At 65.1% G+C, this 54,593-nt stretch carries 58 protein-coding genes (1 of these 58 only partly in view); 27 read left to right on the top strand and 31 right to left on the bottom strand.

The window, feature by feature from the left end; genetic code table 11:
* Window positions 1–428: 428 nt before the first annotated feature.
* Both ACOZJV_RS07695 and ACOZJV_RS07700 read right to left on the bottom strand, forming a co-directional pair.
* Window positions 429–971, bottom strand: coding sequence for an ATP phosphoribosyltransferase regulatory subunit (locus ACOZJV_RS07695; RefSeq protein WP_201132151.1), 543 nt, complete (start codon window positions 969–971; stop codon window positions 429–431).
* A 315-nt stretch (window positions 972–1,286) separates the two neighbouring features.
* Window positions 1,287–2,378 (bottom strand): DUF1615 domain-containing protein, encoded by a 1,092-nt coding sequence (locus ACOZJV_RS07700; RefSeq protein ID WP_078473634.1) that lies wholly within the window; start codon window positions 2,376–2,378, stop codon window positions 1,287–1,289.
* 193 nt (window positions 2,379–2,571) lie between these two features.
* Between ACOZJV_RS07700 and ACOZJV_RS07705 the strand changes: the two genes are divergently transcribed.
* The 3 genes from ACOZJV_RS07705 to ACOZJV_RS07715 all read left to right on the top strand — a co-directional run bounded on the left by ACOZJV_RS07705 (window position 2,572) and on the right by ACOZJV_RS07715 (window position 5,346).
* Window positions 2,572–3,039 (top strand): hypothetical protein, encoded by a 468-nt coding sequence (locus ACOZJV_RS07705; protein WP_421547258.1) that lies wholly within the window; start codon window positions 2,572–2,574, stop codon window positions 3,037–3,039.
* Window positions 3,040–3,127: 88 nt separating this feature from the next.
* Window positions 3,128–3,742, top strand: a complete 615-nt coding sequence (locus ACOZJV_RS07710; protein ID WP_421547259.1) for a LysE family translocator — start codon at window positions 3,128–3,130, stop codon at window positions 3,740–3,742.
* A gap of 59 nt (window positions 3,743–3,801) precedes the next feature.
* A complete protein-coding gene (locus tag ACOZJV_RS07715) occupies window positions 3,802–5,346 on the top strand; it encodes an FAD-dependent oxidoreductase (protein WP_421547260.1) in 1,545 nt (514 codons plus the stop codon).
* Here the strand turns inward: ACOZJV_RS07715 and ACOZJV_RS07720 are convergent.
* From ACOZJV_RS07720 to ACOZJV_RS07745, 6 genes are all read right to left on the bottom strand, one after another.
* Window positions 5,343–7,829 (bottom strand): TonB-dependent siderophore receptor, encoded by a 2,487-nt coding sequence (locus ACOZJV_RS07720; protein ID WP_421547261.1) that lies wholly within the window; start codon window positions 7,827–7,829, stop codon window positions 5,343–5,345. The genes ACOZJV_RS07715 and ACOZJV_RS07720 overlap by 4 nt on opposite strands.
* A 101-nt stretch (window positions 7,830–7,930) precedes the next feature.
* Window positions 7,931–8,893 carry a FecR domain-containing protein gene (locus ACOZJV_RS07725; protein ID WP_421547262.1) on the bottom strand — a complete coding sequence of 321 codons (963 nt, stop codon included), beginning with the start codon at window positions 8,891–8,893 and terminating at the stop codon, window positions 7,931–7,933.
* Window positions 8,890–9,411 carry a sigma-70 family RNA polymerase sigma factor gene (locus tag ACOZJV_RS07730; protein ID WP_078473639.1) on the bottom strand — a complete coding sequence of 174 codons (522 nt, stop codon included), beginning with the start codon at window positions 9,409–9,411 and terminating at the stop codon, window positions 8,890–8,892. Before ACOZJV_RS07730 ends, ACOZJV_RS07725 begins: the two co-directional genes overlap by 4 nt.
* 150 nt (window positions 9,412–9,561) lie before the next feature.
* Window positions 9,562–9,945, bottom strand: a complete 384-nt coding sequence (locus ACOZJV_RS07735; RefSeq protein WP_078473640.1) for a c-type cytochrome — start codon at window positions 9,943–9,945, stop codon at window positions 9,562–9,564.
* A gap of 280 nt (window positions 9,946–10,225) precedes the next feature.
* Window positions 10,226–11,110, bottom strand: coding sequence for an SMP-30/gluconolactonase/LRE family protein (locus ACOZJV_RS07740; protein ID WP_421547263.1), 885 nt, complete (start codon window positions 11,108–11,110; stop codon window positions 10,226–10,228).
* Window positions 11,103–11,957, bottom strand: a complete 855-nt coding sequence (locus ACOZJV_RS07745; protein WP_421547264.1) for an SDR family NAD(P)-dependent oxidoreductase — start codon at window positions 11,955–11,957, stop codon at window positions 11,103–11,105. The genes ACOZJV_RS07740 and ACOZJV_RS07745 overlap by 8 nt, the downstream gene beginning before the upstream one ends.
* 209 nt (window positions 11,958–12,166) lie before the next feature.
* Between ACOZJV_RS07745 and ACOZJV_RS07750 the strand changes: the two genes are divergently transcribed.
* On the top strand, window positions 12,167–13,564 hold the full coding sequence (locus ACOZJV_RS07750) for an FAD-binding oxidoreductase (RefSeq protein WP_421547265.1): 1,398 nt from the start codon (window positions 12,167–12,169) through the stop codon (window positions 13,562–13,564).
* Between the two features lie 75 nt (window positions 13,565–13,639).
* Window positions 13,640–14,554, top strand: coding sequence for a LysR family transcriptional regulator (locus tag ACOZJV_RS07755; RefSeq protein WP_421547266.1), 915 nt, complete (start codon window positions 13,640–13,642; stop codon window positions 14,552–14,554).
* A 6-nt stretch (window positions 14,555–14,560) separates the two neighbouring features.
* On the opposite strand, the gene hemB is transcribed toward ACOZJV_RS07755, so the two are convergent.
* Window positions 14,561–15,535, bottom strand: coding sequence for a porphobilinogen synthase (hemB, locus tag ACOZJV_RS07760; RefSeq protein WP_020297054.1), 975 nt, complete (start codon window positions 15,533–15,535; stop codon window positions 14,561–14,563).
* 175 nt (window positions 15,536–15,710) lie between these two features.
* On the opposite strand from hemB, the gene ACOZJV_RS07765 reads away from it, so the two are divergent.
* Window positions 15,711–16,331, top strand: a complete 621-nt coding sequence (locus tag ACOZJV_RS07765; protein ID WP_078473645.1) for a LysE family translocator — start codon at window positions 15,711–15,713, stop codon at window positions 16,329–16,331.
* A gap of 39 nt (window positions 16,332–16,370) precedes the next feature.
* Here the strand turns inward: ACOZJV_RS07765 and ACOZJV_RS07770 are convergent, their stop codons facing one another.
* Entirely contained in the window at window positions 16,371–17,213 is an 843-nt protein-coding gene (locus ACOZJV_RS07770) for a PhzF family phenazine biosynthesis protein (RefSeq protein WP_421547267.1), read from the bottom strand.
* Window positions 17,214–17,327: 114 nt separating this feature from the next.
* Window positions 17,328–18,032, bottom strand: a complete 705-nt coding sequence (locus tag ACOZJV_RS07775; RefSeq protein ID WP_078473647.1) for a glutathione binding-like protein — start codon at window positions 18,030–18,032, stop codon at window positions 17,328–17,330.
* Window positions 18,033–18,345: 313 nt separating this feature from the next.
* On the opposite strand from ACOZJV_RS07775, the gene ACOZJV_RS07780 reads away from it, so the two are divergent.
* The gene (locus ACOZJV_RS07780) at window positions 18,346–19,020 is read left to right on the top strand and encodes a histidine phosphatase family protein (RefSeq protein WP_078473648.1); all 675 of its coding nucleotides are present in this window, start codon (window positions 18,346–18,348) and stop codon (window positions 19,018–19,020) included.
* Between the two features lie 3 nt (window positions 19,021–19,023).
* On the opposite strand, the gene ACOZJV_RS07785 is transcribed toward ACOZJV_RS07780, so the two are convergent.
* The gene (locus ACOZJV_RS07785) at window positions 19,024–19,386 is read right to left on the bottom strand and encodes a DUF4440 domain-containing protein (RefSeq protein WP_078473649.1); all 363 of its coding nucleotides are present in this window, start codon (window positions 19,384–19,386) and stop codon (window positions 19,024–19,026) included.
* 272 nt (window positions 19,387–19,658) lie between these two features.
* Here ACOZJV_RS07785 and ACOZJV_RS07790 point away from each other — a divergent pair, with 272 nt between their 5' ends.
* From ACOZJV_RS07790 to ACOZJV_RS07835, 10 genes are all read left to right on the top strand, one after another.
* On the top strand, window positions 19,659–20,633 hold the full coding sequence (locus tag ACOZJV_RS07790) for a LysR substrate-binding domain-containing protein (protein WP_078473650.1): 975 nt from the start codon (window positions 19,659–19,661) through the stop codon (window positions 20,631–20,633).
* A gap of 103 nt (window positions 20,634–20,736) precedes the next feature.
* Window positions 20,737–22,203 (top strand): 2-hydroxymuconic semialdehyde dehydrogenase, encoded by a 1,467-nt coding sequence (locus ACOZJV_RS07795; RefSeq protein ID WP_421547268.1) that lies wholly within the window; start codon window positions 20,737–20,739, stop codon window positions 22,201–22,203.
* Window positions 22,204–22,217: 14 nt separating this feature from the next.
* Window positions 22,218–23,030 carry a 2-keto-4-pentenoate hydratase gene (locus ACOZJV_RS07800; protein ID WP_421547269.1) on the top strand — a complete coding sequence of 271 codons (813 nt, stop codon included), beginning with the start codon at window positions 22,218–22,220 and terminating at the stop codon, window positions 23,028–23,030.
* Between the two features lie 14 nt (window positions 23,031–23,044).
* Entirely contained in the window at window positions 23,045–23,986 is a 942-nt protein-coding gene (locus ACOZJV_RS07805; RefSeq protein WP_421547270.1) for an acetaldehyde dehydrogenase (acetylating), read from the top strand.
* A gap of 11 nt (window positions 23,987–23,997) precedes the next feature.
* Entirely contained in the window at window positions 23,998–25,035 is a 1,038-nt protein-coding gene (gene dmpG, locus ACOZJV_RS07810; protein WP_421547271.1) for a 4-hydroxy-2-oxovalerate aldolase, read from the top strand.
* Complete coding sequence (locus tag ACOZJV_RS07815; protein WP_078473655.1) at window positions 25,032–25,823, top strand: 2-keto-4-pentenoate hydratase; 792 nt, start codon at window positions 25,032–25,034, stop codon at window positions 25,821–25,823. The genes dmpG and ACOZJV_RS07815 overlap by 4 nt, the downstream gene beginning before the upstream one ends.
* Entirely contained in the window at window positions 25,820–26,266 is a 447-nt protein-coding gene (locus ACOZJV_RS07820; protein WP_078473656.1) for a RidA family protein, read from the top strand. Before ACOZJV_RS07815 ends, ACOZJV_RS07820 begins: the two co-directional genes overlap by 4 nt.
* A gap of 17 nt (window positions 26,267–26,283) precedes the next feature.
* A complete protein-coding gene (locus ACOZJV_RS07825) occupies window positions 26,284–26,856 on the top strand; it encodes a 3-hydroxyanthranilate 3,4-dioxygenase (RefSeq protein WP_078473657.1) in 573 nt (190 codons plus the stop codon).
* On the top strand, window positions 26,853–27,842 hold the full coding sequence (locus ACOZJV_RS07830) for an amidohydrolase family protein (protein ID WP_421547272.1): 990 nt from the start codon (window positions 26,853–26,855) through the stop codon (window positions 27,840–27,842). The genes ACOZJV_RS07825 and ACOZJV_RS07830 overlap by 4 nt, the downstream gene beginning before the upstream one ends.
* A gap of 135 nt (window positions 27,843–27,977) precedes the next feature.
* On the top strand, window positions 27,978–29,315 hold the full coding sequence (locus ACOZJV_RS07835) for an MFS transporter (RefSeq protein ID WP_421547273.1): 1,338 nt from the start codon (window positions 27,978–27,980) through the stop codon (window positions 29,313–29,315).
* A 79-nt stretch (window positions 29,316–29,394) separates the two neighbouring features.
* Here ACOZJV_RS07835 and ACOZJV_RS07840 read toward each other — a convergent pair whose 3' ends face one another.
* The 6 genes from ACOZJV_RS07840 to ACOZJV_RS07865 all read right to left on the bottom strand — a co-directional run bounded on the left by ACOZJV_RS07840 (window position 29,395) and on the right by ACOZJV_RS07865 (window position 35,903).
* Complete coding sequence (locus ACOZJV_RS07840) at window positions 29,395–30,723, bottom strand: OprD family porin (RefSeq protein ID WP_421547274.1); 1,329 nt, start codon at window positions 30,721–30,723, stop codon at window positions 29,395–29,397.
* A gap of 134 nt (window positions 30,724–30,857) precedes the next feature.
* A complete protein-coding gene (locus ACOZJV_RS07845) occupies window positions 30,858–32,273 on the bottom strand; it encodes an amino acid permease (protein ID WP_421547275.1) in 1,416 nt (471 codons plus the stop codon).
* A gap of 32 nt (window positions 32,274–32,305) precedes the next feature.
* Window positions 32,306–33,553, bottom strand: coding sequence for a kynureninase (kynU, locus tag ACOZJV_RS07850; RefSeq protein ID WP_078473662.1), 1,248 nt, complete (start codon window positions 33,551–33,553; stop codon window positions 32,306–32,308).
* Between the two features lie 243 nt (window positions 33,554–33,796).
* Entirely contained in the window at window positions 33,797–34,753 is a 957-nt protein-coding gene (locus ACOZJV_RS07855) for a quinone oxidoreductase family protein (RefSeq protein WP_421547276.1), read from the bottom strand.
* 30 nt (window positions 34,754–34,783) lie between these two features.
* Entirely contained in the window at window positions 34,784–34,957 is a 174-nt protein-coding gene (locus ACOZJV_RS07860; RefSeq protein WP_020294512.1) for a DUF1427 family protein, read from the bottom strand.
* A gap of 160 nt (window positions 34,958–35,117) precedes the next feature.
* Window positions 35,118–35,903 (bottom strand): AraC family transcriptional regulator, encoded by a 786-nt coding sequence (locus tag ACOZJV_RS07865; protein WP_421547277.1) that lies wholly within the window; start codon window positions 35,901–35,903, stop codon window positions 35,118–35,120.
* Between the two features lie 225 nt (window positions 35,904–36,128).
* Here ACOZJV_RS07865 and ACOZJV_RS07870 point away from each other — a divergent pair, with 225 nt between their 5' ends.
* Window positions 36,129–36,356: a DUF6555 family protein gene (locus ACOZJV_RS07870; RefSeq protein ID WP_020294514.1), complete on the top strand. Its 228-nt coding sequence runs from the start codon at window positions 36,129–36,131 to the stop codon at window positions 36,354–36,356.
* 92 nt (window positions 36,357–36,448) lie between these two features.
* Here the strand turns inward: ACOZJV_RS07870 and ACOZJV_RS07875 are convergent, their stop codons facing one another.
* Complete coding sequence (locus ACOZJV_RS07875) at window positions 36,449–36,622, bottom strand: metallothionein (protein WP_078473665.1); 174 nt, start codon at window positions 36,620–36,622, stop codon at window positions 36,449–36,451.
* Window positions 36,623–36,796: 174 nt separating this feature from the next.
* Between ACOZJV_RS07875 and ACOZJV_RS07880 the strand changes: the two genes are divergently transcribed.
* Window positions 36,797–37,990, top strand: coding sequence for an MFS transporter (locus ACOZJV_RS07880; RefSeq protein ID WP_421547278.1), 1,194 nt, complete (start codon window positions 36,797–36,799; stop codon window positions 37,988–37,990).
* On the opposite strand, the gene glcC is transcribed toward ACOZJV_RS07880, so the two are convergent.
* Window positions 37,991–38,758, bottom strand: a complete 768-nt coding sequence (glcC, locus tag ACOZJV_RS07885; RefSeq protein ID WP_201130412.1) for a transcriptional regulator GlcC — start codon at window positions 38,756–38,758, stop codon at window positions 37,991–37,993.
* Window positions 38,759–38,991: 233 nt separating this feature from the next.
* Here glcC and glcD point away from each other — a divergent pair, with 233 nt between their 5' ends.
* Genes glcD through ACOZJV_RS07905 form a run of 4 tightly spaced genes read left to right on the top strand, consistent with a single transcriptional unit; the run spans window position 38,992 to window position 43,204 of the window.
* A complete protein-coding gene (glcD, locus tag ACOZJV_RS07890) occupies window positions 38,992–40,491 on the top strand; it encodes a glycolate oxidase subunit GlcD (protein WP_421547279.1) in 1,500 nt (499 codons plus the stop codon).
* Window positions 40,491–41,555 carry a glycolate oxidase subunit GlcE gene (gene glcE / locus ACOZJV_RS07895; protein WP_078473669.1) on the top strand — a complete coding sequence of 355 codons (1,065 nt, stop codon included), beginning with the start codon at window positions 40,491–40,493 and terminating at the stop codon, window positions 41,553–41,555. The genes glcD and glcE overlap by 1 nt, the downstream gene beginning before the upstream one ends.
* 3 nt (window positions 41,556–41,558) lie before the next feature.
* The gene (gene glcF / locus ACOZJV_RS07900) at window positions 41,559–42,806 is read left to right on the top strand and encodes a glycolate oxidase subunit GlcF (protein WP_421547280.1); all 1,248 of its coding nucleotides are present in this window, start codon (window positions 41,559–41,561) and stop codon (window positions 42,804–42,806) included.
* Window positions 42,803–43,204 carry a heme-binding protein gene (locus ACOZJV_RS07905; protein WP_201130410.1) on the top strand — a complete coding sequence of 134 codons (402 nt, stop codon included), beginning with the start codon at window positions 42,803–42,805 and terminating at the stop codon, window positions 43,202–43,204. The genes glcF and ACOZJV_RS07905 overlap by 4 nt, the downstream gene beginning before the upstream one ends.
* Before the next feature lie 12 nt (window positions 43,205–43,216).
* On the opposite strand, the gene ACOZJV_RS07910 is transcribed toward ACOZJV_RS07905, so the two are convergent.
* Both ACOZJV_RS07910 and ACOZJV_RS07915 read right to left on the bottom strand, forming a co-directional pair.
* Complete coding sequence (locus ACOZJV_RS07910; RefSeq protein WP_078473672.1) at window positions 43,217–43,669, bottom strand: DMT family transporter; 453 nt, start codon at window positions 43,667–43,669, stop codon at window positions 43,217–43,219.
* A gap of 2 nt (window positions 43,670–43,671) precedes the next feature.
* Window positions 43,672–44,181: a DMT family transporter gene (locus ACOZJV_RS07915; protein ID WP_078473673.1), complete on the bottom strand. Its 510-nt coding sequence runs from the start codon at window positions 44,179–44,181 to the stop codon at window positions 43,672–43,674.
* 115 nt (window positions 44,182–44,296) lie between these two features.
* Between ACOZJV_RS07915 and ACOZJV_RS07920 the strand changes: the two genes are divergently transcribed.
* On the top strand, window positions 44,297–45,229 hold the full coding sequence (locus ACOZJV_RS07920) for a LysR family transcriptional regulator (protein ID WP_078473733.1): 933 nt from the start codon (window positions 44,297–44,299) through the stop codon (window positions 45,227–45,229).
* 527 nt (window positions 45,230–45,756) lie between these two features.
* On the opposite strand, the gene ACOZJV_RS07925 is transcribed toward ACOZJV_RS07920, so the two are convergent.
* Entirely contained in the window at window positions 45,757–47,076 is a 1,320-nt protein-coding gene (locus ACOZJV_RS07925) for an Nramp family divalent metal transporter (protein ID WP_421547281.1), read from the bottom strand.
* Between the two features lie 125 nt (window positions 47,077–47,201).
* Here ACOZJV_RS07925 and ACOZJV_RS07930 point away from each other — a divergent pair, with 125 nt between their 5' ends.
* The gene (locus ACOZJV_RS07930; RefSeq protein WP_201130404.1) at window positions 47,202–47,639 is read left to right on the top strand and encodes a thiol-disulfide oxidoreductase DCC family protein; all 438 of its coding nucleotides are present in this window, start codon (window positions 47,202–47,204) and stop codon (window positions 47,637–47,639) included.
* Here ACOZJV_RS07930 and ACOZJV_RS07935 read toward each other — a convergent pair.
* Genes ACOZJV_RS07935 through ACOZJV_RS07945 form a run of 3 tightly spaced genes read right to left on the bottom strand, consistent with a single transcriptional unit; the run spans window position 47,630 to window position 48,898 of the window.
* Entirely contained in the window at window positions 47,630–48,169 is a 540-nt protein-coding gene (locus ACOZJV_RS07935) for a DUF3833 domain-containing protein (protein WP_201132149.1), read from the bottom strand. The two genes, ACOZJV_RS07930 and ACOZJV_RS07935, sit on opposite strands and share 10 nt — an antisense overlap.
* A 19-nt stretch (window positions 48,170–48,188) precedes the next feature.
* Window positions 48,189–48,758 carry a chalcone isomerase family protein gene (locus ACOZJV_RS07940; RefSeq protein WP_238596242.1) on the bottom strand — a complete coding sequence of 190 codons (570 nt, stop codon included), beginning with the start codon at window positions 48,756–48,758 and terminating at the stop codon, window positions 48,189–48,191.
* On the bottom strand, window positions 48,755–48,898 hold the full coding sequence (locus ACOZJV_RS07945) for a hypothetical protein (protein WP_161955776.1): 144 nt from the start codon (window positions 48,896–48,898) through the stop codon (window positions 48,755–48,757). The genes ACOZJV_RS07940 and ACOZJV_RS07945 overlap by 4 nt, the downstream gene beginning before the upstream one ends.
* 316 nt (window positions 48,899–49,214) lie before the next feature.
* Here ACOZJV_RS07945 and ACOZJV_RS07950 point away from each other — a divergent pair, with 316 nt between their 5' ends.
* Window positions 49,215–49,790 (top strand): hypothetical protein, encoded by a 576-nt coding sequence (locus tag ACOZJV_RS07950; RefSeq protein ID WP_078473678.1) that lies wholly within the window; start codon window positions 49,215–49,217, stop codon window positions 49,788–49,790.
* A 102-nt stretch (window positions 49,791–49,892) separates the two neighbouring features.
* On the opposite strand, the gene ACOZJV_RS07955 is transcribed toward ACOZJV_RS07950, so the two are convergent.
* The 5 genes from ACOZJV_RS07955 to ACOZJV_RS07975 form a co-directional block, all read right to left on the bottom strand.
* Entirely contained in the window at window positions 49,893–50,633 is a 741-nt protein-coding gene (locus ACOZJV_RS07955; RefSeq protein WP_421547282.1) for an alpha/beta hydrolase, read from the bottom strand.
* A 79-nt stretch (window positions 50,634–50,712) separates the two neighbouring features.
* Window positions 50,713–51,105, bottom strand: coding sequence for a hypothetical protein (locus tag ACOZJV_RS07960; protein WP_421547283.1), 393 nt, complete (start codon window positions 51,103–51,105; stop codon window positions 50,713–50,715).
* Between the two features lie 28 nt (window positions 51,106–51,133).
* Entirely contained in the window at window positions 51,134–52,246 is a 1,113-nt protein-coding gene (locus ACOZJV_RS07965) for a succinylglutamate desuccinylase/aspartoacylase family protein (RefSeq protein ID WP_421547284.1), read from the bottom strand.
* 102 nt (window positions 52,247–52,348) lie between these two features.
* Window positions 52,349–53,128, bottom strand: a complete 780-nt coding sequence (locus tag ACOZJV_RS07970) for an ABC transporter substrate-binding protein (RefSeq protein ID WP_078473681.1) — start codon at window positions 53,126–53,128, stop codon at window positions 52,349–52,351.
* A 366-nt stretch (window positions 53,129–53,494) separates the two neighbouring features.
* Complete coding sequence (locus ACOZJV_RS07975) at window positions 53,495–53,929, bottom strand: rhodanese-like domain-containing protein (protein ID WP_421547285.1); 435 nt, start codon at window positions 53,927–53,929, stop codon at window positions 53,495–53,497.
* A gap of 103 nt (window positions 53,930–54,032) precedes the next feature.
* Here ACOZJV_RS07975 and ftrA point away from each other — a divergent pair, with 103 nt between their 5' ends.
* Window positions 54,033–54,593 carry the 5' portion of a transcriptional regulator FtrA gene (gene ftrA, locus ACOZJV_RS07980; RefSeq protein ID WP_201130396.1) on the top strand. 414 nt of this gene lie beyond the right edge of the window, so only the first 561 of its 975 coding nucleotides appear in the window; it begins with the start codon at window positions 54,033–54,035; its stop codon lies beyond the right edge, outside the window.

Here is a 54,593-nt window from a genome sequence, read left to right on the forward strand (position 1 = left end):
GGGGGCACCCCGGCGCTGCCGGCGTGTTTCCGCGGGGGGCCAACTGTGGCCCTGCGGGGGGGGGCCCACGGCTCACTGCCGGAGCGAGGGCATGCCGAGCCTAAGCGAGGCACCGAGTGGTGGGGCAAGAGCGTTTTGCTTACTTTTGACTGGGCCGGCATTCCGGCTGTTCAAAAGTGAGCCGCTGTAAGAGCGGAACCATAAGTAGCCGTGACCGCAACAATGGATATGCCCCCCCATAAACCCGAGGTGCCAGGTCTTGGGGCCGCTGCGCGACCCAGCGGGAGCAAGCTCCCTCGCCACAGCAAGCTCCTTCACCACAGCCAGCGCCCTCACCACAGCCAGCTCCCTCACCTCAAAAAAACGCCCTTGCCAGAGCAACGAATCAGCTCCCGCACCAAATCCCCCCGCACCACCAGCCAAAAAGCTCACCCCTGCAACGCCAAAGCCAACCGCTCCAACCCAATCCCAAACCCCGCCCCCTCCCGATAAGCCCCCGCCCCCACCACCTGCTGCTGCGCCCCCAACCGCGGACATCGCACCTCAAACCCCTCCCCACCCAGGTAATAGGTCAACCCCCGCTTGACCCCCAACTCAAGCTGATACTCCAGACCCAACCCATCAAGAAACCCCACACACAACTCCCGGCTGCGCTGCAACGCACGCTGCGGATCCGGCCCCAGAATCTCCAGCCCCAACTGGGTGAACTCGCGATAACGACCCGCCTGCGGCCGCTCATAGCGATAACAACGCGCCACATAGAAAAACGCCGCCTCTTCACGCCCCGCCAGCAAGGTGCCAGCGGTTTCCTGGAACAGCGCCGTGGCTTCCGGAATCAGGCAGCACGGCCGCCCGGCCTTGTCGTTGAAGGCCCACATCTGGCCGATCACTTCGCTGCCACCGGCTTTCTCGATAAAGGTGTCCTGGCCCCAGAGCGCCGGAACTATGACTTCTTCAGCACCCGCTTCGATGAAGCCAGCTCCGGAAGCGTCCTTCCAGGGTGCGCAGGGCGGCGGCTTGTTGGCCGGTGATCATTCGGGTTCCACGGAGCATCGTCATTGGTATTTCCTCGTTCTGGCTGTTTGCCAGGCAATAAAAAAGGCGCCTTGTGGGCGCCTTGGTTTTTTCATCGTTGGTCAGTGAGTCGTTGCAGCCACTGACGGTTCGATGCGCATAAGCGACCACGGCCCCCGGGAATGAGGTCCGTGATGATGGATGCGGGAATTCAGGTCAGAAAAAATCATCGCGCATCCTTGCACGGCGCACGGGGTACTGACAAGCGCTTCTCAACCCCGCTTCAGGCAGCGCTGATAGCGTTCATCGACCCGCTTGGCGAACCAGGCGGTGGTCAGTTTGCGGGTGATTTTCGGGCTCTTGAGCTCGATCCCCGGCAGCAGTTGGCGCGGCACTGGCTTGCCGGCGGCCTGGTCGGCCAGGGCAAATACGCGCTGGTAGAGCCGGGTCTTTTCAAAGTCCAGGCTGTCGCCCTGCTCCAGCTGATCGCGAATGCTCGGGTTGCGCATGTCCAGCTGTTTACCCAGGGCGCGCACCGCCAGTTCGGTGGTGCCGGGCATGATCGAGTCATAGCGGATCAGGTCGCCGTCCAGGGCCAGGGCAATGCCCGACGCCCGGCTCACGGCATTCTGGAAGGCGGCGTTGCGGCTGGCGTACCAGCCGGCGTTGAAGTCGGCAAAGCGGTACAGCGGCTGCGGGTAGTTGGCCGGGTACCCCAGCAGGTGGGCAATGCCGAAGTACATCCCGCCACGCCGGCTGAAGACCTCCTGGCGAATCGAACCGTCGACCGTATAGGGGTAGTCCCGCGCCTGCTTCTCGGCAAAGGCGATGCTGACCTGCATCGGCCCGCCGGTGTGCACCGGGTTGAAGGTGCCAAACAGGGTTTTGCCCATGGGCACCATGCCGATGAAGTCGTCGAAGATCGCGCTCAACTGCTTCTCGGTGCGGGCACTGGCCAGGCGCTCGCTGTAGCTCTTGCCAGTGGGTGAGCGCACTTGCAGCGCGGCACTCACCAGCAGCGCCGGCACATGCACGGTGGCCGCCCGGCGGTCGATCTCCTGGCGGGCGATCTTGCCCAGCCCCGGCACCGCAGGGTCGACCTGGAAGGTGGACTCCTGCTCGGTGACCGCCAGCACCGCACACAGGTTCTGCGTGCTGGGCTCAATGCCCTGGGCGGTGAACGCCACCTGGATATCCCGGGCCCAGCCGGCACGGTCGGCGGTCTGTGCCGGCAGCAGGCGCTCGACCCGGGCCTGGACCTGGGCGGGAGACAAGGGCACCACCTGGGGCGCGGTGCCCGAGCCGGCGCAACCGGCCAGGACCAGCAGCGCGCCGAGCAGCGCAAGGGGACGATAAACGTGCATAAGGCTCCTAACCAGGCAGTGCCCGAGAAACAGGCAGGCAAGGATATCGACTGCCCGCGCGCCCGGTGGTTCGCCAGCAGCGCCCGAAGGCGGCGCGCAACCTCGGTCGCCCTGGCCCATTTGCGATTATAGTGGCCCCCGCCCCTGCGACACTCGCCTCGCAGATTCCTCACTCCCGGCGGACCCCAGCCCCATGTTTACCCGCGAAGATTTCCAGCAACTGGCCCGGACCTCCCTGGCCAACCCCAGGTTCGTGGCGGGCTATCGTGGCCTGCATTACAGCACCTACCCGCAATACGCGTTCCAGGTGCCGGACAGCGAGCAGACCCTGCGCATCACCCGCGCGCCCAAGGCCGCCGCCGACAATGGCCTGGGGTTCTGGCTGGCCGCCGAGAGCATGGATTTCACGCCCCAGCGCGAGCGCTATTTTGCGCCCTACCTGGCCGATGCCGCCTTTGAACCGTTGTCCGAACCGGCCCTGCTCAAGCAGATTGCCGACTGTTGCGCCGAACTGATCCAACCGCCGCCGCTGCCCCTGATCAGCGACCAAACCTTCCAGGGCGCGTTGCTGATGTATTCGCTGGACACCGACCTGCTGGTGTCGCTGTTTGCCGAATACAGCCACGAGTACCTGCATTTTTATTGGACCAGCACCGCGTAAAACCCCGTGGCGGACTATTGTGTGTAGGTCGCGCACTGTGTAGGTTTTGCCCACCCCGCTCGACCTTTCCGACATGGAGTAGTGTGCAATGTTGACCCTGGATTTTTTCATCACCTCGCTGATTGTGGTGCTGATCCCCGGCAGTGGCGTGATCCTGACCATCTCCACCGCCCTGGTGGCCGGCAAGCGCGCCAGCCTGTACACCGCCCTGGGCTGTACCGCCGGGATCGTCCCGCATCTGCTGGCCTCGGTGCTCGGCCTTTCGGCCATCCTGCACACCAGCGCCCTGGCCTTTCAGGGCCTGAAGTTCGCCGGCGTCGCCTACCTGCTGTACCTGGCTTATGCCACCTGGCGTGATCGCTCGGCCTTTGCCGTCGACAGCTCGATGCCCGCCAGCAGCGCCGGTGGCCTGATCCTCAAGGCCTGCCTGCTGAATATTCTCAACCCCAAGCTGACGATTTTCTTCCTGGCCTTCCTGCCGCAGTTCATCAGCCACGATGGCGCCGCCCCGGCCATGCAGATGCTGACCTTGAGCGGCGTGTTCATGGCCATGACCTTTGCCGTGTTCGTGCTCTACGGCGTGCTGGCCAACCTGTTCCGCACGGCAGTGATCGAGTCGCCCAAGGTGCAGAACTGGCTGCGCCGCAGCTTTGCCGCCAGCTTTGCCGGGCTGGGGCTGAACCTGGCGTTCAGCCAGCGCTGAAACCCGCGGCCCGGGGCCGCACCACCGGCATGCATTGATCCCTGACCGAGGACAAGGCCATGAACCGCAGCGACGTACTGATCATTGGCGCCGGCCCCACCGGCCTGGTACTGGCGCTGTGGCTCGCCCGGCAGGGAATCAAGGTGCGGATCCTCGACCAGACCAGCGGCCCCGGCACCACGTCCCGGGCGCTGGCGGTACAGGCCCGGACCCTGGAGCTGTACCGCCAGCTCGACCTGACCCAGACCATCCTCGACCAGGGCCATCAGGTGCCGGCGGTCAATCTCTGGGTCCGTGGCGAACCCACTGCCCAGCTGCCGCTGGGGGCCATCGGCGCCGACCTGACACCCTACCCCTTCCTGGAAATTTTCCCCCAGGATCTGCACGAACAGCTGCTGATCGAGCGCCTGGCAAACCTGGGCGTCAGCGTGGAACGCAACACCCAATTGCTGGCCTTTGACGACCACGGCCACCTGCTCAGCGCCCGCCTGCGCGGTGCCGATGGCGTCGAGGAAACCTGCCAGGCCTATTACCTGGCTGGCTGCGACGGCGCCCACTCCACGGTGCGCAAGACCCTGGGCACGGGCTTCCCCGGCGGCACCTATGAACAAGTGTTCTACGTGGCCGACGTCGAAGCCAGCGGCCCGGCGCTGGATGGCCAGCTGCATATCGACCTCGACGAAGCGGACTTTCTCGCTGTGTTCCCCCTGGCCGACCCGGGCCACGCCCGGCTGATCGGCACCGTACGCGACGCCCGTGCGCAGCACCCGCAGGCCCTGAAGTTCGAAGACGTCAGCCAGCGCGCCCTGCACCACCTCAAGGTCGAGGTGGCGCAGGTCAACTGGTTTTCCGCTTATCGGGTGCACCACCGGGTGGCCGAACAATTTCGTCGCGGCCGGGTGTTTCTGCTCGGCGACGCGGCCCATGTGCACAGCCCGGCCGGGGGCCAGGGCATGAACACTGGGATCGGAGACGCCATCAACCTGGCCTGGAAACTCGCCGCGGTGTTGACCGGCAAGGCCACGCAAAGCCTGCTGGACACCTATGAAATCGAACGCATCGAGTTTGCCCGGCGCCTGGTGGCGACCACCGACCGGGTGTTCAGCTTCGCCACCGCCGACGGGCCGATTGCCAACCTGCTGCGCACGCGCCTGGCGCCGCTGCTGATCCCCCGGGTCGCGGCGCTGGAGTCGGCCCGCGAGCTGCTGTTTCGCACCGTGTCGCAGATCACCCTCAACTACCGGGGCATGCCCCTGAGCGTCGGCAGCAGCGGCCATGTGCATGGCGGTGATCGCCTGCCCTGGGCCCATGACGCCGACAGCGACAACTTCGCCAGCCTGGCGCTGATTGGCTGGCAAGTGCATGTGTATGGCGACACCAGCGATGAGTTGCAGGCCTGGTGCAGGGCCCATCAACTGCCCGTGCAGCAGTTTCCCTGGCACCCGGCCCACGCCACGGCGGGCCTGGCGCGCAACGGCTTTTACCTGTTGCGCCCGGACACCTACGTGGCGCTGGCCGAACGTTCGGCGGACCCCAAGGTGCTGGAGCGTTACTTTGCCGAACGCGACCTCACGCCCTGGAGCAACGGCGTACCCAAGCCCTAGAAGCTGGCCTTGACCGACAACATGAAGTTGCGCGGATCGCCGTAGAAGTTGCCGAAGCCTTCGGTGCCGACGGTCCGGTAGTAGCGCTTGTCGAACAGGTTGTTGCCGTTCAGGGCCAGGGACCAGGTGTCATCGATGCGGTAACCGATGCGCCCGTTCCAGATCGCATAACCGGCCTGGGTGATATGCCTGCTGCTGGTCGGCGAGGTGCGGTAGTTGTCGCTTTGCGCATTGACCCCGGCGCCAATGGAGAACTTGTCCAGCGCCCCGTCCAGGGCATAGTCGCCCCACACCCGCAGCAGGTGGCGCGGCACATAGGAGTTGCCCGCCGAACCGTTCTTGCTGGTATCGGCGTCTTCCAGGGTCTTGGTCTGGGTGTAGGTGTAGCCGGCCAGCAGTTGCAGGCGTTCGATCACTTCACCGCTGACTTCAGCCTCAAAGCCCTGGGCCCGGACCTTGCCCGAGTTCATCGAGCAGCTGCTGTCCGGGCACGCCGGGTCGTCCTGCACCGCATCTTCCTGCAGGGTGCGGAACAGGTTGAACGCGCTGTTCAGGCGCCCGTCGAACCACTCGCCCTTGATCCCCAGTTCGTAGTTCTTGCCAATCAGCGGCTTGAGCGATGAACCGTCGAAGCTGCGGTAGCTGCCCTGAGGCGTGAAGATATCCGAGTAGCTGGCGTAGGCGGTCAGGTTGTCGTTGAGGTCATACAGCACCGCAGCAAAGGGCGTGACCTGGCCGGTTTCCTTGGACTTGGCGTTGATGGGCGTGCGCGTGTCCATCCAGTAACTGAGGGAGTCATTCTCCGAGCTGTACCAGCTGACGCGACTGCCGACCACCAGGGTCAGCGGGTCGGCCAGCTTCAGGCGCAAGGTCGAATAAGCGCCGTATTGCTGGATATGGATATCCACCGGGCCGCCCCGCGTGGAGTGGGTGTCGTAGTAGCTGTCGTCGGGCTCGGGGATGTGTTTATCCGGGTTGAACACATTCTGGCGCTGGGGCAATGCCGCCACCGCGTAGAAATCGTCCTTGCGCGAACGACTGGCATTGGTCCCGACAATCAGTTCGTGCTCCTGGCCAAAGGCCTGGAATTTGCCATCGACGTAGGCATCGAAGCCGTAGTCGACCTGATCGTAGTCATAGATGCTGCCCAGCATCAGGGTGTTGCTGCTGGTGCTGCCCACCGGCACCGCGCCACTCGGGAAGGCGTACGCGATGTCCTGGGTGTTCTTGCTGTAGACCCCGGCCACCTTGAGCGCCCAGTTGTCATCGAACTGGTGCTTGAGATCGCCGAAGTAGGTGATTTTCTTGCTGCGCGAGTTGTTCCAGGCGGTGTTGAGGCAGGTGGAACGGCTGAGCTTCAGGTCGCTGCCGTCGCTGTAGCGTGGCAGGCCGCCCCAGCATGGGGTGGAATCCACATCTTCATACGCCAGGCCCAGGCCCAGGGTAGTGTCGGGGCTGAGGTCGAAGTCCAGGGCGCCGTAGTACACCTGATCGCGGCGCTCGGCATTGTCGTAGAAATACTGCCGGCTCTGCTGGGCCACCACGGCCCGGCCACGAATGGTGCCGGATTCATTCAACGGGCCGCCCGTATCGACCTGGCCCCGGTAGTTGTCCCAGGAGCCGGCCGACATCGTCAGCTCGGTGTGGGGGGTGGCCTGGCCGCGCTTGCGCACAAAGTTCACCGAACCTGCGGTGCCGCCCGCGCCCTTGAGCATCCCGGCGGCGCCGCGCAACACTTCGACCCGGTCATAAAAAGCCATGTCGCTGTTGAAGCTGTCGGCCTGCACGTAGCTGCTGCCCATGTCCAGCGGCACGCCGTCGAACTGGTACTGGCCGGTCATGCGAAAGCCCCGGGAGTAGAAGTATCTGCCGCCCATGGGCGAGTCGTAGAGAGTGATGCCGGGGGTCTTTTCCATCACCTGATCGATGGTGTCGAGGTGCTGGTCATCCATCATCTTGCGCGTGATGACCGTCACCGACTGCGGGGTTTCCTTCAGCGAATGGGCACCCTTGCTGATGGTCACCGCGCCGGTGGTGTAGGAGCCCGAGCCTTCGGTGGTGGCGTTCAGCGCCTGGGCCTGGACGCTGGTCACCCCCAACTCGAGGGCCGAGCCGGCATTGGGCGCGGCGCGCAGCACGTAGCTGCCGTTGCTCTGCGGTTCGGCCTGCAGGCCGCTGCCGGAGAGGATCCGGGCAAAGCCTTCGTCGACCCCGTAATCACCCTTGAGCCCTGCCGAACGCCGCCCTTCGGTCTGCTGCGCATCGAAGGAAATCGCCGCCCCGGCGGCACTGGCAAAACGGCTCAGGACCTCGGTCAAGTTGCCCGCGGCGATATCGAAACTGCGCACCGCGCCCTGCTGGACGGGGCTTTCGGCCATGGCCAGCGGCAGCGTGAGCGCCGAGTACAACGCAACCACTCCCCACAACCCTGCCTTCACCGCAATCGACAGCCCCGCCGGCTTCGGCTTGTGAACTTCAGACATGCTTTCCCTTCCCCAATGACAAAAATGAATCCACTGGGGGATAAGCCGAACCAGGGGCAAAAAAACTGCAAAGGCTAATGAGAATTTTTCAAAAAAACTGCTCAGGCCCCGGAAACCGTGACCCAGTAAGGCGTGTAGCGATTGATCGTGAGGGAGAAACCGCTCTGCAACGCCGCCAGCGCCAGGTCGGTGTTATCGATGGGAAAGGCCCCGGAGATTTTCAGGTCGGCGATGCGCGAGTCGCAGCGCACGACACCGCGCCGGTAACGCGACAGGTCGGCCAGCAACTCGCCCAACGGCCGATTGATGGCAATGATGCTGCCCTGGCGCCAGGCGCCCAGGGTGACGTCATTGAGCGCCACCGTGCCCAGGCCCCGAGCGTTCAACTGCAGGTGCCGGCCGGCGTCCAGGCGCAGGGGCGCACCGGCACCGCTCGGGCTGACCTGCAGTGCCTGGTCCATGGCTGCCACCTGGTCCCCCTCGGCCGACGAGCGCACCAGGAACCGCGCGCCCGAGGCCAGAACCTGGCCGTAGCGGGTGTCGACCCGCAACGGTCGCTGCAAGGGATCGACCACGCTGTTGACCAGAATCTCGCCCCAGAGCAATTCCAGCACCCGCTGCTGGCCATCGAAACGCACATTGACCGACGTGTCGGTGTTGAGCAGCAGCGAACTGCCGTCCGCCAGGCGCACTTCGCGGCGTTCGCCGACCTCGGTGCGGTAGTCGGCCAGCAGGTTCTGCGCGGTTTCGCTGCGCCAGCCGAGGGCGCCCAGGGAACCGGCCGCAGCCACCAGCACCAGCCCGCGCAGGACCTCGCGCCGCGAATGGCTGGCACCGCGCAGGGTCGGCGCGGCCAGGCGCCCCGGCACGGCGGCCATCTGCTCGCCGACCTGCTGCACGCGCGTCCACGCCTCGCGGTGCAGCAGGTCGGCAGCCAGCCACTGGTGCCAGGCCTGTTGTTCCTGCTCGGTCTGGCTGCCGGACCTGAGCCGCGCATACCAGCGCGCAGCGGCGCTGATGGCTTGCAGTTCGGCAGCTGATAGTTGCGGGCCGGACAGGCTCATGGGCACTGCATCCGGATCTGCATCAGGCAGCAATGCTCCATGGCCTTGGCCATGTAGTTGTTCACCGAACGCTCGGAGATCCCCAGGCGTTCGGCAATCTGCGGGTAGGTCAAGCCGTCGAACTGCGACAGGATGAACGCCTGGCGCACCTTGCTGCCCAGGCCTTCGAGCATGCGGTCGATGTCCAGCAGCGCCTGCAACAGGATCGCCTGCTCTTCCGGCGATGGGTACTCGGCCTCGGGCACGTTGGCCAGGGCCTCCAGGTAGGACTGCTCCAGGGAGCGGCGGCGAAACAGGTCGATCAGCAGGCCCTTGGCGACCCGCGACAGATAGGGCCGCGGCTCGCGGATTTCCATGGCATTGCGCGCCGTGATCACCCGTACGAACGTGTCCTGGACCAGGTCCGCGGCATCGCAGGCATTGCCCAGGCGCTGGCGCAACCAGCCGTGCAACCAGCTCTGGTGCTCGGAGTAGAGGGTGTTGACGGCGCTGCGAAGGGACAAGTCGTCGGCGGGCATGACACAGAAAATTCACGTTTGATAATGAATCGCATTGTCATGTAGCACTCAGGGCTTGGCAATAGCCATCAACCGGGTTTGTTCAATCGCGATGGGCTCATGACCGATCGACCGATCTCGGTAAGGGAGGTGGACCGTGACGCGGGCCCTCTATCGACTTTTTGCAATCACACCCGTCATGTATTGATTCAAATCGCGAAAATCCTGAACTTTCCACGAGAACGGCGCCAGCTTTACACCGTTCTCTTGCAAGGTCTTTGGAATCAGGTTGCCGTTGGGGCGAAGGATTACCGACGACACGATAACCCCCGGATAATCATTCAGACGCTTCTTGAACGCGGACGTCGTGAGGTCGGGTGTAGGAGGATTGCTTTTATTGGCCAGTGGCCCTGTGGCCTTGATATCGGCTCCGTGGCACATGGCGCATCTCTGCAGATAGAGCGTCTTGCCATTGGCAATATCCGCGACGGAAAGTGATGTTTGAAGCAGCGATAACACCCCTAGCGAAGCGATGAACAATCTTCTTATTTTCATGTGCCACATGTCCTTATGGTGTCAATCAGCTCTGACTCCAGGGCTACCCCGACAGCGCCACTGCAACCCTCGATGTTCTCGATGACGCTCAAACCGAGAGGGCTGATTGGCAATGGGCCGCGCCCCACAAACCTGACTTCAATACGTTGATTTAGTTGAACAAACACTAATCACGGTGATTAGAAGCGCGCCATTCTCCTTTGGCGCGTACTGGCTTGCAAGGAGCGCCCTGAGGGACTTGTGAGCCCTCAGGGATCAGCCCGGGTTTGCCGCCAATGCCTCAGCCCTGCCGGAAACGGTGCCGTGGGCACCCGGGCACCAAGTGGTCGATGGCGAACAGGTCGCCGGACTCGGGGTAGCGCGCCAGTTCCTCGGCGCTCATGGCGAAGCGGGCACTGGTGATAAACAGGGTGCGCAGGTCCGGCCCGCCGAAACAGCAACTGGTGGGACGTGGCACTGGCATCGCCAGCTCCCGGGTCAATTCGCCGTGACGGTCGTAGTGCAACAGACAGCCGCCGTTGAACTGGCAGACCCAGATCCCGCCTTCGCGGTCGATGGCCAGGCCGTCGGGGCGGCCCAGGTGCGCCGGGGTTTCGGCAAAGACCGAGACCGGCCCCAGCCCGCCCTCGCCCGCCGCGTAAGGCGCCTGGTAGATTCGCCGCGCCACCGAATCGACAAAAAACAGCTGCCGGCCGTCTTCGGACCAGACCAGCCCATTGGGCAGGCCCAGGGGCTGGTGCAGCAGGCTGGCGCCGAGCTGACGGTCGTAGCGCAGCAGTTTGCCGCTGTCCGGGCTGTGGCCCTCGTCCATCAGCCCTGTGACAAATCGCCCCTGCGGGTCGCAGGCGCCGTCGTTGAAGCGCCAGGAGGCCGGCCCGGCCAACGCCGCCGAGCGCTGAACAGGTGCCAGGCTCCGGCTATCGAGAATCGCCACGGCAGTGTCTTCGGTGAAGATCAGGTTTCCACTGTCGGTCAGGGCCAGGGCGCCAATCCGTGCCGCACTGCGGTACAGGGTGGCGAGTGTGCCCCCGGCATCCAGGCGATGGATGCGACCGCCGGAGATATCGACAAAGTACAGAATCTGCCGCTGCTCATCCCAGACCGGGCTTTCGCCAAGGTCGGCCTGGGCCTTGGCCACCCGGCGCACCCTCAAAGGCTCAGGCATGCCGTGTCTCCTTGATGCTGGCCCACAACCGGGCGACGTCGGCGGCGCTGGCGGCGTGCACCCGGGCCAGGTCCAGCGGGTAGTCGACGCCAGGATTTTCCTCGAAGCGGGTGGCGCTGAACTGGCCGTTGCTGGCCCGCAGGATATAGCCGCTGTCGTGGCAATCGGCGCTGGCCAGGTAGATGACACCCGGCGCCACCGCTTCGGGCGTGAGGTCCGGCGGCTGGCCGGAGATACCCCACATGCGGGTCTTGGCCACCGGCGACACGGCGTTGACCAAAATCCCGTGCGCGGCGCCCTCCATGCTCAACGCGTTCATGATCCCCAGTTGCGCCATCTTGCCGGCGGCATAGGCCACCAGTCCGGCCTGGGCGTAACGCTGGTACATGGCCCGGTCAGAAGTGGTCAGCACCACCCGTGGCGCCGGCGATTGCCGCAGGTGCGGCCAGGCATGCTTGCAGAGCCAGATCGGCGCCTGGATATTCACCGCCACGGCCCGCTCGATAAACCCGGTGTCCACGCTTTCGATGGGCTGGTAACCGACCCAGCCGGCGTTGTGAATCAGAATGTCCAGGCCGCCAAAGGCGTCCAGGGCACGCGCGATCAACTGCTGGCAACTCGCCTCCTCGGCCAGGCTGCTGCTGTCGCCCAGTACCGACAAACCGTCGGCTTGCAGGCTGCGTGCGGCCTCCTGGACCACGTCGGCATCGCTGCCGACTCCGCTGCGATCAGTGCCCGGATCATTGATCAGCACCTGGGCGCCCCGTTCGGCCAGCGCCCGTGCATACACCAGGCCCAAGCCGCGGCCAGCGCCAGTAACGATGGCGGTCCTACCTTTGAAATTCATGCTGGAGTCCTCCTTTTTTTCCAGCCTAACAACAATGAAATCAAGGGTTTAATACTTAATACAGGCGCTTTTGAGACGTTCCAGGTATCAGCCACAACGCCGCGCGGCGACCCGATGGCAGGGGCCCATGGTCAGGACCGGGCGAGAAAGTTATTCTGCCGCCACTCGCGCCCGAATCGGTGGCGCTCCACCAAGGATGGACACGGCGAATGAGATTCGCGATCGGCCTGTTTTTCTGCTGTGCGCTCGGCACCGCCCTGAATGCCCACGCGGCAGAAACCGTCAACGACATCACTCAGCTCAACCCCATCGTGGTCGACCAGGTGGCCCGGCCCACGACCCTGGAGCAGATCGCGCAACTGGTGGCCACCCACCCCGGGCCCATCGCCATCGGTGGCGGGCGCTACAGCATGGGCGGCCAGACCGCCACCGAGCATGCGTTGCAGATCGATATGCGCGGTTTCAACCGGGTGCTGGATTTTTCCAAAGAGCGCAAGGAGATCACGGTCCAGCCGGGGATCACCTGGCGGGCCCTGCAAGACGTTATCGACCCCCATGACCTGTCCGTCAGCATCATGCAGAGCTACGCCAACTTCACCGTTGGCGGCGCCCTGAGCGTCAACGCCCACGGGCGTTACGTCGGTTATGGCCCGCTGGTGACCTCGGTCAAGGCCATCAAGCTGGTGCTGGCCAACGGTCAGGTGGTCGAGGCCAGCCCGCAGCACAACGCCGATCTGTTCTACGGCGCCATCGGCGGCTACGGCGGCCTGGGGGTGATAGTCGAAGCCACCCTGCGCCTGAGCGACAACGTGCGCCTGTTGCGCAGCGTCGAAGAAATGCCCCTGAGCGACTACCGGCCCTTTTTCGTCAAACAGATCGAGCACGATCCCAAGGTTATCCTGCACAACGCCGTGCTCTACCCCGACCAGTATCAGACCCTGCGCGCCGTGTCCTACCGCCAGACCGAGCTGCCGCTCACCGTCGCCGAACGCCTGACACCCCTGGACCGCAACTACTGGAAAGAACAGAAAGCCTTGAAGGTCGTGAGCCAGTGGCCCATGGGCAAGACCCTGCGCCAGGATGTGATCGACCCGCTGGTGTTGAAGAAGCCACAAGTGAGCTGGCGCAACCACGAAGCTAGCCTCGACGTGCGCGAACTGGAACCCGACTCCCGGGCCAAGCGCACGTACGTGCTGCAGGAATATTTCGTGCCCCCGGCGCAACTGGAGAGCTTTATCCAGGAGATGGGCGCCACCCTGCGCGCGCACCAGGTTAACGTGATCAACCTGTCGATCCGCCACGCCAAGGCAGATCCCGGCACCCTGCTGGCCTGGGCCAAGACCGACGTCTTCGCGCTCGTGCTGTATTACCAGCAGAGCACCGCGCCGGCAGCGCGGGATGACGTGCGGGAATGGACCCGGGCCCTGGTGGACAGCGCGATCGAGCGTGGCGGCAGCTATTACCTGCCCTACCAGATCCACGCCACGCCGGCGCAGTTTCGCGCGGCCTATCCACGGGCGCCCGAGTTTTTTGCGCTCAAGGCTCGGGTCGATCCAGGGAATAAATTTCGCAATAAATTGTGGGATGCGTATGGGGTCGGAGGTTAAACCCGGGCCCACGCACACTGCCCGTTCATGCTATGGATTGCCGCCCCTTCGCCGCTTGCCCGGAGAACCCCTCGAATGATCGAAACCCGCCTGCTCAGGCAGTTTATCGCCGTGGCCCAGGAGCTGAATTTTCACCGCGCGGCGATCCGCCTGCACATGGCCCAGCCGCCCCTGAGCCAGGCAATCAACCGCCTGGAAGACAAACTCGGCTTCAGCCTGTTCACCCGGGACAAGCGCGAAGTGCGGCTGACCGTGGCCGGCGCGGACTTTCTCGACACCGCCCACGCCACCCTCCAGACCCTGGAGCACGGCGTCGAACAGGCACGCAAAGTGGCCAAGGGCATGGCCGGCAGCTTGACGGTCACCGCCATTTCCATCGCCGGCTACCCGTTTTTGCTGCACAGCCTCAAGGCCTTTCGCCAGGCCTACCCGCAGGTGCAGTTGATCATCCGCGAGATGCCGTCCGCCGAGCAGGCCAAGGCGCTGCTGACCGGCGACAGCGACATCGCCTTTATGCGCCAGTTGCCGCTGCCGGGCGGTCATCTGGCGTCACGGCTGATTCTCGATGAACCCGTGCTGCTGGCCCTGCCCCGCGATCACGCGCTGGCCACGCACAGCGAGGTGCAGTTGCAGGACTGTGCCACCGAGGATTTTGTGTTTACCCCGCAAGTGCTGGGCAGCGGGTACCACGCACAGTTGATTGCCTTGTGCGAAAGCGCCGGTTTCTACCCGCGCATCGTGCAGGAGGCGGCGCAGATCCAGACCCTGCTGGGCCTGGTGGCCTGCGGTTTCGGTGTGGCCCTGGTGCCGCAATCGTTCGCCGCCAGCGGCCTCAGGGATGAGCTGGTGTTGCGCCCGCTGGCCCCGGTCAGCCATTCGCCGAACCCGGGCATCGGCCTGTACATGAACTGGAACCGGCTGCCGGCATCGATCCCGCTGGAGAACCTGCAGGCGCTGCTGGAGCAGCACCTGCCGCCGGTTGCGGCCTGATCCGGGTCAGATCCCGTCGCGGGCCAGGTCCATGGCGAAGTAGGTGAAAATCAGGTCGGCGCCGGCACGCTTGATCGAACCCAGGCTTTCACGCACCACCCGCTGCTCGTCGATGGCACCGGCCAGGGCGCCGAATTTGATCATCGCGTACTCGCCACTGACCTGATACGCGGTCAGCGGCAGGCGCGACACTTCGCGGATATCGCGAATGATGTCGAGGTAGGCCCCCGCCGGCTTGACCATCAGCGAATCAGCACCTTCCTGCTCGTCGAGCAACGACTCGCGCACCGCTTCGCGGCGATTCATCGGGTTCATCTGGTAGCTCTTGCGGTCACCCTTGAGCGCGCTGCCGCCGGCTTCACGGAACGGGCCGTAGAGCGCCGAGGCGAACTTGGTCGAGTAGGCCATGATCGCAACGTGGCTGAAGCCGGCCTGATCCAGGGCCCGGCGAATGGCCTGGACCTGACCGTCCATGGCCGCCGACGGCGCGATCACGTCGGCGCCGGCACGGGCCGCGGCCACGGCCTGCTTGCCCAGGTTAATCAGGGTCTGGTCATTGTCCACTTCATGGCCGTGCACCACGCCGCAATGGCCGTGGTCGGTGTATTCGCAGAAGCAGGTGTCGGACATCACGATCATTTCCGGCACGGCGTCCTTGGCGATACGCGACATGCGCGACACCAGGCCGTTGTCATTCCAGGTGTCGCTGCCGGTGCTGTCCAGGTGGTGGGACACGCCAAAGGTCATCACCGACTTGATCCCGGCCCGGGCGTAGCGCTCAATTTCGCCCGCCAGCTTGGACTCGGGGATGCGCATCACCCCCGGCATGCTCTTGATCGGCACGAAGTCGTCGATTTCTTCCTCGACGAAAATCGGCAGCACCAGGTCGTTGAGGGTGAACTCGGTTTCCTGGAACAGGCTGCGCATTTGCTCGGTGCGACGCAGGCGACGTGGACGGGCTTCGGGGAACTGGCTGGACATGGGATTTCCTAACGGCAGGCCAAGTGTAAACAGGACCAAAGTCTAAAAAGGGGCAAAGCTTATGCCTTGAATGCCAAGGGCACAAACACCGCTTTGCCAAGAGTATTTTTCCGCTTTCGTAACAATGGAATTGTTGACTAGTATTGGCCTCCCCCCCGTGACAGGAGTCACTCCGATGTTCGATATCCAGAACTACGGCAGTTTTATTGCCGCCATCGTGATTTTCCAGATGATTCCTGGCGCCGGCACCCTGACCATTCTCAATGCCACGGCGCGCAATGGCGTCAACGCGGGGATCGGCGCGGCGATGGGCACCCTGCTCGGGGACATCATCTATATGGTCGCCGCCGTCGCCGGGCTGGCCGCGCTGATGCAGGCCAACCCAATGTTGTTCCAGGGCCTGCAATGGTTCGGCGCGGCCTACCTGTGCTGGATGGGCGTGCAGTTGCTGCGCACCCCGATTAAGGCGGAAGACTCGGGGCTCGAGCCCAAAACCTCGGGCTGGGTCTATTTCCGCACCGGGCTGGCCGTGGCCATGACCAACCCGAAAGTGATTCTGTTTTTCGTGGCGTTTTTCCCGCTGTTCATTCGTCCGGACGGCTCCAGCATGACCCTGCTGGTGATGATGCTGCACATCACCGCCATCAGCCTGGTGTATCAGGTCGGCCTGGTGCTCCTGGGCAACGCCGCGGCGATCCGCCTCAAGGCCCTGCCCATGGCGCGGCGCATCGCGACCCGGGTTGCCGGCCTGGCGCTGATCGGTTTTGGCATCAAGCTGGCGACCAACAACCGCTGATGACCCTGGCCCCCGGTGCGCCGGGGGCCGGGTGTTGGCTCACAGGTCGAGGCGGCCCTGGATGCAGGTCACGACCGCGCCACCGATCCAGATTTCCTCGCCCCGCTGCTGCACGTGAATCCTGCCCGCCCGGCCCATGCTCAGGCCCTGGCTCACCACGTAGCTCGACGGCGCCAGGCCCGCACCCAGCAGCCATTGGGCGATTCCGGCATTGAGGCTGCCGGTGGCCGGGTCTTCGGGCATGCCGTCCCCGGCGATAAAGGCCCGCACTTCAAACTGCGCATCGGTATCGTCGCGTTGCGGGTCGCATGGGGCGATAACGCCTACGGCCAGGCCTTGCAGCTGCGGGTAATCGGGTTGCAACTCCAGCACTTGCTGGCGTTCGGCGAGCATCAGCGCCATCCAGCCGGCGCCGTTATCGACCCATTGCGCCTCGACAATCGCCCCCGGCGCCAACCCCAGGCCACGCCGCGCCTGCTCCAGCAACTCGGGCTCGACCGCACCCGAGCGCAACAGTGGCGGCGCGAGAAAAGCCAGGTCCGCGCCCTGGCGCCGAATGCGCACCAGGCCGACCTCGCACTCCTGAATCACCTCCTCGCCCTGGGGCACGCCACCGGCTTGCAACCAGGCATGGCAACTGCCCAGGGTCGGATGACCGGCGAAGGGCAACTCTTCCAGGGTGGTGAAAATCCGCAGCCTATAGTCGGCCCGCGGGTCCCGGGGCTTGAGCACAAAGGTGGTTTCGCTGAGGTTGGTCCAGCAGGCGAAGGCCGCCATGCGCTCATCACTCAACTCATCGGCCCCCAGCACCACCGCCAGCGGATTGCCCTTGAGCGGTTGGGTACTGAACACATCCACTTGCCTGAAATCGAATTGGCTCATTGCCGGTCCCGGGTTGAATTAGCACGCTGAAGAAGGGTTATCGGATAGCGCTGTAGCCGCCAGGCTCGGACCGCGTTCGGGCGCTGGCCCGAGCCTTCGGCAGCGGCTACAGGTTTACACCGGCTTGGGGATTTCCAGCCCGCGGATCACGGCGGGCCGGGCCAGGAAGCGGTCCAGCACCCGTTGCACGTTGGGGAAGTCCTTGAAACCCACCAGATCGCCAGCCTCATAGAAGCCGATCAGGTTGCGCACCCAGGGGAAGACCGCGATATCGGCGATGGTGTAGCGCTCGCCCATGATCCAGTCACGGCCGGTCAGGCGCCCTTCGAGCACGCCCAGCAGGCGCTTGGATTCAGCCACGTAACGGTCGCGCGGACGCTTGTCCTCGTAGTCCTTGCCGGCAAATTTATTGAAGAAGCCAAGCTGGCCGAACATCGGGCCGATGCCGCCCATCTGCCACATCAGCCACTGGATCGTCTCGTAGCGCGCGGCGGATTCCTGGGCCAGCAATTGCCCGCTCTTATCGGCCAGGTAAATCAGGATCGCCCCCGATTCGAACAAGGCCAGCGGCTGGTCGCCCGGGCCGTGGGGGTCGAGAATCGCCGGGATCTTGTTGTTGGGGTTCAACGACAGGAACTCCGCGGACAACTGATCGTTGGTGTCGAAACCGACGCGGTGCGGCTCGTAGGGCAGGCCGATTTCCTCGAGCATGATCGAGACCTTGACCCCGTTGGGCGTGGGCAAGGAGTACAGCTGTATCCAGTCAGCAAACTGCGCGGGCCACTTCTGGGTGATGGGAAAGGCTGAGAGATCAGTCATGACAGGTTTCCAGTGACGGTCAGGGGGGCTGTGCCGCAGGCGCTAGAGCGGCGGCGGATCGATTATAAGCGTCACGCGGCGAGACGCATTCTTAAATCGGCAACATCCTGTGGTTAAGCTCGCTCACACCCTGGGGCCAAGGCGCATACAGTGCCATCAGCCTGCCAGGATCGAACCAAAAGCCGTGCAGGGACTCAGACAACTACCTTCGGGTGGATGCATCGCTTATGACAGGGAAAACCACAGGCCACCGCCAGGGTGCCGTGCAAAGGTTTGTCAGCCTCAATCGAATGCGCTGAAGAACACCTATTCAATGACCAAGCTGCTGAACCTCGCCAAACGCCTTAAACATCGCGGTTACATCGTGCTCCCGGCCCTGTTGCTCGTCAGCGGCCTGCTGCTGTCGCTGGAATCCGGCGAGAGCCGCGCCCAGCCGGCCGACGGTACCCAGACCCTGGTGTTCCTGCGCCACGCGGAGAAACCCGCCGGCGGTCTCGGCCAGCTCAATTGCCAGGGCCTGAACCGCGCCATCGACCTGGCCTCGCTGCTGCCCGAAAAATTCGGCAAGGCCGACTACGTGTTCGCCGCCAACCCGACGCGCAATGTCGAAGAAGGCGAGTTCGATAATTCCTACAGCTACATCCGTCCGCTTATGACCATCAGCCCCAGCGCGATCAAGCTCGGCCTGCCGGTGAACATCGAGTTTTCGGCCAACGACACCAGTGCCCTGGCCGATGAGCTGCTCGAAGACCGCTACCACAACTCGATTATCTACACCGCCTGGTCCCACGGTTACCTGCCGGAACTGATCAACAAGGTGGCCCAGGAAGCCGTCGGCGATAAGCGCACCATCACCGACGATTGGGCTTCCAACGATTTCGACACCCTGTATGTGCTGACCCTGACCTGGCACAACGGCAAGGCCACCCTGCTCAGCCGCAACTACAAGCAAGGCCTGGACAACGGCCAGGAAAGTTGCCCGAGCTGATCCCTAGGCCGGGACCTGGGTGCCCTGATGGAAGATCATCTGCCAGCGCCCCTGGTCAAAGCGCCAGATCGAACTGCGGCGGGAATCGAGTGCCGGCTGCCCGGCGGTCTCGGCGCGACGACAGCGATAGGTCGCCAGCACCAGCACGTCCGACAGACGCTTGACCGAAAAATCACTGATGCTGCGCTCGACGAACTCATCCCCCGGCAGGCGTTGCAGCACTTCGGAACGGTGCCAGGTGCCACCGCTGGCGCCGAATTCAAAAAAGTCCTCGGCCAACAGTGCCCGCAACTTTTCGCGGTCGGCGCGGACCTCGGCCTGCAGCAGGCGGTTTTCCAGATCGAGCAATTGTTGATGCAGACTCATGGGGGTTCTCCTCCTTGGATAATCGACAGGCCAGGCCTCCTGGCCACGTCATCGATGCCGCGGCATCACGCACTCAGGCGTGTTGCAGCCCGTAGGCTGAAATAAACGGCGCCCGATCATTAACCGGTGGCGCCCCCCCTGTCCAGCCTCTTACCGCGCCGCTGACAGCCCGGCCAGCACGGTACGCCGTGCCAAAGGAGCAAAAGCCCGCGGCTTTGGTTAGTCTTGCCCGGCGCCACGCGGCGACCCCAGCGAACGAACCGAGGCCCTGCATGAAATTCACCACCATCTCCATTGCCCGCAAGCTCAAATTCTACCAACTGCTGGTGTTCGACCAGGTGCTGCAAAGCGGCTCGCTGGTACGCGCGGCCCAGGCGCTGAACCTGACCCAGCCGGCGGTGACCAAGATCATCCACGAGCTGGAATCCTATTTCGACGCACCGCTGCTGGTACGCAGCAACCGCGGGGTCACGGCCACCGAGCTCGGCGAACTGGTGGTACTGCGGGCCAAGTCGCTGCTGGCCGAACTGCGCTCGCTGACCGACGAGGTCAACGCCTTTCAGGAAGGCACCGCGGGCCAGGTCATGGTCGGCACGCTGATTTCCGCCTCAACCTCGCTGCTGCCCAAGGCCATTCGCCTGCTCAAGCAACGGGCGCCAGGGGTCCTGGTGTCGTTGCGCGTAGGGCAGATGGACCAGTTGTTCCCGGCGCTCGCGGTGGGCGAAGTGGACCTGGTGGTGGGCCGGGTTCCGGACGACTGGAGCTGGCGCAACCAGTCGCCGAGCCTGGACGTCGAGGTGCTGTATGGCGAAGAGTTGAGTGTGGTCGCTGGGGCCGCGCACCCGCTGCATGGCAAGGGCGCCATCAGCCTGCACGACCTGCACGCCTACCCCTGGGTGCTGCCGACCCGCGACTCGCTGCTGCGCCGCACGTCCGACCAGATGTTCGCCGCCGCCGGGCTGTCGACACCGGACAATGTTGCAGAGTCGCTGTCGATCCTGACCAACCTCAGCCTGATGCAGGACCAGCGCACCGTGGCCCTGATGCCCTACGAGGCGACCCTGCAGTTTGTCGCGGCCGGCATGCTCAAGGCCTTCGATCTGGGGGCTCCGATGCAGTTCGGCGATATCGGCTGTTTCTTCTCCAATGCCCGCAACCTGGGCCCGGCCGCGCGCCTGTTCCGCGAATGCCTGTACCTGGCCGCCCGCGAAGAATCGGACCCACAGCAGGCCAGCCTCGAGACCTGAATCCATATATTCCAATCACTAATAGACAACCCGGAGTATTTGATTATTAACTAATACTTGGCCTGCCTACACTCGCTCCGAAACCCAAGTTCCGGAGGTTCGCGTGTCCACTGCCCTGCCCCTGTTGCGCCATTTCATCGCCGGCGAATTTGTCGCCAGCGCCAAGACCTTTGCCAACATCTCGCCCATCGACGGCCGCCAGCTGAGTCAGGTCTGCGAGGCCGACGCCCATCAGGTCGACCAGGCCGTGGCCGCCGCCCGCGCTGCCCAGGCAGGCCCCTGGGCCGCTTACAGCAGCAGCCAGCGCGCCGACATGCTGCTGCGCATCGCCCAGGGCATCGAGCAGCGTTTCGAAGAGTTCGTGGCCGCCGAAGTCGCCGACACCGGGCGCCCGGTGCATCAGGCGCGAACCCTGGACATCGCCCGCGCCGTGCACAACTTCCGCACCTTCGCCGAGCTGCTGCGCCAGTCCGGCGGCGAGTACTTCGAGATGCGCGCCGCCGATGGCAACGAGGTGTTCAGCTACACCGTGCGCAAACCCCATGGTGTGGTGGCGATCATCTCGCCGTGGAACCTGCCGCTGTTGCTGCTGACCTGGAAAGTCGCCCCGGCCCTGGCCTGCGGCAACTCGGTGGTGGTCAAGCCGTCGGAAGACTCGCCCTCCAGCGCCACCCTGCTGGCCGAGGTCATGCGCGATGCCGGCCTGCCCAGCGGCGTATTCAACCTGGTGCACGGCTTCGGCCCGCAGTCCACGGGCGAGTTCCTGACCCGCAACCCGGACGTCGACGCCATTACCTTCACCGGCGAGACCCGCACCGGTTCGACCATCATGAAAGCCGCCGCCGAAGGGGTGCGTGAAGTGTCCTTCGAACTGGGGGGCAAGAACGCAGCGGTGGTGTTTGCCGACTGCGATTTCGACGCCGCCGTGGCCGGGGTCTTGCGCTCAAGCTTCAGCAACTCGGGCCAGGTCTGCCTGTGCTCGGAACGGGTGTACGTCGAACGGCCGATCTACGAGCGGTTTGTCGCGGCCATGGCGGCCGGGGCCGAAGCACTGAAGATCGGCTACCCGGATGAAGACGGGGTCAACATGGGCTCGCTGATCTCCCACAAGCATCGGGACAAGGTCCTCGGCTATTTCCAGCTGGCCCGGGATGAAGGCGCGACCCAGGTCGCCGGGGGCGGCGTGCCGCACTTTGGCGACGCCCGGGACAATGGCGCCTACGTGCAGCCGACCATCTGGACCGGGCTCGGCGACGACGCGCGCTGCATGCGCGAAGAGGTGTTCGGCCCTGTGTGCCATATCGCCCCGTTCGACAGCGAGGACGAAGTGGTGCGCCGGGTCAACGATTGCGCCTACGGCCTGGCCACTGCCCTGTGGACCCGCGACCTGAAGCGCGCGCACCAGGTGTCGCGGCGTTTTCACGTGGGCATGGTGTGGGTCAATACCTGGTTCCTGCGCGACCTGCGCACCCCGTTCGGCGGTGCGCGGCTGTCGGGCCTGGGTCGCGAAGGCGGCCACCATTCCCTGGATTTCTACTCCGCGATCACCACCATTTGCGTCAACCCTTGAGCGGGAGCTTCCCCATGCATGCAGCACTTCTTCAAGCCGCCGAGCGCCTGCACCAGGCCCAGCTCACCGGCCAGCCCTGCGCCCCGCTGCGCGAGCTGATCGCCAGCGCCCAGGCCGACCTGCCGCAACAGGCCGCCATCGACCTGGCCTATGCCGTGCAACGCCATAATAACCAACGAGCGATCGCGGCCGGACGGCGCCCGGTGGGGCACAAGATCGGCCTCACCTCGCGCGTCGTGCAGCAACAGCTGGGGGTGGAGCAACCGGACTTCGGCCAGCTGTTCGCCGACATGGCCCGGGGCGATGGCCAGCCCATCGCCTGGACCGACACCCTGCAACCCAAGGTCGAGGCGGAAATCGCCCTGGTCCTGGAGCACGACCTGACCCATGAGCGGCACACCGTGGCCGACCTGATCCGCGCCACCGCCTTTGCCCTGCCGGCCATCGAAATCGTCGGCAGCCGCATCGCCAACTGGGACATCCGCCTGCTCGACACCATCGCCGACAACGCCTCCTCCGGCCTGTTCGTGCTCGGCAGCCGCCCGGTGCCACTGGCGACCCTGGACCTGGTGCGCTGCGGCATGCACATGACCCTGCGCGGCGAGCCGGTCTCGGTCGGCGCCGGCGCGGCCTGCATGGACAACCCGCTGAACGCCGCCCTGTGGCTGGCCGACACCCAGGTGCGCCTCGGCCAGCCCCTGCGTGCCGGCGACGTGCTGCTCACTGGAGCCCTGGGGCCGATGGTCGTGGCCCGGCCCGGCGACAGCTTTACCGCGCATATCCAGGGCCTGGGCAGCGTCACCGCCGCCTTCGCCGCCGCGCACTGAACAAGGACTGGCACATGCAACCGAAAATAAAAGCCGCCATCATCGGCTCGGGCAATATCGGCAGCGACCTGATGCTGAAGATTCTGCGCCAGGCCCGGCACCTGGAGATCAGCGTGATGGTCGGCATCGACCCCGCCTCCGACGGCCTTGAACGCGCGCGCCGGCTGGGCGTGGCCACCACCCATGAAGGGGTCGAAGGCCTGCTGCGGATGCCGCAGTTCGCCGAGATCCAGATCGTGCTCGACGCCACCTCGGCCACCGCCCACGTGCGCAACGACGCCCTGCTGCGCCAGGCCCGGCCAGGCATCCGCCTGATCGACCTGACCCCGGCGGCCATCGGCCCGTATTGCGTGCCGGTGGTCAACCTGGAACACAACCTCGACCAGCTCAACGTCAACCTGATCACCTGCGGCGGCCAGGCGACCATTCCCATGGTCGCTGCGGTGTCACGGGTAGCGACCGTGCATTACGCGGAAATCGTCGCCTCGATCGCCAGCAAATCCGCCGGTCCCGGGACCCGGGCCAATATCGACGAGTTCACCGAAACCACGGCCAAGGCCATCGAAGTCATCGGCGGCGCAGCCAGGGGCAAGGCGATCATCGTCATGAACCCGGCCGAGCCGCCGCTGATGATGCGCGACACGGTGTACGTGCTGTCGGCCGCCGCCGATCCGCAGCGGGTCGCCGCCTCGATCGAAGAGATGGCCGCGGCGGTCCAGGTCTATGTGCCCGGCTATCGCCTCAAGCAGCAGGTGCAGTTCGACCCGATCAGCGCCGACGCGCCGTTGTACCTGCCCGGGATCGGACGCTTCAGTGGCCTCAAGACCTCGATCTTTCTTGAAGTCGAAGGCGCCGCCCACTACCTGCCTGCCTACGCCGGCAACCTCGACATCATGACCTGCGCCGCGTTGGCCACCGCCGAACGCATGGCCCAGTCCATGAGCCACTGCCGCTGAGGAACCGCGCCATGACTGCAATCCCCAACACCCCGCTGTACATCAGCGACGTGACCCTGCGCGACGGCATGCACGCCGTGCGCCATCAATACTCCCTGGACCAGGTGCAGCGCATCGCCCGGGCCCTGGATGCCGCCCGGGTCGACAGCATCGAAGTGGCCCACGGCGACGGCCTGCAAGGCTCCAGCTTCAACTACGGGTTCGGCGCCCACAGCGACCTGGAGTGGATCGAAGCCGCTGCCGACGTGGTGCGCCATGCCCGGATCGCCACCCTGCTGCTGCCCGGGATCGGCACCGTGCATGACCTCAAGGCCGCCTACAACGCCGGTGCCCGCATCGTGCGGGTCGCCACCCATTGCACCGAAGCCGACGTGTCGCGCCAGCACATCGAGGCCGCCCGGGAACTGGGCATGGACACCGTGGGTTTCCTGATGATGAGCCACATGCTCGCGCCAGCCGAACTGGCCCGGCAGGCGCTGCTGATGGAAAGCTACGGCGCCACCTGCATCTACGTGGTCGACTCCGGCGGCGCGATGAACATGCAGGACATTCGCGAGCGCTTCCGTGCCTTCAAGGCCGTGCTCAAGCCCAAGACCGCGACCGGCATGCACGCCCACCACAACCTCGGCCTGGGGGTGGCCAACTCCATGGTCGCCGTGGAAGAAGGCTGCAACCGCATCGACGCCAGCCTTGCCGGCATGGGCGCCGGCGCCGGCAACGCACCGCTGGAAGTGTTTATCGCCGCCGCCGACAAGCTCGGCTGGGACCACGGCACCGACCTCTATGCCTTGATGGATGCCGCCGACGACCTGGTGCGGCCCCTGCAGGATCGCCCGGTGCGGGTCGACCGCGAAACCCTGGCCCTGGGCTATGCCGGGGTCTATTCGAGCTTCCTGCGCCACGCCGAAGTGGCCGCCGCCCGGTACGGCCTGAAAACCGTCGACATCCTGGTCGAGCTGGGCCGCCGGCGCATGGTCGGCGGCCAGGAAGACATGATCGTCGACGTCGCCCTCGACCTTCTCGCCCACCCTCAGGAGCAGCGCCCATGACCCCGGATACCGCCCGTATCGCCCACGCCCTCGACCAGGCCGCGCGCCGCGCCGAAGCCCTGGTGCAATTCAGCAGCGTCACCCCGTTCAGCCTGGAACAGGCCTACCGGATCCAGCGCGCCTCGATGCAGCACCGCTACGCCGATGGCGAACGCATGATCGGCGTGAAGCTGGGGTTTACCAGCCGCGCGAAGATGATCCAGATGGGGGTCGACAGCCTGATCTGGGGCTGGCTGACCGACGCCATGCTCGAAGAGGACGGCGGCCTGGTGGACCTGTCGCGCTACATCCACCCCCGGGCCGAACCCGAGCTGTGCTTTCTCACCAAACGCGCCATCGACGGCCCACTGACCCAGCTCGAGGCCGCCGACTACCTGGAAGCGGTGGCCCCGGCGATCGAGATCATCGACTCGCGCTACCAGGCCTTCAAGTTCAGCCTGGAGGACGTGGTGGCGGATAACTGTTCATCGGCCGGGCTGGTGGTGGGCGCCTGGTCCCGGGATTTCAGCGGCCTGGCCAATGCCGGGGTGCTGTTGCGTGTCGACGGACGCCTGGTGGAATGCGGCTCCAGCGCGGCGATTCTCGGCCATCCGCTGCGCAGCCTGGTGCAGGCCTCGCAGCTGTTGGCCAAGGCCGAAATCGCCCTGCCGGCCGGCAGCCTGATCATGGCCGGTGCCGCCACCGCTGCGGTTGCCCTGGTGCCCGGGAGCCACGTCGCGGTGGAGATCGCCGGCTACGGCGAATGTGGCTTCACCTGCAGCGGCACCCGCCCGGGAGTCGCGCCATGACCGCCAGCCGCTCGACCGTGGTGGCCGGCAAGGCCACGCCCCGGGGGCGCTTTCCCCATATCCGGCGCGCAGGGGATTTTCTGTATGTCTCGGGCACCAGCTCGCGGCGCCCGGACAACAGTTTCGACGGGGTCGAAGTCGACGCCATGGGCACCACCTGCCTGGACATTCGCGCCCAGACCCGCGCCGTCATCGAGAACATTCGCGATATCCTCGCCAGCGAAAATGCCGGCCTGCAGGACCTGGTGGAACTGTGCAGCTACCTGGTCGATATGAACGACTTCGGCGGCTACAACCAGGTCTACGCCGAGTACTTCGATGAAAGCGGCCCGACCCGCACCACCGTGGCCGTGCATCAATTGCCGCACCCGCACCTGCGGATCGAAATCAAGGCCGTGGCCTACGCCCCGCTCGATCGCGGTGGCGCCCCAGAACAACAATAAAAAAGAGCACCTCGAACATGGACAAGCATCACTACAGCCCACCCTTCAACTTCAACCGCTGGATCGACGAACACGCACACCTGCTCAAGCCCCCCGTGGGCAACCGCCAGGTGTGGCAGGACGCCGATTTCATGGTCACGGTGGTCGGTGGCCCGAACCAGCGCACCGACTTTCACGATGACCCGGTGGAGGAGTTTTTCTACCAGTTCCGGGGCAACGCCTACCTCAATATCTGGGACCGTGGGCGCTATGAGCGCATCGATTTGCGCGAGGGCGATATCTACCTGATGGCGCCCCACGTCATCCACTCGCCCCAGCGCCCGGAGCCCGGCAGCCTGTGCCTGGTCATCGAGCGCCAGCGGCCCCAGGGCCTGCATGACGCGCTGCAATGGTCGTGCGCCCATTGCGGCACCCTGATCAAGCGCTACGAGATGCAGTTGCAGAGCATCGTCCACGACCTGCCGCCGGTGTACGAACAGTTCTACGCCACCAGCGACAGCGAGCGGCGCTGCAACGAATGCGGCGAAACCCACCCTGGCCGCGACTGGCAGACCTGGCACCGAACCCTCAACGCAGCGAAGCACCCATGAAAATCGATATCCACTCGCACTTCTTCCCCCCCATCAGCCAGGCCGAGGCGGCCCGGCTCAACCCCGAGCGCGCGCCCTGGTTGCTGCGTGAGGGGCGCAAGGGCCAGATCATGGTCGGCGATAAGGCCTTTCGCCCGGTGCACGACGTGCTCTGGGACCCGCAGCGGCGCATCGAGCACCTCGACGAGCAAGGCCTGGACCAACAGGTCATGTGCGCCACGCCGGTGATGTTTGCCTACGACGCGCCCATCGCCAAAGCCCTGCCCTGGGCCCAGTTGATGAACGACCGCGCCCTGGAAATGACCGCCAGCGCTCCCGAGCGACTCAAGGTCCTGGCCCAGGTGCCACTGCAGGACCTCGACGCCGCCTGCCGCGAAGCCAGCCGGGCCAAGGCCTGTGGGCACGTCGGGGTGCAGATCGGCAACCATGTGGGCAACCATGACCTGGACCACGACAACCTGGTGAGCTTCCTCACTCACTGCGCCCACGACAACATCCCGGTGCTGGTGCACCCCTGGGACATGATGGGCGGCGAACGCATGAAAAAATGGATGCTGCCGTGGCTGGTGGCGATGCCGGCGGAGACCCAGTTGGGGATTCTATCGCTGATCCTGTCCGGGGCCTTCGAGCGCCTGCCCGAGTCGCTGCGCATCTGCTTCGCCCATGGTGGCGGCGGCTTTGCCTTTTTGCTGGGGCGGGTGGACAACGCCTGGCTGCACCGCGACATCGTGCGCGAGGACTGTCCGCAGTTGCCGTCGAGCTACGTCAAACGCTTCTTCGTCGACTCGGCGGTGTTCGACCCGGGCGCGCTCAAACTGCTGGTGGACGTGATGGGCAGCGACCGGGTGATGCTCGGTTCCGACTCGCCCTTCCCCCTCGGTGAGCAACGCATCGGTGCCGGGGTCCTGGAACACCCGCAACTGGACCGCACCCAGCAGGCGCAGATCCTCGCCGGCAACGCCCAGGCCTTCTTCGACCTGCACTGATCCCCGGGCCCCGGCGGCCCACCCCCTGTCTGACGGCGCTGGTACAACGCGCCGGGCGTGCCCGGTAACGGGCGACTGTGGCCGCCAGACAGCTTCGCTGCGCTCAACTCCAACAACAATCACAAGGAGCAAGCCATGTCCCACAGCACGCAAAACCTCACTGAACTGATCGACCAGAGCCCGCTCTCGCGTTTGCAGATACGGGTGCTGGTCCTGTGTTTCCTGGTGGTATTGCTGGACGGTTTCGACACCGCCGCCATCGGCTACATCGCCCCGGAACTCCTGCAAAGCTGGCACATCGAGCGCGCCCAACTGGCGCCGGTGTTTGGCGCCGGGCTGTTCGGCATGCTGCTGGGCAGCTTCTGCTTTGGCCCCCTGGCCGACCGCCATGGGCGCAAGAGCGTGCTGCTGGTGTGCGTGCTGATTTTCGCCCTCGGCACCCTGGCCTCGGCGCTCTCGCCGTCGGTGGAGGTGCTGGCGGTGTTGCGTTTTATCACCGGCATCGGCCTGGGCGGGGTGCTGCCCAACTGCATCACCCTGAGCTCCGAATACTCACCGGCGCGGCGGCGCATGCTGCTGGTCACCCTGAGTTATTCCGGGTTTACCCTGGGCCTGGCCCTGGGCGGCGCGGTGGCCGGGGTGCTGCTGCCCCTGGTGGGCTGGCAGGGCTTGCTGTTAATCGGTGGCCTGGCGCCGCTGCTGCTGTGGCCGGTGTTGTGGTTCGCCTTGCCCGAGTCGGTGTGTTTCATGGCCGACAGCCCGCGCCATCAGGCCGCATTGCGGCGCACAGTGGAGCGCATCAGCGGGCGCGAGGATTGGCACGGTGTGCGCTTTATCGGCGACGCCGCGCAACGCGCCGGGCACTCGTCGGTGGCGGCGCTGTTCAGCCAGGGCCAGATGGCCCGCACCCTGCTGCTGTGGCTGACCTTCTTCTGCTGCCTGTTTGTGTTCTACCTGCTGACCAACTGGCTGCCCACCGTGCTCCGCGGCAGCGGCTACAGCACGGCGAATGCGGCGCAGATCAGCGCGATGATTCCCCTGGGCGGAGTGCTCGGCGGGATCGCCATGGCCTTGCTGATGGACCGCCTGGGCGCCCTGCGCGTGCTGCCGCTGCTGTGCCTGACCGGCGCCGTGGCCCTGGCCTGCACCGGCAGCCAGTTGGAGCACGGCGCACGCTTGCTGGCGATTGTATTCCTGGCCGGTTTCAGCCTGACCGGGACCCTGAACAACCTCAGTGTCCTGGCCGCGACCCTGTACCCCACCCGCTCGCGCGCCACGGGCGTCAGCTGGGCACTGGCCGCCGGACGCGCCGGCTCGATCATCGGTTCGATGCTCGGCGGCTGGATCTTCAGCAGCGCGGGCGATCTGCCGCAATTCTTTATCTGGATCGCGGTGCCGGTGCTGATCGCCAGCCTGGCGCTGATGCTGATGAACAGCCAGGGCCGGCACCAAGAGGCGTCGGTCGAGAGCTGATGGCCAGGTACTGCTGAACCTGAAAAAAAATGCCGCTGCGCCCAACAGGCCCAGCGGCATTTTTTATGCGGCAACCGGCTTAGAAAATATCCAGCGGGTAGTCGGTGATCAGGCGGAACTCATCGATATTGCCCTCGCCCTGGGCCGCATTGGCGCGGTGCCAGGTTTGCCGCAGGCGCAGGCTCAGGTCCTTGAGCGGGCCGCTCTGCACCACGTAACGGGCTTCGAGGTTGGTCTCGCGGTGGGTGCCGTCCTTGCCGTAGAAACCAGCGTAGGGGCTGCCCACCGGCATGTGCGTACCGTCGATGCCGGAGCCGCGCAGGTAGCGCGCCATCAGCTTCAGGCCCGGTACGCCGTAGCTGTCCATCGCCAGGTCGTAGCGCAATTGCCAGGAGCGTTCGTTGGGGCCGTTGAAGTCCGAATACTGCGCCGAGTTCGGCAGGTAGATCGACGCCCCCTGGTCGCGGCCATTGCGCCCGTTGCGGTCGATATCGCCCACCCCGAGGTAGTCGAACGGCGTGTTGCCATCCACATTCTGCAGGGCCAGGGTCAGGCGATGGGCGCCCAGGCCGTAGAACACCGATGCGCCAAGGGTGGTGTTGTCGATGGCCCCGGCCTTGGCCTGCCCGGTGTCGACGGTGCGGTACAGGTTCAGGTCGAAGCCCACTTGCTGGCGCTCGTCCAGGTCGGTACTGCCGTTGAAGTTGGCGTAGTACTGGTTCCAGATGTCTGCAAAGCGTGCGGTGTACAGGCTGGCACCGAGCTTGTCGCTGAACTGGTAGTCGGCACCCAGGTAGTCCACCGACGGCGTGGTGACTCCGGCGTAGAACGCCCAGAGATCACCGTCACTGTTGGTGGTGACGTGGCCGCTGGCCGAGGTGAAGTGCCCGGCCCGCAGCTTCAGGCCTTGCACTTCCCGGCTGTCGAGGGCAAAGCCGGTGGCGGCCTGGGGAATCAGGCGGTTGTGGCCGACGGCGAACACCGGGGTGTCCACCGACTGCTCGCCGTAACGCAGCACGGTCTCGGAAATCCGCAGCTTGAGCGCCGCGCCACCCTTGGAGTATTCGTCCGCCGGCTTGCCGTTATCGTGCACCGGCAGGTTGTAGGTGCCGATCTTGCCGCCCGAGGCATCCAGCTTCAGGCCCAGGGTGCCGAAGGCATCGACCCCGACCCCGACCGTGCCTTGGGTAAAGCCGGAGCTGAAACGCGCGATAAAGCCCTGGGTCCAGTCTTTGCGGTCGCGGCGCCCGTCCTGGATGCTGCGGTTGAGGTAGTAGTTGCGGCTGAGCAGGGTCAGGTGGCTGTCTTCGATAAAGCCGCTTTCGCCCTCGCCAGCCGTGGCCCCCAACGGCAGCGAGCACAGCAGGGGCAGCAGCAACAGGGTATGGGGATGGGTTGGTTGACGCATGGGTGCCTCTTTTCTTGTTGTTGTAATAAGCCTGCACGCGCCATCGCGCACAGCCGTGAGCCCAAGCCGATAAGCGGCCCGGAACGGTCCAGGGGGGTCAGGGTGAAGGTGGGGCCGTGTCCGGCCCCGGGTACTCAGTGACGGATCGGCAACGGCTTGGGGGCGTCTGCAATGAGGGGCGCCTTGTGCCGGAAACGCAGGAAGTAAATCAGCAGGATCACCCCCAGGAACGGCAGGCCGATCCACAGGGTCAATTCGAACTCGGCGGTGAACAGCGTGGTGACCATCACCGCCAGCATCAGCAGCAAACCGCCGAGGCTGGTCCAGGGGTAGCCCCAGAGTTTGAACGCCAGCGGCTGGTCGCCCTGTTGCCGACGAAAGAACAGGTGGGTAAGGAAGATCCCGGCCCAGGTGAACATCGCGCCGAACATGGCAATCGACATCATCAGGGTGAAGGCCTTGTCGGCGTACGCCAGGTAGAGCAAGGTCGCCAAGGCAATTCCCAGGGACGACAGCAGCAGCGCCGGCAACGGCACGCCCTTGTCGCTGAGCTTGCCGAACACCGCCGGCGCCTGGCCGGCGCGCGACAGGCTGAACATCAGCCGGGTGGTGATATACAGCTGGCTGTTCATCGCCGACAGCGCGGCAATCAGGATCACCGCGTTGAACACCGCGCCCGCATAGGGAATGCCGGTGGCCGCCATCACCGTGACGAACGGGCTTTCGCCACCGCTGTTTTTGCCCCAGGGCACAATGGCCAGGACCAGCGCGATGGTCAGCAGGTAGAACACCACCAGCCGCACCACGGTAATGCGAAAGGCACGGGTCACGGCCTGTTGCGGGTCCTTGGCCTCGCCGGCGGCGACCGCGATCATCTCGATGCTCAGGTAACTGAAGAACGCCACGATCACCGCCACCCAGGTGCCCCACAGGCCATTGGGGAAGAACCCGCGGTCATTGCTGTAGTTGGCAAAGCCGATGCTCGATTGGGCCGGGGCGTCGAACACCACCCAGGCGCCGAGCAGGATAAAACCGACGATGGCGCACAGCTTGAGCAAGGAAAAAACATACTCGATGCTGCCGAACACTTTGACGCTGAAGGCGTTGGCCAGAATCAGCGCCATCGAGAAGGTGACCATCCAGTAGCCACCCGGCACCTCGGGGTACCAGTACTTCATGTACATCGCCGCCGCGGTGATTTCGGTGCCCACGGCAAACACGATGGAGGCCCAGTAGGCATAGCGGATGGCGAAGCCGAACCAGGGCGCGACGTAGAACTCGGCGAACGAGCCGAACGAACCCGAGGTCGGGTGGCGCACGGTCATTTCCGCCAGGCAGCCCATCAGCAGCAGCGCGATCACCGCGCCGATGCCGTAGCTGATCAGCACGCTGGGGCCGGCAAAGCCGATGGCGAAACCACTGCCCAGGAACAGCCCGGTACCAATGGCGCCACCGATGGCGATCATCGACAGCTGGCCACTGGTCAGGCTCTGCTTGAGGCCTTTTTCGCGGTCTGAAACCTGTTCGAATGTGCGTGTTGTTTTTGTCATGACATTCATGCTCCAGGGCTTGGCGTGGGAACTCAGGTCACCGATTTACGGGCAAGGAATTCCGGGCGATCCCATTCTTGTTGTTCAAGGATGTGTTTGAGGGCGGCCACGGCATCCCAGACATCCTGGTAACCGTTGTAGAGCGGCGCGAAACCGAAGCGCAAAAGGTCCGGCGCGCGGAAGTCGCCGATGATGCCGCGCGCGATCAGTGCCTGCATCACCGCGTAGGCCTGGGCATGGGCCAGGGACACCTGGCTGCCGCGCTGCCCGGCCTCGCGCGGGCTGCGCAGCTCCACACCGAGCCCGCCCAGGTGCTGATCACAGAGCTCGATGAACAGGTCGCCCAGGGCTTCGCTCTTGGCCCGCAGGGCGCTCATGTCGACGTCGTCGAACACCTCCAGCGCGGCCTCCAGGGCCAATACCCCGAGTTGCGGCGCGGTGCCCACCAGCATGCGGTCGATGGTCGGGTGCGGGACGTAGTCGTGGGTGAAATCAAAAGGCTTGGCGTGGCCGTGCCAACCGGTGAGCGGCTGGCGCACCTGGGGAATATGGCGTTCGGCGACAAACACGAATGCCGGCGCTCCCGGGCCACCGTTGAGGTATTTGTAGCCACAGCCCACGGCGAAGTCGGCGCCGGCCTGGTTCAGCTCGATGGGCATGGCCCCGGCCGAGTGGCACAGGTCCCAGACCACCAGCACCCCGAGCTCGTGGGCACGGGCGGTAATGGCCGCCATGTCGTAGCGGCGCCCGGACTTGAAGTTGACGTGGGTCAGCGAGAGGATCGCCACGTCTTCGCCAAGGGCGTCCAGCACCTGCTCCGGCTCCACGCAGCGCAACTCGCAGGCGGTCAGCTCGGCCACGCCCTGGGCGATGTACACGTCGGAGGGGAAGTTGCCGCGCTCGGCCAGAATCACCTTGCGCCCCGGCTGCATGCGCAGGGCCGCCACCAGCACCTTGAACAGGTTGATCGAGGTCGAATCGGCGACGATCACCTCATGACCCTGGGCTCCGATCAGCCGGGCGATTTTGGCTCCGGTGCGCTGCGGCGCCGGGTACCAGTCGGCATCGTTCCAGGACCGGATCAGGCCCTGGGCCCACTCCTGGCGCAAGACCTTGTCCATGCGCTCGGGCACATGGGCCGGCATCGCGCCAATGGAGTTGCCATCGAAGTAGATCTGGTCCCTGGGCAAATCAAAACGTGCGCGAAAACGCCTGAGTTCATCCACCTGGTCAAGATGAACGCAATAATCGCGCGTACGGAGCGGGGTCGAGCTGGACATACGGATCCCTCGGGGCATTGTTCTTATTAGTCGGTGCGGCAGACAGCCCACAGACGCCCGCGGATCCTAACTCCGGCATCCATTACCCGATAATAGAAAAGGTGACCCTGGGTATTCCAAATCGACATAGATATCGCAAGCGCTGAAGCCCTCGCGAACACCCCGCGGGGAAACCCCGCGGGAAACCCCCTGTAGCCGCTCGGGCCGCGTTTGGACGCTGGCCCGTGAGGACGCCGTGGCGCATCAAGGCACGAGGATTATTTTCTCGCTGGTGCCTTGGTTGACCTGGGCGTAGCGCTCCAGCCCCTGTTCCAGGGGCGCTTCTACCAGGCCTTCGGGCAATGGCAGCAAGCCTTGATCGAAGAACCGACCAAACTGCTCCAGCATCAGGGCGCAGGCGTCGACGCCGTACAGCAGCGAGTTGATCCCCACCAGCGAGCCGCCCCGCCGGTACAGGGCCAGGGCCGGCAGTTGCACGTGGCCGTCGACCGGTGCGGCGATGATCGCGATGCGACCAAACGGGGCCAGGGCCGGCACCGCGGCCGGCAACCAGAAGCCGGTGGTGTCGAAAATCACCTCGGCACCGCCGCTGTAGAGGTCATTGACCTGCGCCGCCAAGGCTTCGGGCTCGGTCAATTGCAAGGTGGCATACCCCTGGGCCCGCAGCGCCTCGGCCTGCTCGGGTCGACGCACCGCCGCCAGTACCTTGGCACCGCTGACCTTGGCCAGGGCCAGGGCCGCAGTGGCCACGGCACCACCGCCGATCACCAGCAGACGCGTACCCGAGCCCACCTGGCTGCGTTGCAAGGCATCCCAGGCCGTGGTGTACGGCACCCCCAGGCTGGCGGCCTGGGCAAAACTCAGGTGCCGGGGTTTAGGCGCCACGCCCTTGGCCGACAGCACCACGTACTCGGCATGGCAGCCATCGGCGAAAAAGCCCAGTTCCTTGCCGGTGCCCCAGACTTCCTGCCCCAGCAGCGCCTGCGGCCCGTCCACCACCACCCCGGCAAAATCGCGCCCGGGGATGCGCGGCAAGGTGGTGTAGGGAAAGCGCCCCAGCACGTTCTTTACATCACTGGGGTTGAGGCCCGCCGCCTTGATCTGCACCAACACCTGCCCGGCGCCCGGCACCGGAGTCGGCACCTCGACCGATTGCAGCGCCGCGAGGTCACCGGTACGGGAAAATTGCAGTGCTTTCATAAGTGTCTTCATCCAACTGAGTAAGGGGTTTCAGGACCACCAGCCACTGAGCCACTGCCGCCCGATGGGCCACAGCTGCTCCCCGGCCAACATGCCGAGCAGGCCCACCAGGGCGATGGCCGGAGGTGCCGGAGAACGAACGTTCAGGGCGCCATAGAGCAAGCCGACGCCCAGGCCGATGGCCAGGGAAATGAGGTAACTCATGACAGACTCCATGGGGGGCGGGAGTGATTGGGCATGCCGCGAGTGTAGGCAGGTGCCGCCCGGGCGATCGGTCAAGGGCTTCTGAATTTCGGCCAAGATGAGGCGCGACACCGGGTCGACGCACGGCCATCGCCAGCGCCCTTGCCCTGCCCCGGCGCTGTCAGCCCGCTGCGCGCAGGCCCTGCTCCGCGCCGTACTGCGACGGCGCCACCCCCAGCTCGCGGCGGAACATGTCGCTGAAGCTGCTGGGGGAATAGCCCAACTCCCGGGCGATGCTGCCGATCGGCACGCCCTGGATCAGCTCGGCGGCGGCCGTGGCCAGTTGCACCTGGCGGCGCCACTGCGCAAAGCCCATGCCCAGACCATCCTTGAACAGCCGGGCCAGGGTGCGCACGCTGGCCCCGGCCGCATCGGCGTGCTGCTCGAAGGAAATGGCCAGGGACGGTGCAGCCATCACCGCCTGGCACAGGTTCATCAGCCGTCGCTCGCCACCGTCCGGCAGGGGGATTTTCAGCAACGAACGCCGGGCCCGGCGCAGCTCCAGCAAGGCCAGCCCCACCAGCGCCTCGTAGTACTCCGGCTGCGGCTGATCCTGTTCGACCAGACGCACGATCAACTCGCGCAGCAGGTTATCCACCTGCAACACCTGGACCTGGCTGTCCAGCGTCGCCGCCAGGGACGGGCGCAGGTAGATATTGCGCATCTGCAGGTCGCTGACCACGCGAATGCCGTGGGGCACCCCAGGTGGCAACCACACCGCGCGCTGGGGCGGCACCACCAGCGCCTCGCTGGGCGTCTCGACCCACATCACCCCGCTCATGGCGTACAGCAACTGGCCCCAGACATGCTGGTGCGGCTCGATAAACAGCCCGCGCGGGTAGGTGCGCGCCAGGGGTTGCACCGGCACATCGGTATCGCTGAGGTCGGGGGGCGTGGCAATGGCCATGACAAGGCACGTGATTGATCGAGGGGTGGCCATGGTAACCAGCCGCTCCGGGCGCCGCCAGCGCCAGCCGATCCCCCCGAACGGGGCCCTGTGCACTGTGCGACGAACCCGTTCGAATGAATCGGCGCCAAGGGCTCTACCGCTGGTGCCGCCGCCGGGCAATCGGAGTGAATTATTTGCGCCACGCAGGATCACTTAAGCATCACAGGGAGAATTAATGGCTTTATGAACAACGCAAAACTTTTCGTCATCGAATACACCCTGCACGGCACGCCGAAGTCTTTCATCATCCGCCTGGACAAGATGGACAACGCCGAAGCCTGGCATTGGGCAAGCTGCGATGCAGGGGTCGGCCGGATCGGGCGTTTCGGTCGGGAGCAGGTGAAAAAAACCAGCAAGCCGCTGGCGGAGAAATTCGGCATCGAAAACGTGACGTGGCGCCCGTCAGTCTGAAACCTCAGTCTTGATCCCGCTAAAGCAGATTCACCTTCATCACGCCAGGCGTTGAAAGCGGAGCCCTACCCGGCTCCGCCTGTCATTGGCCGTCAGCCCTCCCCGGAACCCTCGGCACATTTGCAGCCCTCGGTCGATGCACAGGGCTGGCCCTGGGCATGGTGCTCGGCACAGCCTTCGCAGCAGTAGTGCTTGCCCTGATGGACGATGGCATTGGCGCCGACTTTGCATTTGCAGCTCGGGCAGGCACAGGTCTGATCATTCATGGTGTGACTCCTTTGGCAGTGGTCGTCAGGGCGCAGGGTTTTTCCGCCCCTGAAACAGTGACTGCCTGGGGTGAAAGCAAGTTCCGGGAACTTGACGCTCGCTCACGCTCAAGCAACGCGGCTCGGCGCCGGCTAAGATAGCCGCCCCACCGCCCGCCCCGACAGGACGTCACCATGCGCAAGGAATACCTGGCCTTTTTCAGCTCGCTGTTTGTCTCGCGGCTGGCAGATCAGATTCTGCTGTTCCTGGTGCCGCTGATCGTGTTCCAGACCACCGGCAGCGCTGCCTGGGCCGGCCTGGCGTTTTTCATTGAATCACTGCCGCGCTACCTGGCCTTTCCGGTGTGCGGCGCCCTCTGCGACAAGTACTCGCCGATCAAGGTGCTGCACATCAGCCAGGTCTACCGGGCCCTGGCCTGTGTGCTGGCGATGGCGCTGCACGGGGTCTTCGGCGGGATCGGCTGGATGATCGCGCTCTCGGCGCTGTGCGGGGTGCTGACCACCCAGGGCCTGATGGCCCGGGAAGTGCTGTTGCCGCACATCTTCAGTGATTACAGCTACACCAAGACCCTGTCCTACTCGCAGATTGCCGATCAGGCCGGCCTGGTGCTCGGGCCCCTGGTGGCCGCGCTGCTGCTGGAATTCTGCGCCTGGCACTGGGTGGTGCTGTGGGTGGCCGGGCTGTTCCTGCTGGCCGACCTGGGGATGGGAGTGTGGCAGCGCCACAACCGCACCCCCCTGGAAAGCTTCGATCAACACCGGGATATCTGGCTGCAACCGCTGCGCATCGCTTTCCGGCATATCGCTGAGCAGCCACAACTGCAGAAAATCATCACCCTGGCGGTCGGGGTCAACCTGATCATCGGCGTGACCCTGGCCACCTCGGCGGCCATGGTCATCGGCCAGTACAGCGCCAGCAAAGATGACTACGCCAGCCTGCAAGCGGTCGGCGCCCTGGTGACCATCGGCATCCTGCTGTTTCTCGCCCGCGTCACCCTGCCACTGCGGGTGCTGGGGCTGGTGGCCTACCTGATGATTGGCGGCGGCGCCTTTATCTGCGCCCTGAGCCCGGGGCTGTCGGGCTATGTGCTGGGTTTTTTGCTGATTGTCGGCTTCGACAAAATGTTCAATGTCTATATCCGCAGCCTGCGCCAGCAAGTGATTCCGACCCGGGACTTCGGCAAGACCGTGGGCGTGCTGACCCTGCTCAACAACCTGTCCCAACCCCTGGCCGGTTTGCTGGTGGCGCTGCTGGCCACGCCCTGGGGCACACAACGGGTGATCCTGGCCCTGGCCGGGCTCAGTGCGCTGATCGGCATCGGCGCGCTGTGGCGCTTCGGCAGCGGCGCCAGACCTGAGCGGGGCTGATCAGTCCCAGCCCTCCAGGCGCAAGGTGGCGCGCACCAGGCGCTGCTCTTCGTTTTCGATTTCCCGCAGGTTGTCGCAGATGCTCTGGATATGGGCCACCGCCGCCTTGCGCGCCTGTTCGGGCAGGCGGCCGGTCACGGCGTTGTAGAGCCGCGCATGCTGGCGATCGATCTGGCGTTTCTGCACGTCGCGGTGGTAGAGGTTGTTGACCGAGGCGAACACCGAGCTCAACAGCAGATCGGTCAATGAAGCCAGGGTCTGCACCAGCACCGGGTTATGGGAGGCCTCGCAGATCGCCAGATGGAAGGCATGATCGAGCCGGGCGTGGGCCGAGGCCTCCAGCGTCTGCTCGCGGGCGTCGACCAGGGCCTGATAGGCGCGGCCGATCAACACAAAATCGGCCTCGGTGCCGCGCAATGCCGCCAGGCGCGCCGACTCGCCTTCCAGCAGGCTGCGCACCTCGAACAGGTCATACAGGGTCCGCGGCTGGGAGCTGAACAGGTGCATCAACGGCGAGGCCGGGCCCTGCCCTGACAAGTCTGCGACGAACGAACCCTTGCCCTGGGCGGTGTCGATAATGCCCCGCGCCCGCAGCAGTTGCAGGCCTTCGCGCAAGGCGGTGCGCGAGACGCCGAGTTTTTCCGTGAGCCGTCGCTCCGAGGGTAAGCGCTGCCCGGTCTTGAGCACGCCGTCGACGATCAAGCGCTCGATGCGCTGGCACACCACGTCTGCGACATGGGGTTGTGGCGGGGTATGGCTGGCGCTCATGGACTCTCCAACTGGTATGACCAGAAGCGACCGCTAAACCCCGGCCACCGACTGGGCGATTCAAGCCATTGAAATGCGTGGTTTTAAGTCGACCCGCAAGCAGTCACCGCTGCACAAACTGGTTCGACCACCCTGGCGCCCGATGGACAGTAAAGCCCGCTGGGCCAATGATGCAAGGCAGCCGTTGCTGACAACGCGCCCTAATAAAAACAACTCAGGGTCATTAGCCGCCCATGAATATTCTCTACGACGAACGCGTCGACGGTGCCCTGCCGACGGTGGACAAAGCCGCATTGCTCAAGACCCTGCAAGCGCGCTTGCCGGACCTGGAGCTGCTGCATCAGCTGGAAGAATTGCGCCCCTATGAATGCGATGGGCTCTCGGCGTACCGCACTACGCCGATGCTGGTGGCCCTGCCGCGCCACCTCGACCAGGTGCAGACCCTGTTGCAGATCTGCCATGAATGGCGGGTTCCGGTGGTGGCACGCGGCGCTGGCACCGGGTTGTCCGGCGGCGCCCTGCCCCTGGAAAAAGGCCTGCTGCTGGTGATGGCGCGCTTCAACGCCATCTTGCACATCGACCCGGCAGCCCGCACCGCCCGGGTCCAGCCGGGGGTGCGCAACCTGGCAATCTCCCAGGCGGCGGCGCCCTTTGGCCTGTATTACGCGCCCGACCCGTCGTCGCAGATCGCCTGCTCCATCGGCGGCAACGTTGCGGAAAACGCCGGTGGCGTGCACTGCCTGAAATACGGGCTGACGGTGCACAACCTGTTGCAGGTGGACGTGCTCACAGTCGAGGGCGAGCGCCTTATCCTGGGCAGCGAAGCCCTGGATTCCCCGGGGTTCGACCTGCTGGCGCTGTTCACCGGTTCCGAAGGCATGCTCGGGGTGATCACCGAGGTCACGGTCAAGCTGCTGCCCAAGCCGCAGATCGCCAAGGTGCTGCTGGCGGCGTTCGACTCGGTGGAAAAGGCCGGCGCCGCGGTGGCCGACATCATCGCCGCCGGCATCATCCCCGGTGGCCTGGAGATGATGGACAACCTGGCGCTGCGCGCCGCCGAAGACTTTATTCACGCCGGCTACCCGGTGGAGGCCGAGGCCATTCTGCTGTGTGAACTGGACGGTGTGGAAGCCGATGTGCACGACGACTGCGAGCGGGTGCGCGCCGTGCTGGAACGCGCCGGCGCCACCGAGGTGCGCCAGGCCCGGGACGAAGCCGAACGCGTGCGCTTCTGGGCCGGGCGCAAGAACGCGTTTCCGGCGGTGGGCCGGCTGTCACCGGATTACTACTGCATGGACGGCACCATCCCCCGCCGCGAACTGCCCGGGGTGCTCAAGGGCATTGCCGCGCTGGCCGCCGAGTACCAGTTGCGGGTGGCCAACGTCTTTCATGCCGGCGACGGCAATATGCACCCGCTGATTCTGTTCGATGCCAACCAGCCCGGCGAACTGGACCGCGCCGAAGCCCTGGGGGGCAAGATCCTCGAACTGTGCGTCAAGGTCGGCGGCAGCATCACCGGCGAACACGGCGTCGGCCGGGAAAAGATCAACCAGATGTGCGCCCAGTTCAACAGCGACGAGTTGACCCTGTTCCACGCGGTCAAGGCCGCCTTCGACCCCGGCGGCCTGCTCAATCCGGGCAAGAACATCCCGACCCTGCATCGCTGCGCCGAATTCGGCGCAATGCATGTGCACCTGGGGCAACTGCCCTTCCCTGAGCTGGAGCGTTTCTGATGACCGAGCCACAGAACGTCGACGCCAGCGCCAGCCTGTTGGAACAGGTCAACCAGGCCCTGCTGCGCCGCACACCGCTGCGGATCCAGGGCGGCAACAGCAAGGCCGGCCTCGGGCGCCCCACCGAGGGCCAGGTGCTCGACACCCGCGCCCATCGCGGCATCGTCAGCTACGACCCGACCGAACTGGTGATCACCGTCCGCGCCGGCACCCCGCTGCACCAGCTGCACGCCGCACTGGAGCGCGCCGGGCAGATGCTGCCCTGCGAGCCGCCGAGCCTGGGGGCCGAGGCCACTGTCGGCGGCATGGTCGCCGCCGGGTTGTCCGGGCCACGGCGGCCGTGGTCGGGCTCGGTGCGCGACTATGTGCTTGGGACCCGGGTCATCACCGGCACCGGCAAGCACCTGCGCTTTGGCGGCGAAGTGATGAAAAACGTCGCCGGCTACGACCTTTCGCGCTTGCTCGCCGGCAGTTTCGGCTGCCTCGGCCTGCTCACCGAAGTTTCGCTGAAGGTCCTGCCCAAGCCCCGGCAGTGCCTGAGCCTGGCCCTGGAAATGGACAGCGCCCGGGCCTTGGCCAAGCTCGCCGAATGGGGCCAGCAGCCACTGCCGATCAGTGCCGCCAGCCACGATGGCCAGCGCCTGCACCTGAGGCTGGAGGGCGGCGCCGGATCGGTGGCGGCGGCCCACGAGCGTCTGGGGGGCGAGCCATTGGCGTCCGCCTACTGGAGCGACCTGAACGAACAGCGCCTGGCATTTTTTGCCCAGGCACTGCCGCTGTGGCGCCTGTCGCTGCCGACCAACACCGGCCCCCTGGACCTGCCCGGCGAGCAGTTGATCGATTGGGCCGGGGCCCAGCGCTGGCTCAAGTCCGACGCCAGTGCCGAACAGATCCGCGCCCGGGTCCAGGCCGTCGGCGGGCACGCCACCTGCTACCGTCCGGGCCTGATCGACAGCCCGTTCCAGCCGCTGGCGCCGACCCTGCTGCGCTATCACCGGCAACTCAAGGCACAACTGGACCCGCAAGGGATCTTCAACCCGGGCCGACTGTACGCGGAGCTTTGAACCATGCAGACCACGTTGAGCGACCAGGCGCGGCAACTGCCCCGCGCCGCAGAGGCCGAACGCATCCTGCGCAGTTGCGTGCATTGCGGTTTCTGCAACGCCACCTGCCCGACCTATCAGCTGCTGGGGGATGAACTGGATGGCCCGCGCGGGCGGATCTACCTGATCAAGCAGGTGCTCGAAGGCCAGACGGCGACGGTCAAGACCCAGCAGCACCTGGACCGCTGCCTGTCGTGCCGCAACTGTGAAACCACCTGCCCCTCCGGGGTCGACTACCACAACCTGCTGGACATCGGTCGCGCGCTGGTGGACGCCACGGTGCCGCGCCCGCTGGGCCAGCGCCTGCTGCGCCAGGGGCTGAGGGCGCTGGTGCCCAACCCGCAGTTGTTCAAGGCCCTGGTCAACAGCGGCGAACGCTTGCGCCCGCTGCTGCCCCAGGCCCTGCAAGGCAAGCTGCCGCGCCGGGTCCAGGTGGCCGAGGCGCGCCCCGGCAACGCCCATGCGCGCCAGGTGCTGCTGCTCGAAGGCTGTGTGCAGCCGGGGCTGTCGCCCAATACCAATGCCGCCACCGCGCGGGTCCTGGACCGCCTGGGCATCGGCATCCGGCCCGTGCCCCAGGCCGGCTGCTGCGGCGCTGTGGACTATCACCTGGATGCCCAGGAAGTAGGCCTGGATCGGGCGCGACGCAATATCGACGCCTGGTGGCCACTGCTGGAAAACGGCGCCGAAGCCATCGTCCAGACCGCCAGCGGCTGCGGCGCCTTCGTCAAGGATTACGCGCACCTCCTGGCCCATGACCCGCGCTACGCGGCCAAGGCCGAACGGGTCAGTGCCATGGCCCGCGACCTGGTGCAGGTCCTGGGCGACGAGCCCCTGGAACAGCTCGGCGTCCACGGCGAGCAGCGCCTGGCCTTCCACTGCCCCTGCACCTTGCAGCACGCGCAGAAACTCGGCGGCGCGGTGGAGGCGGTGCTCGTGCGCCTGGGCTTCAACCTCACGGCGGTGCCCGACAGCCACCTGTGCTGCGGCTCGGCGGGCACCTATTCACTGACCCAGCCCGAGTTGGCGCGACAACTGCGTGACAATAAACTCAGCGCCCTGGAAAGTGGCCACCCCGATGTCATCGTCACCGCCAATATCGGCTGCCAGACCCACCTCGACGGCGCCGGCCGCACGCCGGTCCGGCACTGGATCGAACTGGTGGACGGTGCATTGCCCCATCAGCCCCCTGCTCCCCGGAGAACCCCATGAACAGCAAAGCCGTATTGAGCCAGACCGAAGTCAGCCAGATCCTTGCCGCCGCGCGCGACGAGGCCCAGGCCAACCAGTGGGCGGTGAGCATCGCCATCGTCGATGACGGCGGCCATCCGCTGGCCTTCGAACGCCTGGACGGCGCCTCGCCGGCCAGTGCCTATATCGCCACCGAAAAGGCCCGGACTTCGGCCCTGGGTCGCCGCGAATCGCGGCTCTACGAAGAGATGGTCAACGGCGGGCGCACGGCGTTTCTCTCGGCACCGCTGTTGATCTGCCTCGAAGGCGCGGTGCCGATCATCGTCGACGGCCAGGTGGTCGGCGCCGTCGGGGTGTCGGGGGTCAAGTCCGAGCAGGACGCCCAGGTCGCCCGCCGCGGCGCCCAAAGCCTCGGCTGAATCCCCCGTGGCTCAGGCCTGGCGGGCACTGCTGCGGTACATGAACAGCAGCGCCAAGGCCAGGCAGACCATCGCCAGCACCCGGCTGCCCGACAACTCGATGGCCGGGTTGCCGAGCCAGCCGAAGTTGTCGATCAGCATGCCCATGCCCAGTTGCCCGACGATCACCGCCACCGTGGCCACCGCTGTGCCGACCCGGGGCACCGCGCCGACCATGACCATCATGTACACCACACCGAACAGCGCGCCGGCCAGTTGCCACTTGGGCACATCAAGCAGACTCACGGCGTGCGCCGGCTCGAAAAAAACAATCAGCAGCGCCGTCACCACCGCGCCCACGGCAAAAGTCAGCAGGCTGCTGCGCAGGACCCCAACCGTCTCTCCCAGGCGCCCATTGATCGCCGCCTGCACACTCAACACCGCACCGGCGGCCACTACCACAACCAACAATAGAATCAGGCTCATGCTTAACCTCGGGCAATCAGGACAAGGGCGGCGACAATCAGCGCCAGGGCCAGCCAGCGCTCGCCGTTGACCCGCTTGCGGGCACTGCCGAACCAGCCGAAATGGTCGATCAACACGCTCTTGCCGACCTGGCCGGAGAGGATCGCGATCATGGTCATGGCGATGCCGATATGGGGCGTGGCCAGGGTCAGCACCACCACATAGATCGGCCCCAGAAAGCCGCCGATCAACTGCCAGCGCGGCAGCTCGCTGAAGGCCGGGCCCTGCTGGCGGCCGCTGAGCAGCAACAGCAGAAACAGCAGCGCCGCACCGACGCCGAAGATGCTCAAGGTCGCCCACAGATGCCCGACTTGCACCCCCAGCGGCCCGAGCAGCCCGGCCTCCACCGACAGCCCCATGCCGGCGAGGATCACCAGCGGCAGCAGCAACAGGCGCAGCCAGGGGTTGGGAACGGGGGCCGCCACGGCCGGGGTCGGGGCTGCCGCGACGTGATCAAGGGAAGAAGCCTGCATGGGAAACCTGCGTCAAGGAGTAAGGGAATGCGCCCATTATCGATTGCCGATCCTTTGCGATAAATGGGAGCATGCCGACAACACCTTTGCGTATTACGCACAGAAAGGACTGATCATGCACGGCTTCAATGAACTGGGTTTCAAGGCACTGCGCCTGTTTGTGGCGGTGCTCGACCTCGGCAGCTTTTCCGCGGTGGCCCGGCGCGAAGGCCTGGCGCCGTCGTCGATCTCGCGGCAGATCCAGCTGATGGAACAGGCCCTGAGCCAGCAGTTGCTCTACCGCCATACCCGGGCAGTCAGCCCCACCGAGGCCGGACGCCTGCTGGGCTACCACGCGCGGCGGGTCCTGGCGCAGTGGGAAGAAGCCGAACAGGCGCTGCAGGAACAGGAAAGCGAGCCCAGCGGGCTGGTGCGGATCAACGCACCGGTGGTGTTTGGCCAGCGCCACCTGTCGCCGTGGCTGGGGGAACTGTGTCGGCGTTATCCGAAATTGCAGCTGGATATCCAGCAGACCGACAGCTACGTCGACCCCTTGCAGGAAGGCGCCGACCTGCTGTTTCGCATCGGCAGCCTCAACGATTCGGGGATGCAGGCACGGATCTTCGCCCCGCACCGCTACCGCATCGCCGCCAGCCCGGCGTACCTCGCCGAACACGGCACGCCGCACCACCCCGAGCAACTGGCGGCGCACCAGTGCCTGGCCTACAAGGGCGAGACCGGCCAGCAGCGCTGGTTCTTCCGCCAGGACGACATGGACTGGACGCCCTACAGCGTCAAAGGCGCGATCACCGGCAACCACGCCGACACCCTGACCCAGGCCGCCGAGCAAGGGCTGGGGTTGGTACTGTTTCCGTCGTGGCTGATCGGCGAAGCCCTGCGCGAAGGACGGCTGGTGGCGCTGTTCGGCGACTACCAGGTAGCCACCAGCCTCGAACCCCAACAAATCGCCGCCCTGTGGCCTGGCAGCCGACGCCTGTCAGTGAAAGTACGCACCGTGATCGACTTCTTCGTCGAAAAATTCGGCCCCGTGCCCTACTGGGACCAATAACCGTAGCCGCTGCCGAGGCACAGGCTGCGCTAGCCAGTAAAAGCACCTGATTTTAGAAGTGTTGGGAACGCGCAGTTGCCAATCCAGGCCGGCCGAAGGGCCGCCGTCTTGCTCTTGATTTTGATCTGAAGCGCCCCGTTAAACCACGATGGCCGAGCGCAGGCAGTGAGCCGTGGGTAACCCGGCAGGACGCCGGGTTAGCCGCGCTGGGCCAGGGATGGCCCATCGCGGCGGCCCACGGATCACTGCTGGAGTGAGGGCATGCCGAGCCTAGGCGAGGCACCGAGTGGTGGGGCAAGAGCCCTTTGGTTACTTTGGGGCTTTTCCAAAGTGACCCGCTGTAAGAGCGGAACCCATACCCGCCACACCCGCAGCAACGGATATGCCCCCCAATAAAACCAAGGCGCCAGGTCTTGGGGGCCGCTGCGGGCCCAGCGGGAGCAAGCTCCCTCGCCACAAGATGTACGAAACCCCGGAGCCACATCCAAAGCCCCCCCAAAAAAACCCTCAACCCCACTACAGAACACTCAACCCAACCACTGCCCAATCAACCACGCATTAGCCGCACTAATCACAACAAACAACCCCCAAGCGAGAACCCGAGTCGGCCACCGATTAACAAACACCCCCATCAATTGCCGATCGTTAGTCATACGAATCAGCGGATACAACGCAAACGGCAACTGCAGACTCAACACCACCTGACTCAACACCAGCAGCTGCCCCACCGCCCCATCCCCCAACAACCAGACCCCAACAAACGCCGGAATCAGCGCCAGACCACGGGTAATCAAACGCCGCTGCCAGCACGGCAAACGCAGATTGAGGTAACCCTCCATAATCACCTGGCCGGCAATGGTCCCGGTAAAGGTCGAACTCTGCCCCGACGCCAGCAACGCCACGCCAAACAGCACACTGGCCAGGGCCCCGCCCACCAGGGGATCAAGCAGGTGATAGGCATCCTGAATCTCCACCACCTCGGTGTGCCCGGTCTGGTGAAACGCCGCGGCAGCGAGGATCAGGATCGCCGCGTTGACCAGCAGCGCCAGGGCCAGGGAGCCGATGGTGTCGATGCGCGACAGCTTGATCGCATCCTCGCGACTGGCCTGGTCGTGCCCCACCAGCCGGGTCTGCACGATCGAAGTGTGCAGGTACAGGTTATGGGGCATCACCGTGGCGCCGAGGATACCGATCGCCAGGTACAGCGGCGCGGCGTCGCTGACCGCCGCCAGCGACGGGACAAAGCCACGAGCCACGTCCGGCCAGTAGGGTTTGATCAGCAGCAACTCGATGAAAAAACACACGCCGATGGTTGCCACCAGCACCAGCATGATCGCTTCCAGGCGACGAAAGCCCCGGTTCTGCAGGGCCAGGATCAGCAAGGTGTCGAAGGCGGTAATGATGATCCCGGTGCTCAGCGACACCCCGAGCAACAGGTGGAACGCCAGGGCGCAGCCCAGCACTTCGGCCAGGTCGGTGGCAATGATCGAGATCTCCGCCAGCAGCCACTGGGTGCGCGCCGCGCGGGGGCTGTAGCGCTGGCGACAGAGTTGCGCCAGGTCGCGCCCGGTGGCGATGCCCAGCCGCGAACACAGACATTGCACGACCATCCCCGCCAGGCTCGCCAGCAGCACCACGAACAACAGGCTGTAGCCATAGCGCGAGCCGGCCTCAATGGCCGTGGCCCAGTTGCCGGGGTCCATGTAGCCAATGGAAATCAGCAGTCCGGGGCCGGCGAAACGCAGGACACGCTTGAACAACGAGGCAGTGGGGTCAACGCTGATACTGCCCGCCACTTCCGGTGGACAGAAGGGAGCGGTAGCGATTTTCGGCAAGGTCAATTTCACGGACACATCCAGCAACATGAAACAATGGCCCAGCTTAGACGTTTGCGCCGCCACGCCCAAGCCTGAAAACCGAGGCCCAGGCGCGTATGCTGCTGGCACCTCAACCCTGGCACCCAAGGATTGGCATGAACTCCAGCTCCCCGCCTTTTTTACAACCCGGTGACCGGGTGCTGCTATTCGACGGTGTGTGCAAGTTGTGCAATGCCTCGGTCGGCTTCGTCATCCGCCACGACACCCGGCGCCGGATCAAACTGGCCTCGGTGCAATCGGTGGAGGGCCAGGCCCTGCTCGCCTGGTTCGGCCTGCCCACCGAGCGTTTCGACACCGTGGCCTTGATCGACGACCAGCAGTTGTATACCCGCTCCGGGGCCTTTATCCAGCTGATGCGCCACCTGCCGCGGCCCTGGTCCTGGCTCAGGGTATTGCGCCTGGTGCCGCGACCGCTGCGCGACTGGGGTTACGACCGGATCGCCCGCAACCGCTATCGGCTGTTCGGCCGTTACGACCAGTGCCTGCTGCCCAGCGCCGAGCACCGCGGACGCTTTCTCAACCATCAGGACTGACCCGGCTGGCGGCGGAAGAACAACGTGACCTGCCCCAGTTCGACCCCGAACTTGGTCATGTAGGAGCGATTGGCCAGGGTGTTTTCATCCAGCAGGTACATCCAGTCGTCGAAGTGCACCTGATAGGTCTTGCCGTCCACCGGCAGGTTCAGCACATAGCGCCAGCGCAAGGTATTGCCGGACACCTCGCCCAGGGCTTCGCCGACCACATCGCCCGCAGTGCCGCGCCAGATACCCGGACCGTCCGGGTGCAGGGTCCAGATCCGGGTCTGGCGGGTGCCGTCGCTGTAGGTGAAGTCTTCGTGCATGACAAAGGTGTCGCCCTCGCTGTGGCTGTCGATCACGACATGGAAGCGCTTGATCACCTCCCCCGAACGCTTCTGAAACAGCCCCCAGGCCTCGACCCGTCCGCTGAAGAACTGGCGCAGCTCCAGGGGCGGCGTCTGTTCGCGGTAGTGAGTGACATCGATACCGCCGCAACCGGCGAGGCCGGCGCCCAGGCCCAACAACAGAATCCAGGTTTTCCACATGCTCATGGCCCTCGGCCGTTCAGGGTTTTGCCTGGCCCAGCAACTGCCGGCGCAATTCGGGGTTGCGCGTACGCGGGTCCAGCCAGATATCAAAAAAGGCCCGGGCAAACGCCGGGTCCCTGACCTCATGCCGCAGTTGCTGGTCGACAAAAAACTGCGCGCCCTGCCCCGGCAGAAACACCCCGGTGATGACGGTGCCGGCCTGCACATCGACAAACGACTGCTGCATCTGCGCCTGCCAACGGCTCAATTGCTCGGCACTGACCGCCGAACCGGACAGGCGCTTGATCTCGTCGAGGCTGGCCTGCACCAGATCGTCGCGGCTGATGCTACGGCGATAGGTCAGCTCCAGGGCAAACGGGGTGTCCGCTGCCAGCGGCGTGACCGGGCTCCAGAGCCGGGCGTTGTAGAGTTTGAAACCAAACCAGCTGAACTCGCCGCTGCCCACCACCCGGGCACCGGGCAGCGTCTGCTGCCAGCCGGCCGCCGCCGTGGCACTGAGCACCAGCAGCAGCCACAACCAGGGCCGCCAGGCGGATCCACCGCGACGCTTGCAGCTTCCTCCAGGCTCGGGCACAAGCGAATTCATGGCAGCACGTCCTGATAGGAGCCCGCCTCAATCTGCTTGAGTGCCTGGCCCGGCTGAACAAAGGTGGACCCGAGGTAGCCGATTGCTTGACTGGCCCAGCCCTGGCGCTGCCCGGACTTGACCTCGGGTCCACTAACCATGGAGCGGTGGATCCCATTCGCAGGGCCGCCACTCTCAATACCTATACAACAAAATTAAGAATGTATAACTATTTAGCGGATATTGACGCAAAAACCAATCAAAACCCGAAAAAACCTATACAAAACGAACAGGCCGACCTGCCCATGGTTGTGCATACGGATCAGGTCGAAGAATGGATGCACACGCGGTGCAATGATTGGCCAGGGGCTGCCCTGCTCGCCGGCGCCTTTTATCCGAACAGCCATAACCCGCTGGAGTGTCGCTCGGGGCCCGTGGGATGATGCGCGCCTGACGCGATCACTCTGGAGAATCTGCATGTCATTGTTCGGTAAAAAAGCCCTGGGCCTGGCCCTGGTAGCCTTGCTCGGCCTGGGCGCGGCGAGCGTCTATGCGGCCCAGCCAAGTGCCGCTGGCGCCACAGCGCAAAAGGTCTCGATGCTGGGCGGCAAACTTGCCTTCAGCCTGCCCAAAGGCTTCACGGCCACGGTGCTGCCCGCCGGCAGCGCGGCCAACGGCACCGCCGGGGCGACCGGCACCCTGTACTCCAACAACGACACCAAGACTGCGGTGATCGCTGCGGAAAACACCATCCCCAATGGGCAACAGGCCAAGGACAACGACGCCCCGTTCCTCGACGCAGCCGTGGCGGGGTTTCTCAAGCAACAGGCAGCGGCCCTGCCGGATTTCACCAAGCAAAGTGAAAAGAGCCTGACCATCAAGGGCCTGGGCGTACGCCAGATCGACAGCAGCGCCACCATGGGCGGCGGCAAGACCCTGAACTCGACCCTGCTGGCCGCTTCCGGCGGGCGTATCGCGGTAATCCAGGTGGTGTCGCGGATCAGCGACAAGGCCGGTCACGAGGCCCTGATGAAACAGATCCTCGGCCGCTGAGCAAGCCTGGCAGCGGTCCCGGAACCTGTTCACGAACCAGCCAGCGACGCTCAGGCATTGTTAACGCCCCTGAGCTAGGCGCAGCAGGTCGTGAACTGGTTCTCAGGGGTTGAGCCGCTGCAACCAGTCCTTGAGGTCGTGGACTTCACTCTCGCTGATGCTGTGCCCCAGGCCCGGGTAGGCATGAAATTCCGGCGCCAGGCCCAGGCCCTGCAGCAGGCTGTTGGCCTCTGAGCCATCGCTGTAGGGCAGGCGCTGATCGGCAGTGCCATGGCCGATGAAAATCGCCAGGTGCTGCAACCCCGGGTCGGGCTTGAGCTGCGACCTCAGCACCGGCAGCACACTGCCGCTCAGTGCCGCAATCCCACGCACCGCCTGCGGGTGCCGCAAGCCGACTTCATAGGACATGATCGCGCCCTGGCTGAAGCCCAGTAAAAACACCTTGTCAGGCGGGGTCTGATACTTGGCCGCAGCCTTGGCCACAAAGGCCTCGAGCACCTGGGCGCTGCTGGCCAGTTCCTCGGTCACGCCGTCATAGGCCCCGTCGCCCTTCTTGTGGAACCACTGATAACTGCCCTCCTCCAGCACCTGGGGTGCCCGTACCGAGAGGTAGGTGTAGCCGGCCGGCAGCTGCTCTTTGAGCCCGAACAGGTCCTCCTCGTTGCTGCCGTAGCCATGCAGGAAAATCACCAGCGGCTGGTTGCGGGTATCGGCGCCGGCCTGCTCCAGGTACTGCAACGGCAGGTCACTGTGCAGCGTGGGCGAGCCGGACTGAGCCTGGGCTGAGGCGCAGGCCAGCAGCAACGGCACCAGCCAGCACTTGAGCAGCGAGGTCTTGGACATGAGGCGTTTTCCTTTCACGGCGCGGCGGGTAGCCACAAGGCGGGTGACTGAAGATCGGACCGACAAACAGCGATGAGATTCAGCCGACCGGCCTCAGCGGGTTGCGCACTCCGCGCCAGGCCAGGGGGGACAGCACCAGCACCGCCAGTAAAAAGCCCAGCTGGGACAGGTAAAAGGTCTGTGTCCATTGCCCATGGGCAACGACGTAGAAACTGTTGTGCAGCACGTCACAGGCAATGATCGCCAGGGTCAGGAGCAGGCCCCAGCGCGGCCTGAACCACAGCAGCAGCGCCGCCAGCGGATCGAGCACGGTCAACGCGCCCCAGAACACCCGGCTGGCCAGCAAGGTCTGGGGGCCATAGCCGTAATCCCAGAGCCAGCCGTGATCGAGCACGGCCCGCAGGTGATTGGCGGTCGCCGCCAACAAGCACAAGGCGAACAGCAGGCGAATCAGCAGAGAACATCGGTGCATGGAGCCATTCGCCTTCAAAGAGATCGGGTCAGTCGTTGATCAGCTTGCCCGCGCGAATCGCGTCGCGCCCGGCCACCTTGGCCTGCCAGATACCCGGCTGGGTGTAGCGCCCACGGTCCAGGGCAAACAGCACGCCGCTGGTGCCGGCCCGTACCACGCTGACTTTATCCTGCAGCGGGTCGACCACCTCGAACAGCGCATCGCCCTCCTCGACCCACTCGCCGGCTTCACGCAGGAAACTGACCACGCCGTGGTGAGGGGCGAACAGGTACTGGGTGCCTTCGAACGGCATGCCTTCGCAACACGCATCGGGCGCTGGCGGCCAGTCGCCGCTGATCAAGCCCTGCTCGGCCAGGAACCCCAGGATCGCCTCGCAATTGGCCTGGGCCTGCTCGACCCGGGTGTCACCCATGCTGCCCAGCTCCAGGGTGGTGGCGAGGTTGGCCGGGGGAATCGCCGCCCGGGGAAAGTCCCGGGCCAGGCGCAACCAGGGCGCGGAGCAGGACTCATCGAACGAGCTGCCGCCGGAATCCTCGCAGAGCAAGGCCACGCCCGCCTTCAACCGCGCGGCCAGGGGTTGCCACTGCGGCCAGTGCTGGGGCAGTGCGTAGAGATGGATCGCCGCTTCGAAATCACAGTGCAGGTCGAGGGTGATCTCGGCCTCGCAGGCATGGCGCAACAGCAGGCGGTGCAAGGCTTCGAGCTGGGAGCCCGGCGCAGGCAAGCGGTCCAGCACCTGGCCCATGGTGCGCCGGATCAGCGCCACGTTGGCCGCAGCGTCAGTGCCCAGCTGGCCACCGATCAGGTCGCCCACCGGGCCGCTGAGTTCAAAGAACGCACGGTTGAAATTCTTCCCGCTGCCCAGCTCGAAGCGCCCCAGGTGGCTGTTTTGCACGTACTGGTCCAGGCCAATGGGATTGGCCACCGGCACCAGCTCGATCACGCCATGCAACTGGCCGTTGGCTTCGAGTTCGCCCAGGCGTTTTTTCAGTTCCCAGGCGGTGCGCATGCCCGGCAGCTCATCGGCGTGCAGGCTGGCCTGGATATACACCTTGCGCGAACCTGCGCCAAAGCGGAACACGCTGAGCTGGCGCTCGCTGCCCAGGTGGCTCCAGGGCAATGGGTGGTCAATACGTTGCATGGCAGCTCCCTGAGGAAAATGGGGTGGCGCAGGATAAAACAGCAGCGCATAAAAAAGGTGGCTGCCGTATCAACGGGCGCCACCTTTTTTCACTGCTGGCGATTACTCACCGTAAACGTCGAACTTGAAGTACTTGTCCTGCACGGCCTTGTACTTGCCGTTGGCGCGCACTTCGGTAATCGCCGTGTTGAATTTTTCGGCCAGGGCGGTATCCCCCTTGCGCACGGCAATGCCGGCGCCGCCACCGAAGTATTTCGGATCGTTGTACTCGGGGCCGACGAAAGCGAAGCCCTTGCCGGCGTCGGTTTTCAGGAAACCGTCGTCGAGGTTGACCGAGTCGGCCAGCAGCGCGTCGATGCGGCCGGAGACCATGTCCAGGTTGGCTTCCTGCTGCGAGCCGTAGCGCACCAGGCTGATCCCGGCCGGGACCAGCACTTCGGTGGCGAAACGGTCGTGGGTACTGGCGCGCAGCACACCGACTTTCTTGCCCTTGAGCTCGGTCAGCGGGTCCTTGATCTCGATGCCCTGCTTCATCACGAAGCGTGCCGGGGTGTGGTAGTACTTGATGGTGAAATCGACGTTTTTCTTGCGGTCGTCGGTAATGGTCATCGACGACAGGATGGCGTCGATTTTCTTGACCTTCAGCGCCGGGATCAGGCCGTCGAATTCCTGCTCGACCCACACACACTTGACCTGCATCTGCTCACACAGCGCATCGCCGATATCCACGTCAAAACCGGTGAGCTTGCCGTCGGGGGTTTTCATCGAGAACGGTGGGTAGCCGGCTTCGATACCAATGCGGATCGGCTTGGCTTCATCGGCCACGGCGCAGAGGGAAAACATCGACAGTGCCAGGGCACCGAAGAACGCAAACTTGTTCATTTATAACTCCAAGGGTGGAGACTTTTATTGGCTGGGTTTCGATTACGGGAAATCGAAGTGGCCAGCAGTCTAGAGGCGCCCTCGGGAAGCAAATTGCGTTTATGCGACAAATATTTATGAAAAAGTCACGCGTGCCATTCCCCCCTGAAAGCCCCGCCCCAGAGCGGTGCAAAAGCCGGTAAAGCGCCCACCCGCCATCCGGAATCCGACCCGGCGGTCGAATTGAAAACACCCCCTCCACAAATCCTGTAACCGCTGCCGCAACGCTGTGCTGGCCTTGAAATACGCCTTGCACCTGTAGCCGCAGCCTGCGGCAGCGGCTACAGGAATCGGGGTGGGTCGCTGGCGTCGTTGGGGAGGCCAGGTTTAGCAGGCGCACTCGATCACGGTGGGTGCTGGGCGCTCGGTAGGTGCGCTCAGGTGGAACCCCTCATCCAGCCAGCCGGTGACGCCGCCGATCATTTCCTTGACCGGGTACTCCAGCGCCGCCAGTTGCACCGCGGCCTTGTTTGCGCCGTTGCAGTGGGGCCCGGCGCAATAGACCACGAACAGCGTGTCCCGGGCGTAACCCGCCAGGCGCTCGGCGCTGATCTGCCGCCCGGGGATATTGATCGCCCCCGGCACATGCCCGCGCTCGAACGCCTGCGGGCCGCGCACGTCCAGCAACACGAAGTCCAGCGCGCCCGCCTGCTGGCTGGCGTGCACATCGGAGCAGTCGGTTTCAAAGGTCAGGCGATTGGAAAAATGCATCAGGGCAATGGCCGAGGGGGCGGCGGGAACATCACGGACCAGGCTGGTCATGGGGGCATCTCCGAAAGCGAATGGGGGTGAGAGAAAGACTTTATCCGCCACGCCCGCGCCGCTACAGTGGCGCACAAGACACTGACTGGTAACTTTCCGCCAAATGCACGCCCACCCCGGTTTAGTCGCGATCCTGGCCTACGACGGCCTGTGCACCTTCGAGTTCGGCATTGCCGTGGAGATCTTCGGCCTGGCGCGCCCGGAGTTCGATTTCCCCTGGTATGAGCACCGCATCGTCGCCGTGGACCCAGGCCCCATGCGCGCCACCGGCGGGATCCAGGTGACGGCCGACGGCGGCATGGAGCTGCTGGAGCAGGCCCGCACCATCATCATTCCCGGCTGGCGCAGCCGCAGCGATCCCTTGCCTGGCCCCCTGATCGACGCCCTGCGCCGCGCCCACCGGCGTGGCGCACGTTTGCTGTCGATCTGCTCCGGGGTGTTTGCCCTCGCCGCCACCGGGCTGCTGGACGGCCGTGGCGCCACCACCCACTGGCGCTACACCGAGGAACTGGCGGCGCGCTTCCCGCTGATCGAGGTGGACCCGGATGTGCTCTACGTCGACGCCGGGCAGTTGATCACCTCGGCCGGCAGCGCCGCCGGGATCGACGCCTGCCTGCACCTGGTGGCCCGGGACTTCGGCACCCACGTTGCCAACTCGGTGGCG

Source organism: Pseudomonas sp. QD4 (genome assembly GCF_049199125.1).
In the GTDB taxonomy this organism is placed as follows: Bacteria; Pseudomonadota; Gammaproteobacteria; order Pseudomonadales; family Pseudomonadaceae; genus Aquipseudomonas.

Bases quoted from the DNA above. Each gene is read 5' to 3' on its own strand.
- glcF (WP_421547280.1), top strand. From the start codon at position 41,559: ATGCAGACCACGTTGAGCGACCAGGCGCGGCAACTGCCCCGCGCCGCA.
- ACOZJV_RS07720 (WP_421547261.1), bottom strand. From the start codon at position 7,829: ATGTCTGAAGTTCACAAGCCGAAGCCGGCGGGGCTGTCGATTGCGGTG.
- ACOZJV_RS07825 (WP_078473657.1), top strand. From the start codon at position 26,284: ATGGACAAGCATCACTACAGCCCACCCTTCAACTTCAACCGCTGGATC.
- ACOZJV_RS07855 (WP_421547276.1), bottom strand. From the start codon at position 34,753: ATGAAAGCACTGCAATTTTCCCGTACCGGTGACCTCGCGGCGCTGCAA.
- ACOZJV_RS07875 (WP_078473665.1), bottom strand. From the start codon at position 36,622: ATGAATGATCAGACCTGTGCCTGCCCGAGCTGCAAATGCAAAGTCGGC.
- ACOZJV_RS07870 (WP_020294514.1), top strand. From the start codon at position 36,129: ATGAACAACGCAAAACTTTTCGTCATCGAATACACCCTGCACGGCACG.
- ACOZJV_RS07930 (WP_201130404.1), top strand. From the start codon at position 47,202: ATGAACTCCAGCTCCCCGCCTTTTTTACAACCCGGTGACCGGGTGCTG.
- ACOZJV_RS07715 (WP_421547260.1), top strand. From the start codon at position 3,802: ATGAACCGCAGCGACGTACTGATCATTGGCGCCGGCCCCACCGGCCTG.
- glcD (WP_421547279.1), top strand. From the start codon at position 38,992: ATGAATATTCTCTACGACGAACGCGTCGACGGTGCCCTGCCGACGGTG.
- ACOZJV_RS07840 (WP_421547274.1), bottom strand. From the start codon at position 30,723: ATGCGTCAACCAACCCATCCCCATACCCTGTTGCTGCTGCCCCTGCTG.
- ACOZJV_RS07700 (WP_078473634.1), bottom strand. From the start codon at position 2,378: ATGCACGTTTATCGTCCCCTTGCGCTGCTCGGCGCGCTGCTGGTCCTG.
- ACOZJV_RS07970 (WP_078473681.1), bottom strand. From the start codon at position 53,128: ATGAACAAGTTTGCGTTCTTCGGTGCCCTGGCACTGTCGATGTTTTCC.
- ACOZJV_RS07975 (WP_421547285.1), bottom strand. From the start codon at position 53,929: ATGACCAGCCTGGTCCGTGATGTTCCCGCCGCCCCCTCGGCCATTGCC.
- ACOZJV_RS07915 (WP_078473673.1), bottom strand. From the start codon at position 44,181: ATGCAGGCTTCTTCCCTTGATCACGTCGCGGCAGCCCCGACCCCGGCC.
- ACOZJV_RS07765 (WP_078473645.1), top strand. From the start codon at position 15,711: ATGTTCGATATCCAGAACTACGGCAGTTTTATTGCCGCCATCGTGATT.
- ACOZJV_RS07965 (WP_421547284.1), bottom strand. From the start codon at position 52,246: ATGCAACGTATTGACCACCCATTGCCCTGGAGCCACCTGGGCAGCGAG.
- ACOZJV_RS07775 (WP_078473647.1), bottom strand. From the start codon at position 18,032: ATGACTGATCTCTCAGCCTTTCCCATCACCCAGAAGTGGCCCGCGCAG.
- ACOZJV_RS07755 (WP_421547266.1), top strand. From the start codon at position 13,640: ATGATCGAAACCCGCCTGCTCAGGCAGTTTATCGCCGTGGCCCAGGAG.
- ACOZJV_RS07830 (WP_421547272.1), top strand. From the start codon at position 26,853: ATGAAAATCGATATCCACTCGCACTTCTTCCCCCCCATCAGCCAGGCC.
- ACOZJV_RS07750 (WP_421547265.1), top strand. From the start codon at position 12,167: ATGAGATTCGCGATCGGCCTGTTTTTCTGCTGTGCGCTCGGCACCGCC.
- ACOZJV_RS07805 (WP_421547270.1), top strand. From the start codon at position 23,045: ATGCAACCGAAAATAAAAGCCGCCATCATCGGCTCGGGCAATATCGGC.
- ACOZJV_RS07940 (WP_238596242.1), bottom strand. From the start codon at position 48,758: ATGAATTCGCTTGTGCCCGAGCCTGGAGGAAGCTGCAAGCGTCGCGGT.
- ACOZJV_RS07905 (WP_201130410.1), top strand. From the start codon at position 42,803: ATGAACAGCAAAGCCGTATTGAGCCAGACCGAAGTCAGCCAGATCCTT.
- ACOZJV_RS07920 (WP_078473733.1), top strand. From the start codon at position 44,297: ATGCACGGCTTCAATGAACTGGGTTTCAAGGCACTGCGCCTGTTTGTG.
- ACOZJV_RS07780 (WP_078473648.1), top strand. From the start codon at position 18,346: ATGACCAAGCTGCTGAACCTCGCCAAACGCCTTAAACATCGCGGTTAC.
- hemB (WP_020297054.1), bottom strand. From the start codon at position 15,535: ATGTCCAGCCAGTTCCCCGAAGCCCGTCCACGTCGCCTGCGTCGCACC.
- ACOZJV_RS07865 (WP_421547277.1), bottom strand. From the start codon at position 35,903: ATGGCCATTGCCACGCCCCCCGACCTCAGCGATACCGATGTGCCGGTG.
- dmpG (WP_421547271.1), top strand. From the start codon at position 23,998: ATGACTGCAATCCCCAACACCCCGCTGTACATCAGCGACGTGACCCTG.
- ACOZJV_RS07735 (WP_078473640.1), bottom strand. From the start codon at position 9,945: ATGAAAATAAGAAGATTGTTCATCGCTTCGCTAGGGGTGTTATCGCTG.
- ACOZJV_RS07710 (WP_421547259.1), top strand. From the start codon at position 3,128: ATGTTGACCCTGGATTTTTTCATCACCTCGCTGATTGTGGTGCTGATC.
- ACOZJV_RS07960 (WP_421547283.1), bottom strand. From the start codon at position 51,105: ATGCACCGATGTTCTCTGCTGATTCGCCTGCTGTTCGCCTTGTGCTTG.
- ACOZJV_RS07860 (WP_020294512.1), bottom strand. From the start codon at position 34,957: ATGAGTTACCTCATTTCCCTGGCCATCGGCCTGGGCGTCGGCTTGCTC.
- ACOZJV_RS07745 (WP_421547264.1), bottom strand. From the start codon at position 11,957: ATGAATTTCAAAGGTAGGACCGCCATCGTTACTGGCGCTGGCCGCGGC.
- ACOZJV_RS07820 (WP_078473656.1), top strand. From the start codon at position 25,820: ATGACCGCCAGCCGCTCGACCGTGGTGGCCGGCAAGGCCACGCCCCGG.
- ACOZJV_RS07800 (WP_421547269.1), top strand. From the start codon at position 22,218: ATGCATGCAGCACTTCTTCAAGCCGCCGAGCGCCTGCACCAGGCCCAG.
- ACOZJV_RS07785 (WP_078473649.1), bottom strand. From the start codon at position 19,386: ATGAGTCTGCATCAACAATTGCTCGATCTGGAAAACCGCCTGCTGCAG.
- kynU (WP_078473662.1), bottom strand. From the start codon at position 33,553: ATGTCCAGCTCGACCCCGCTCCGTACGCGCGATTATTGCGTTCATCTT.
- ACOZJV_RS07955 (WP_421547282.1), bottom strand. From the start codon at position 50,633: ATGTCCAAGACCTCGCTGCTCAAGTGCTGGCTGGTGCCGTTGCTGCTG.
- ACOZJV_RS07935 (WP_201132149.1), bottom strand. From the start codon at position 48,169: ATGTGGAAAACCTGGATTCTGTTGTTGGGCCTGGGCGCCGGCCTCGCC.
- glcC (WP_201130412.1), bottom strand. From the start codon at position 38,758: ATGAGCGCCAGCCATACCCCGCCACAACCCCATGTCGCAGACGTGGTG.
- ACOZJV_RS07945 (WP_161955776.1), bottom strand. From the start codon at position 48,898: ATGGTTAGTGGACCCGAGGTCAAGTCCGGGCAGCGCCAGGGCTGGGCC.
- ACOZJV_RS07730 (WP_078473639.1), bottom strand. From the start codon at position 9,411: ATGCCCGCCGACGACTTGTCCCTTCGCAGCGCCGTCAACACCCTCTAC.
- ACOZJV_RS07845 (WP_421547275.1), bottom strand. From the start codon at position 32,273: ATGACAAAAACAACACGCACATTCGAACAGGTTTCAGACCGCGAAAAA.
- ACOZJV_RS07705 (WP_421547258.1), top strand. From the start codon at position 2,572: ATGTTTACCCGCGAAGATTTCCAGCAACTGGCCCGGACCTCCCTGGCC.
- ACOZJV_RS07880 (WP_421547278.1), top strand. From the start codon at position 36,797: ATGCGCAAGGAATACCTGGCCTTTTTCAGCTCGCTGTTTGTCTCGCGG.
- ACOZJV_RS07770 (WP_421547267.1), bottom strand. From the start codon at position 17,213: ATGAGCCAATTCGATTTCAGGCAAGTGGATGTGTTCAGTACCCAACCG.
- ACOZJV_RS07740 (WP_421547263.1), bottom strand. From the start codon at position 11,110: ATGCCTGAGCCTTTGAGGGTGCGCCGGGTGGCCAAGGCCCAGGCCGAC.
- glcE (WP_078473669.1), top strand. From the start codon at position 40,491: ATGACCGAGCCACAGAACGTCGACGCCAGCGCCAGCCTGTTGGAACAG.
- ACOZJV_RS07815 (WP_078473655.1), top strand. From the start codon at position 25,032: ATGACCCCGGATACCGCCCGTATCGCCCACGCCCTCGACCAGGCCGCG.
- ACOZJV_RS07790 (WP_078473650.1), top strand. From the start codon at position 19,659: ATGAAATTCACCACCATCTCCATTGCCCGCAAGCTCAAATTCTACCAA.
- ACOZJV_RS07910 (WP_078473672.1), bottom strand. From the start codon at position 43,669: ATGAGCCTGATTCTATTGTTGGTTGTGGTAGTGGCCGCCGGTGCGGTG.
- ACOZJV_RS07950 (WP_078473678.1), top strand. From the start codon at position 49,215: ATGTCATTGTTCGGTAAAAAAGCCCTGGGCCTGGCCCTGGTAGCCTTG.
- ACOZJV_RS07835 (WP_421547273.1), top strand. From the start codon at position 27,978: ATGTCCCACAGCACGCAAAACCTCACTGAACTGATCGACCAGAGCCCG.
- ACOZJV_RS07725 (WP_421547262.1), bottom strand. From the start codon at position 8,893: ATGAGCCTGTCCGGCCCGCAACTATCAGCTGCCGAACTGCAAGCCATC.